This window comes from Pseudomonas sp. NPDC089406, assembly GCF_044900265.1.
GTDB classification, from domain to species: domain Bacteria; phylum Pseudomonadota; class Gammaproteobacteria; order Pseudomonadales; family Pseudomonadaceae; genus Aquipseudomonas; species Aquipseudomonas fakonensis.
Genome location: NZ_JBJDNC010000025.1, coordinates 40,167 through 95,713, shown reverse-complemented (window position 1 = coordinate 95,713; position 55,547 = coordinate 40,167). Strand labels below are relative to the sequence as shown.

Sequence of the window (55,547 nt, the reverse complement as noted above, 5' to 3'; positions counted from 1 at the left end):
TCGGCTGGCCACCTGAAAGTGCAGGTGGTCGAAGGGCGCCTGGAAAAACTCCAGCCCGAAGACGGCAGCGGGCTGTCGCCACGTGAGTTGCACATGGCCTTCCCGGGGCGCGAAGGCGAGCTGTTGAACCTGCGCGAGGTCGAACAACTGCTCGAGCAGCTCAACCGCCTGCCGTCCAACCAGGCGCAGATGGAGCTGGTGCCGGGCCAGGCGGTCGGTGGCAGTGACGTACGGGTGAAGAACACCCCCCAGGCCCCCTGGCGCGCCTCCCTGGCCCGGCATAACGACGGCCAGCGCAGCACCGGCGAGCAGCAGTGGGGCCTGGCCCTGGCCTGGGACAACCCGCTGGGGCTGGCCGACCAGCTCAGCCTGCGCGGCGGGCGTGACGCCGTCAGCGACCACCAGCGCAGCTACCAAAGCCGCATGCTCGACTACAGCCTGCCCTGGGGGTGGTGGACCTTTGGCTACACCTACAGCGCCAGCGAGTACCGTACCCGCGGCCAGGGCCTGGGTTTCGACTTCAAGTACACCGGCGAAAGCCAGGCCCACCAGTTGCGTGCCGAGCGCGTGCTGCACCGCGATGCCCGCAGCAAGACGGCCTTGAGCACCGGCCTGAGCCACCTGCGCACAGCCAGCTTCATCGAGGACAGCAAGCTGGGCAATGCCAGCCAGCGCATCACCGAGGCGCAGTTCGGCCTCAGCCATGGCCGGGTGGTCGGCAGCGCCTTCGCCAACCTCGAACTGGGCATGCAGCAAGGCATTGGCGCGTTGGATGCCATGGGTGACGGCCACCCGCGGGGCAACCAACCGACCGCGCGCTACCGCAAGTACAGCGCCACCGCCAGCTACCTGCTGCCGTTCCAGCTATGGGGCGAGCGCTTGACCTTCAGCAGCCTGGCCACCGGGCAGCGCAGCGAAGACGTGCTGTACAACAGCCAGCGCATCAGTGTCAGCGGTCAGGCGGCGGTGCGCGGCTACAAGGAGCAGTTTCTCTCCGGTGACAGCGGCGGCTACTGGCGCAACGAGTTGCGCTGGGCCCGCCCGGTGACCTGGGGTTGGCTGGCGCCTGTGCTGCAGCAGTACGGCGTCGGCATCGCCTATGACCAAGGTGTGATCCGCCACGACGCCTACAGCGACGGCCAGAACGGGCGGGTTTCGAGCAGCGCCGCCGAGCTGTTCGTGGCCGGCAAACATGCCAGCGCCAGCGTGACCTTCGCCCATTCCCTGGAGCGCCCGCGCGCCCTCGAAGCGCGCGAAGCCCCGATCTACTTCCGACTTGAACTGCTGCTGTGACAGCGCACCGAGGACCTTGCGATATGGACATCAAGCAGACGGCCCTTTTGGCACGTCATTCTGCCCGCCTGGCCGCGCGTGAGCGTTTCTGCGGGCTGCCCAAGCGCGGCATCGCCTGGCTGCTGGCCAACGCGCTGTTCTGGCAGCCGGTGTGGGCGTTGGCCGACGGCATCGTGGTCAGTGGCACCAGTACCACCTTGGGCACCGCCGGTAACGGCGTGCAGGTGATCAACATCGCCAGGCCGAACGGCAGCGGCCTGTCGCACAACACCTTCGAGCAGTACAACGTCGGCAGCCAGGGGGTGATCCTCAACAACGCCACAAGCCAGACCCAGCACACCCAACTGGGCGGCATCATCATCGGCAATGCCAACCTGCAAGGGCAGGCAGCAACCACCATCCTCAACGAGGTCACCGGCAACAACCGCACCCAGCTCAAGGGCTACACCGAGGTGGCCGGGCAATCGGCGCGGGTGATCGTCGCCAACCCCTACGGCATCACCTGCAATGGCTGCGGCTTCATCAACACCCCGCAGGCCACCTTGACCACCGGCAAGCCAGTGGTCAATAACGGGCGCCTGGAACAGTTCAGGGTCGAAGGCGGCGATATCAGCCTGGAAGGCGCCGGGCTCAACGCCAGCAACATTGAGCAGTTCGACCTGATCACCCGTTCGGCCAGCCTCAACGCCAAGCTGTACGCCAAAAAGCTCAACGTGGTGACCGGGCGCAACCAGGTCGATGCCAACAGCCTGCAGGCCACCGCGTTGGCCGCAGACGGCTCGCCAGCACCGGCGCTGGCCATCGACAGCAGTGCGCTGGGCGGCATGTACGCCGGCGCCATCCGCTTGGTGGGCACCGAGCAGGGGGTGGGCGTGCGCCTTGACGGCGAAATGGCCGCCAGCGCCGGGGACATCAACATCGATGCCAACGGCAAGCTGACCTTGGCGACCACCGCCGCCAGCGGCTCGGTACAGGCCAAGGCCGCCGGCGTCGAGGTACGCGAGGCACTGTACGCCGGCCAGGATGTGAGCATCCAGGCCGGCGACGAGCTGTTCAACCACAAGAGCATTGCCGCTGGCGGCACGGTCATGCTCGCCAGCAACGGCAGCCTGAACAACCTGGGGCTGGTCGAGGCGGGGGTGAATGCCGACAACAGCCGTAACCTAGAAGGCGACATACAGCTGCAGGCCAAGGACTTGCGCAACAGTGGGCAGGTGGTCGCCACCCGCACGCTCAGCGCCAGCGCCGGGCAACAACTGGACAACCGCGACGGCAAGTTGGTCGGCAAGCAGGTCAGCGTCACTGCCAGACAGGTCGATAACCGCCGCGGCCTGATCGCCGCCAGCGAAGGCAGCACGGCCGTCACCGGGCACCAGCGCCTGGACAACGAAGGCGGTACTGTCCAGGCCGGTACGCAGTTGACCGTGGCCGGGGGCGAGCTGTCCAACCGTGGCGGCACCCTGCTGGGCAAGGCGGTCACGGTCAGTGGCGCCAGCCTGGACAACAGCGGGCAAGGCAAGGTGGTGGCCGACAGCGGTGCCTTGCAGGTGAGCGTCGCCGATGCCTTGAACAACCAGCAAGGCCGCCTGCAGGCCGGCATTGGCCAACTGACCGTCAAGGCCGGCGCAGTGGACAACCGCCAAGGCGTGGTAGTGGGCGAGCAGGTGCAGGTCAGCGCCACCCAGGGCACGCTGGACAACCGCGGTGGGCAGTTGCTCGGCACCCGCCTGCAGGCGCACGGCACCGAGGCCATCGACAACCGCGACGGCGGCCAGTTGCTGGCCGGTAGCGACGGCCTGAAGGTCACCACCGCGCTGTTGCACAACCAGCAAGGCATGCTGGTTGCCGGCGGCAGCCACGCCGAACTCGACCTGGGGCAGGGGCGCCTGGACAACCAGGCGGGCAGCATCTCCGCCGCCAGCGTGGCACTGACCGCCGCACAGGCCGACAACAGCAAGGGCCGCCTCACCAGCCTGGGCGGCAACCTGACGCTGACGGTCGGGCGCCTTAGCAACCACGGCGGCCTGATCGAGGCACGCCATGCCCTGCTGCTGGCCGGCCAGCAACTGGACAACAGCGCCGGCGGGCGCCTGCTGGCGCACTTGGGCGAGTTCAGCCGCATCAGCGTCACCGAGAGCCTGGTCAACAACGCCGGGCGCATCGGGGTCGGCAGCCAGGCATTCACCCTGGCCACTGGCCTGCTGCAAAACCAGGGCGGGCAGATCGAGCACGTCGCCAGCGGCCAGTTCAGCCTCACGGCCGAACGTGTCGAGGGCGCCGGTGGCCGGGTGGTCGGGCTGGGCGACGGCCAATGGACCGTCGCCCAGGTGCAGGGCAGCGGCCTCTGGCACCAGAACGGCACGCTGGCCATCAGCGGCTTGCAGAACCTGGCCCTGTACGCCGGCGACCGGGTATCCAGCGTCGGCAACCTGTCGTTGCAGGCGGTGAGCCTGGACAGTGCCGGCGAGTTGCTCAGCGACGCCAACCTCGACGTCACGGTCAGCGACAGCCTGACCAACCAGGGCCTGATCTCCACGCAAAAAGCGCTGACCCTGGCCGCCCACGACCTCACCCAGCAGGGTGGGCGCATTGCGGCCGGCGAAGCCATCAGCCTGCAGCTGAGTGGCGCGCTCGACAACCAGGGTCGTCTCACCTCCAGCGGCAACCTGGCCGTCAGTGCCGCGCGCATCGACAACCGCGGCACCCTGGGCGCGCAGCAGGCCCTGTCGCTCACCGCCAGTGGCGCTATCAACAACCAGGCTGACAGTTTGTTGTTCTCCGGGGCCGACATGGTTTTGCGGGCCGACAGCCTGTTCAACCGCTACGCCGATATCTACAGCAACGGCAACCTCAGCTTCGCCGCAGTTGATGACGGCAAGGCCAACCGGCTGAGCAACTTGTCCGGCAGCATCGAAAGCGTCGGCGACATGGCCATCAAGGTGGCCGAGCTGGAAAACGCCAAGGCCGAGTTCGAAGCCACCCAGGCGCCGGCCAGCCGCTACATCCAGATCAACTGCCTGGACTGCAGCGGCGACCACCACACCGGCTACTACATCGTCCACACCACCTATGAAGGCCAGGTACTCAAGGATTCCCCCGCAGCGCGGCTGCTGGCCAACCGTGACCTGCGCATCGACGCCGACACACTCGACAACGTGCAGAGCCTGCTGGCGGCCAACCGTGATGCCATCGTCAACGCGAAGGACTTCCACAACCGCGGCGTCACCCTCGACAACCGCCGGGAGAGCATCAGCTACTTGCTGTCGGGGGTGACTCAGGACGCCTACCGGGTCACCGAGGCGGCGACCAACAGCTGGAACAGCCGCAACCGCAACCGCCCGGTGGACGAGCAGACGGCAATCCCCACCGCCGTCACCCGTTACGGGGTAGCCCACAGCACCAGCACCTTGCTGCCTGGCAACGGCGTCACCTACACCGGCACCGTGCAGGCCGGTGGTTCGCTGCGGTTGAACGTCAGCAACGAACTGGTCAATGGCAGCCTCGACGCCCAGGGCACCGCCCAGCTTACCGGCAAGGCCCTGGACAGCAGCGCCAGTGGCGCCGGTCTGCAGCAGGTGGTGCTCAATACCCCGGTCGGTGATACCAGCACGCTCAAGGATGTGCAGCGCATCGAGACCCGGTTGCCGGATGGCAGCGTGCAGGTCAGCTTCGTGCCCGTCGATTTCAGCGGCGCGCCCTTCGTCAGCGTTGATCCCACCGCAGCATCGGGCTTTCGCCTGCCTGAAGGCGACTACGGCCTGTTCACCCGCAGCCGCAATCCGGCCGGCCAGTACCTGGTAGAGAGCAACCCGGCGCTCACCGACCTTTCGCAGTTCATGAGTTCGGACTACCTGCTGGGCCTGCTCGACTACGACCTCACCGACGCCTCCCGCCGCCTCGGCGATGGCCGTTACGAAACCCGCCTGGTGGCCGACGCAGTACGCACCCAGACCGGCCAGCGCTTTTTGGCCGAAGGCCTGGGCAACGACTACGAGCAGTTCCGCTACCTGATGGATAACGCCATCGCCAGCAAGGATGCGCTGGGCCTGAGCGTCGGCGTGGGCCTTACTTCCGAGCAGGTTGCGGCGCTGACCCACGACATCGTCTGGATGGAGGAGCGCGTCGTCGATGGGCAAAGCGTGCTCACGCCTGTGCTCTACCTGGCCAAGGTGGACTCGCGCAACCTGCGCGGCGCAAGCCTGGTACAGGGGCGCGATGTGCAGCTGTTCAGCGGGGCAGACCTGACCAACGTTGGCACGCTTCGGGCCAGCGAAAACCTTTCGGCGCTGAGCGGGGGCAACCTTTACCAGGGCGGTTTGGCCCAGGCCAACGACCAATTGAGCCTGATGGCCACCCAGAGCATACGCAACGCCCTGGCCGGGGAAATCCGTGGCGACAAGGTCGAGCTCACCAGCCTGACCGGCCAGATCCTCAATGACCGTACCGCCATCAGCGTGAGCATCGGCGGCGGCAGCCAGACCCGCGTGGATGCAGGCGCCAGCATTGTGGCGGGCTCGCAGCTGTCGCTGTCTGCAGGCACCGACCTGACCAACAAGGGCCAGATCAGCAGCGGCGGTGACGCCAGCCTGACGGCCGGTGGCGATATCCACTTGCTGGCAGTACAAGACCGTACCTTCACCCAGGAAGCTCTGCGCCGCGGCCTGCGGGTGGAAGAAAGCATCACCCAGCTGGGCTCCAGCGTAACCGCAGAAGGCTACCTGAGCCTGCAGGCCGGCAACGACATCAACCTGCTCGCCAGTACCGCCAAGGCCGGTGACAGCCTGTTCGTCGACGCCGGCCACAACGTCAACCTGCTTTCGGCGGCTGACGAACACAACCTGGACAGCACCTACAAGAAGGGCCGGAAAAAGGTCCACGAAGTGGACAACCAGAGCCGCCAGGTGGGCAGCGCACTGAGCGCCGGCGACTACCTCGGTATCGAGGCCGGCAACGACGTCACCCTGTCCGCCAGCAGCTTGAACGCAGGTGGCGATGCCTATGTGTATGCCGGCAACCAGCTGAGCTTGCTGGCAGGCCAGAACAGCGACTACTCGCTGTACGACATGACCAAAAAGGGCAGCTTCGGCAGCAAGCAGACACGGCGTGACGAAGTCACCCAGGTGACCCATGTCGGTAGCAGCGTCACCACCGGCGGTGACCTCACCCTGGAAAGCGGCGGGGACCAGCGTTACCAGGCAGCCAGGCTGGACAGCGGTAATGACCTGACGCTTGAGAGCGGTGGGGTTATCAGCTTTGAAGCGGTCAAGGACCTGAGGCAGGAAAGTCACGAGAAGAGCAAGAGCAACCTGGCCTGGCAGTCGGCCGAAGGTAAGGGCTGGACTGACGAGACGCTGCGCCAGACGCAGTTGATTGCTCAGGGGAACGTGGCGATCGACGCTGTGAAAGGGCTGAAGATCGACGTCAAGAAGCTTGACCAGAAAAGTGTTAGCCAAGCCATCGATGCCATGGTGAAGGCTGATCCGAACCTGGCATGGCTGAAGGACGCAGAGCTACGAGGTGACGTTGATTGGCGGCAGGTGCAGGAGATTCATGACAGCTGGGAGTACAGCAGCTCAGGCATGGGGCCTGCCGCGCAGCTCGCTGTCGCCATCACCGCCGCTGCTTTGGGTGGTATGGCGGCGGCCAGTGCGCTCAGTGGCCTAGGTGCCGGGACGGTGCTAACAGGCGCCGGTATCGGTATTGCCGGGAGTTGGTCCAGCACGGCCGCTGTCAGTCTGATCAACAACAAAGGCGACCTGGGTAAGGTGCTGCAAGACAGCTTTAGCAGCGACAGTTTGAAGCAGTTGGCTATTGCAGCCGTTGTGGGCGGGCTTACAGCGGGCTACTTCGACAAGTGGACAGGCACCGAAACACAGCTCCCCACCGACAAGATTCTCACGCAGTTGAACACGGTAGGCGGTGTCAGCCGATTTGCCGCCAATCAGGCACTGCAAAACATCACCAGTACAGCTTTGAACAAAGCACTGGGGCAAGGAGGAAGCTTTGGTGATGCGTTGAAAGACTCGCTTTACAACACATTGGCAGCGTTCGCCTTCAATGCCGTAGGCGACCTCAAGTTCGAAAACGGCAGCGTGACGAAAATTGCAGCTCATGCATTGGTGGGAGGGCTGGTGGCGGAGGCTACCGGCAGGGACTTCACCAGTGGCGCCGTCGCAGCCGGTGCCAACGAGGCGCTGGCTACCCAGCTACGGCAGGTTCTTACTCAACTCAGCCCAACCAACAGGGACGCCTTGCTGGTGATGTCTTCGCAGTTGGTGGGGCTGGTGGCTGTGGGCTTGGTGAGCTCGGATGCGAAGGACCTGGAAACCGGGGCATGGGTTGCCAAGAACGCTACGCAGTACAACTTCCTCAACCATGAGCAGACTGAATATTTCGTCGAGGATATTCAGGCGTGTGGCGGGAAAACCCAGTGCGAAAGCAACGTCTGGGAGGGCGCGGGGTACAACAAGGAGAGCCTGGCCAACCTCGAAGACGCGTTGAAAACCGTAGGGCCGGCGCGTGCGAAAGACCTGATGACCCAGATCGCAGGCGGGCTGGCTGCGTTGGGGCAGTTGCAATGCACGACAACCATTTGTGAGGAATACAAATTCGAGTTGATCGACAGGAGTTTCAAGGCGCTGGGAACCTTGGAGGAGGTGTATGGCATTGGCGCTGTGGTGGTTGGTGGTATTGCGGGGATGGCAGGGGGAGGGAGTCGGCCAGGTGCGTCGAAGGCATACGAGTACTGGGCTTCAGCCAGAGCAGGGCGTGGTGAGAGTGCAGGGCCGGGGAATGCAGCTGAACAAACCGCAGGCTCGATAACGAACGTTAACCCGGGATTTCCGAAAACCGGGAGAACTCACAACTGTGTTAATTGCTCTATTGCTACCGATGCAACGCTGGGAGGAAACCCTGCGTCCGCACTGCCGATTTACCATAAAAAAGGGGTGCCGTTGACGGTGTTGGAAAAGCACTTTGGCTCTAAATTTGGCCCAGTGCTTGCGCAAGACAACATCATGCGGCAAATTCAAAACTCTGGGAATGGCGCGCGGGGAATTGTGTACGGTTCCAATGGCGTGGGAACGGTAGGGCATGTTTTTAATGTGGTTAACCAGAGAGGGGTCGTTAGGTTTCTCGATGGACAGACTGGGAAGGCTGCAAAAGTTGATGATTATAAGTTTCTGCAGTTATTGAGGACTAATTGATGGTTACCTATGTTGAAGCTCTGGCGCTGGCAAGAGAGTACTTGGAAGACTCGGATATTCCATTGGAAATAGTATATGAGGGGGAGTTTTCTGAAGGTTGGTATTTCTGTTATCAGTCGAAAGAGTATTTGGATACGGGGGAAAGCTCTGCGAAACTTGCAGGGAATGCTCCGTTTATAATTGATAGGACGACTGGCGTGCTTCATGAGTTTGGTACGGCATATTCCTTGGAGAGCTATTTGGAAGAGTATGTAAGGTTGAAGCTTGAGGGGTCGTCTGAGTAGGCGAAAGGGTAGCGTGTGTGTATGGGTGTTATATTTAGCGTGCGCAGTTTTATGCTGAGGGGTGGAGTTCTCTTTGTTGGGTGTCGATGTGTTTAGGTGTGATTTGTTTGCGATGCAAAGAGCTCTATTGTAAATTTCGGTGCGTTTGTGAGAGCTACTTGGCTTGAGGGTTTGAAGGTGAGGGTTGAAAGCGATTTGAATTTTGAGGTTTTGCACTATAGCGATAGTCGCTACGAAAAGCTGACGGCTGAGGTTCAATACAAGGGGCAGCCGATTGCTCAGATAAATCAAGATCGGGGTGTGGGTAATTTGGAGTTGGAGATTTTTGCAGATGTAGAAGATGCAGTTTTGAAGGTTCCTCTCTCTGGTTTTTTGCAAGCAATTATTTTGGCGAAGGAATTTATAGCGGAGTAAGGTTTTTGTAGCGCTGTTTGCCCTGCCCCTTGGACAGATCCGAGCAGGCAAGAGTGCAGGTGTGTCAGGGCGTGCCTTGCGGGGCATAAGCCTTGGTCTTGAGCCGATTGACGACCGAAAATTGGTGTGGAGGCATCAAGGCGTGGTTCATGTTCGGAGTTGCCCAAGAAAGCTCTGCATGCAGTCGGAGAAATATTGGTTTTGCTCAGGACCTACTAAAGGATATTAAAAATGCTATCGGCAGATGAGTTTTTTCTGAGCTTTCTTGCCTGGTTCAAGGACTTTTCAGGTGTTTCTACACAAGGGCTTGAGGCGTCGCTAGATGAATTCGGTGGAGTGGCTGGCGTTATTGAGGATTCGCTTTATATCTCGGCTTGTGAGGCGTTGGCCGCGACCTTGGTAAGGGAGAGCGAATTTTATGAGGTTATGCGTTTGCTTAATGAACCTGCGCTGAAGGAAAACGGAGAGTATCTTTATTATTTTGTAGAATCGTTAATAGATCATTCTGTTGCTCGTGGCGATGATGTCAAGAGGCTGGTGCTCATGGCTCCTGAAAATTACAGGGTGTTTTTATGTAGGCGCTTCAGCGTTTGATGAGGTTTTGGTTTTGGCTTGTTGTGGCCTTGGAGCAGGGGGCGTCGAAGCCGCGACGCGGAGTAACTCGAGAGGATAAAGGGATGCCTGAGATCAAAACAATAAAACCGTTCAATGGCTTGAGAAAATACACGCAGTGGGCTTCGCTTTGGGCGGACCCAAGTACAGTTGATATTCTAGGCTACGTGAGTGAGGTTTGCCACCCTGAGGACTGTCTGGTGTTCTGTCGGTTGCTGCTTCCCGATTTTACTGTTGCCAAAGGCGGGGTATTTCTAAGCGATAAATATAGCGAAGAGGGTGTTGAAGCGTGGATAAGGCACCTGGATGGCGACATGCGTGCAGTTGAACGTGTTGTGAATCATACGCATATGTATGATGTGTTTGCGTGCTGCAAGGATGATGTTGAAGATATTATTTATTTGCAGTTGGCTGAGATTATTGCAGTGTCTTGGCGTTTGGTGTTGAAGCAAAAAATTCCAGACCGCGATTTCATCGTAAACGTTTCGAATACAGATCAAGACTATGGCCCTACAATTGAGCTTTTTCAGGTGGGGTGAAGCGCCCGAATACCGTTTGATGCTGCTTTCCCATGTGTGGGATGTTGGACCTCTAACTGAGTCTCTGGTTTTTCAAAGCAGTAGGACTCAATGTGTTTGGCTTGAGTATGTGGGCTGAGTTATGAGGGAGTTCCTGCGATAGCTAGTAGGCTTGTTGCCGGCGGAAGTCGATGATGTAGATTCGGAGAAATAGAAATGGAGTTTGAAGTGATGGGGCAGCCGAGTCTGGAAGACTGGAATTTTCAAGTGCTTATGCTTGTGCAGGCACTGACGGGGGCGGTTTCTGCCAATTTCAGAATGGTACTGCTTTTGTGGGATGGAAGGCAGTGGGTACTGCGGTTTTATATTGAGGAAGATATTGAAGAAGATATTGATGAGATTGAAGATGTGGTGTGTCAATATACGGCGTATCAGGACTGCCATCTGGAGTGTTGCTCAGAGATTATAGTGGGTAATGGGAGTCTTTCGGGGTTGGCGGGTGGCGGTAGAGTTGTTTATCGACGCCGAGAAAGTTCTGTGTATTAGTTTGTTGGTTGCGTCGTGGTGTTAGATTTTGAAAAGGTGAGCTGTATTTGAAATGAGTTTGAGTGAGGGTTGAATGAGTTGAGGTCGCTGTCTATCGGTGTGTTGCATATTGAAAGCGTTGTGTCGGGCGCTGGGTGCGAGTGGTTGGGGATAACCAAGATGTTTCTGGTGTATTGGGTGGGAAAATTATCTCCTACAGTAGTGCGTAGGGCTGGGTTTGCATTTGTAAGTGTGCGCTGTCTTTGCAGGAGCTGGCTTGCCAGCGACAGGGCCAGTAGCCTTGGTGCAAATCCGGGTCTGCAGGCCCGGCCCCAGCCGGTGGGCCGCGCGGGTACCTGCAAACTTGCCCGGCCCCATCAGGCAGCGCCTGAAGGGGCCAGCCACCCTCAGAAATCCGCCCGCAGGGTCACCGTGTAGTTGCGCGGGTCGCCGTAGTAGTTGGCGGCATGCAACCAGCCGATGCTGGAGTAGTACTTCTTGTCGAACAGGTTGTTGCCGTTCAACGCCACGCTGAAGTTCTCGTTGATCTGGTACGCCAACCGCGCGTTCCAGATGGCGTAGCCGGCCTGCTCGATCTTGCCCACGCCGTCGGTGCCGCCGAAGTTGTTGTGGTAGTTGCGGCTCTGCACGTTGGCGCCACCTCCCACGGTCCATTGCTGGTAGTCGCCGGGCAGGTTGTAGTCGGCCCACACGCGCAGCAGGTGGCGCGGGGTGAAGGTGTTGAACGCGGCGCCGCCGGCAGACTCTCCATCGCCCGGGTCATTCAGGTACTCGGTGTGGGTGTAGGTGTAGCCGGCAAACAGCTGCAGCCCGGCCAGCACCTCGCCGCTGACCTCGGCGTCGAAGCCGCGGGTGCGCACCTTGCCGCCGTCCACGTAGCAGTTGGTGTCGCAGGCGCTGTTGCCGTTGTACTGCGCGCGGTTTTGCTGGTCGACCTGGAACAGCGCCAACGTGGTGTTGACCCGGCCGTCCAGCAGCTCGCCCTTCAAGCCCATCTCGTAGTTGGCGCCCTCGATGGGCTTGAGGGTGCTGTTCTCTTCGGTCAGCTCGGTCTGCGGCTTGAAGATGTCTGCGTAGCTGGCATAGGCCGACCACTGCTCGTTCAGCGCGTAGATCAACCCGCCGTAGGGGGTGAACTCGCCGCTGCTGCGCGCATGCGCCGGGGTGGGGGAGTCGGCGTTGAAGCGCTGCAGTGCATAGTCGTACTTGTAGTTGCTGGTGCGCCCGCCCAGCACCAGGGTCAGCGGGTCGGTGAGCTTGTAGCGCACCACGCCGTACACGCCGTCCTGGCGGATCTTGCCGTGGGAGGTGCCGGCGTAGCTGGTGCCCAGCAGTTGGTCCATGGTCGGGCGCTGGGGCGAGACCGGGTCGTAGATGTTCATCGGGCCGAGGTTGAGCAGGCCGCCCTGCAGGTCGTCGGTCTTCAGGTCGCTGGCGTTGGCGCCCACCACCACCTCGTGCTCGCGGCCGAAGGCGCGCCACTTGCCGGTGAGGTTGACGTCGGCAGCTTTGGTGATGTTTTCGAAGTCGTACAGGTAGGCGCGCGAGCGCATGCCGTCGCCGGTGGCCGGGTCCACGGCGCCGCGGCCGAAGCTGTAGAGGATGTAGTTGGTTTCGCGCAGGTAGGTGCCGGAGGCCTTCAGGCGCCAGTCGGCGTTGAAATCGTGGGTGATGTCGGCGAAGTAGCTGGTCTGCTTGTTGTCCCACTTGTTCCAGTCGGCGCCGGTGTAGGTGGAGCGGCCCACGTTCAGCGAGCTGCCATCCTTGTTGCGCGGCAGGCCGCTGAAAAACGGCGTGGAGTGCAGGTCTTCGACGCTGGCGCCGGCGGCCACGGTGGTGGCGTCGTTGATTTCGTATTCGAGCATGCCGTACAGCACGTTCTTGCGGCTGTCGGCGGTGTCGTAGAAGTAGTCCTGGCTTTCGTGGGCGGCCACCATGCGCCCGCGCAGGGCGCCGTCGGCGCTCAGCGGGGCGCTGACGTCGAGGGTCTGGCGGTAGCTGTCCCAGGAGCCGGCGCTGGCGGTCACCGACAACGCGGCCTCGGCCTTGGGCCGCTTGCGCACCAGGTTCACTGCGGCGCCCGGGTTGCCGCTGCCTTGCAGCAGGCCGTTGGCGCCGCGCAGCACCTCGACGCGGTCGTACAGCAGGGTGTCGGCGGTGAAGCTGCTGCCGATGGCGTAGTAGCGCCGGTCCATCGGCACGCCGTCGTACTGGATGGTCTCCACCTCGAAGCCGCGCGAGTAGATGTACTTGCCGCCGGACGGGCTCTGCAGGGTGGTGATGCCGGTGGTTTTCTCCAGCACTTTGTCGAGGGTGTCCAGGCGCTGGTCGTCCATGGCCTTGCGGGTGACCACGCTGACCGACTGCGGGATATCTTTCAGGCGGTGGGTGGACTTGCCGATGGTCACGGCGTTGGCGGTGTAGCTGCCGGAACCTTCGGTTGTGGCCTGGTCTTGCCGGCCGGTGATGTTCAGCGGCTCCAGGTTCAGTGCCGCGCCGCCGTCGGCAGCGTTCAGCGGCAGCGGCTCCAGGCCGTACACCTTGCCCCCGCGCGGTACGGCGCGCAGGCCGCTGCCGGCCAGCAGCAGGGCAAAGCCTTCGTCGATGCCGTACTGCCCGTGCAGGCCTGGGCTGGCAAGGCCGCGGGTGAGCTCTGAGGTGTACTGCAGGGTGACGCCGCCTTCACTGGCAAAGCGCGCCAGCACCTGGGCCAGGTTGCCGGCGGCGATGCTGTAGGCCTGCGGGGCCTGCACGGGGGCGGCGCTAGTGCTGGCGGCAAAGCCTTGCAGGGCGATGGCCAGGGCGCTCAGGGCGAGCAGTTGACGGGGTTTGCCCATGGCGCGAACGCTGCGGCGGGCCGGTGAAGAGGCGCAGATCATTGAACGGTTGTCCCTATGTTTGTGGCAGTTCCACAGCTAAGGACTGACGAGGCGAAAAAACGGGCCAATTGATTTTCAACGGGCGCTCACGGTGACCCAGTAGCGGGTGCGGTAGTCCACCTGCACCGGCAAGGTGGCGGGCAGGGCGGCCAGGATTGCGTCGGTGTCGTGCAGCTGGAAGGCGCCGCTGATCAGCAGCCGTTGCACATCGCCCTGGGCGCGCAGCCAGCCCGGCCGGTAGCGGCCAAGTTCGGCGAGGAATTCGCCCAGGGGCATCTCGTCGACCACCAGCTGGCCCTGGGTCCATTGCAGGTCCTGTTCGCGGGCAGCGCTCAGCGGGCCTTGGCCGTGGGCGTCGAAACTCAGCTGCTGGCCGGCCTCGAGGGTGTGTTCGGGGCCCTGCAACGGCGTTACCCGCACGGCCCCTTCGTACACGGCCAGTTGCGTGCGGGCGTCGCGCTGGCGCACCACGAAGCGGGTGCCTAGCGCTTGCAGCGTGCCTTGCGCGCTGGCCACCCGCAGCGGGCGGTGCCAGGGGTGGCCGGCGTCGGCGCCGCTGTCGATGAGCACTTCGCCGTGGCGCAGGGTAATCAGGCGTTGCTGCTGGTCGAAGTCCACCGTCACGGCGGTGTCGGTGTTCAGCTCCAGCACCGTGCCATCGGCCAGGGTCAGGCGCTGGTGCTGGCCGACGGCGGTGTCGAAGGCCTGCTGCGGCGCCAGCTGGCGGTAGCCGGCATAGCCCAGCGGGGCGAGGATGGCCAGGGCAAGCAGTTGCTTGAGCGCCTGGCGCCGCTCGCGGTGCAGGGTGCCCATGGCCAGGCGCGGCGGCAGCAGGCCCAGTTGCTCCTGCACCCGCCGGGCCTTCTGCCAGGCCCGCTCGTGCTCGGGTGCGGCGGCGCGCCAGCGGCTGCAGGCGGCCTGCTGCGCAGGGCTGACGCCGTCATCGAGCATGAGCATGTGCCAGTGTGCAGCCTGGCGCGCCACCTCGGCGCTGATGCGCGGTTGCTCGCCGGCCATCAGCAGTCGTCGTCGAACAGGATGCAGGCTTGCAGCGCACTGGCCATGTGGCGCTTGACCGTGCGTTCGCCGATGCCCAGCCGGGCGGCCACCTGCACGTAGGTCAGGCCCTCCAGCTGCACCAGCAGAAACACCGAACGTACCACCGGCTTGAAGGTGTCGAGCAGGGCGTCCAGTTGCTGCAGGGTTTCACGCATGGCCCACAGTTCTTCGGCCGACAGCGCGAACAGCTCGGGCAACTGGGCCAGCAGCTCCAGGTAGGCGCGCTCCAGCGACTGACGGCGAAAGTGGTCGTACACCAGGCGCCGGCCAACCGTGGCCAGGTACGCCCGCGGCTGCTGCAGGGCAAGGCCCAGGCCGGTTTTGCGCTGGGCCTGGAGAATGCGCACGAAGGTGTCCTGGGCCAGGTCCGCGGCCTGCGCCGAGCAGCCCAGCCGACGGTACAGCCACTGCTTCAGCCAGCTGTTGTGTTCGGCGTAGACCTGGCTCAGCTCATCAACCATCACGGCTATCCCTCCGGTGCGAGGAGCGCACCTTAAGTGATAACGATTATCAAATCAATCGGGCCGGGGCTACCCGCACCAGAGCTCGGTGATCAGTTGCTGCCAGTCGACGGCCAGCGTCAGGCGCTGGCTGACCATGCCCAGGTCGCGTGGGCCGTTCATCTTCACCACCCGCACGCTGGTGGCACCGGAGCGGGCCAGGGCCAGGGCCTTGGTGTCGGCGCTGAGTTTTTCGCCGATCAGGTTGTGCGCGGCGGCGGCAGAGCAATTGCGCGAGTACGTGCCGCCTTTGGGCCTGGCCTCGTCTTTGGCCTGGGCGAAGGTTGTGGTGGCGGGCAGCAGGGCGAGGGCGAGCAGCAGGAGGCAGCGGCGGCAGTCCATGGCGTTGGGTGTCCTGAAAATGGATGAGACAGGGTTAGCGGCAAGACGTTTCAGGACGATGGATTTTCAGTATTTGACCCTGCAGCCGCGCCCCCTCTGCAGGAGCCGGCTTGCCGGCGATAGGGCCGGGCCTGCAAGCCAGGATGTGTGCCGAGGCTACCGGCCTCATCGCTGGCAAGCCAGCTCCCACAGGCGACCGGGCCAGGCCTGATAGCAAGGACAAGCGCCAGTGCTAGCCGGCCAGGTACGCCTGCAACGCGTCCCCCAAGCCTTCGAAGGCCCGGGCAATTCGCCGGGTGCGGCGCAGGTCGCTGTGCATCGCCAGCCACACATCCACCTCAAAACCGAACTGCTCACCCAGCACTTCGACCAGCCCGTGCTCCCGGGCGATCTGCACCGGGCACAGGCCGAACCCGAGCCCGGCCTTGAGCGCGGCCAACTGCGCCAGGTGGTTGTCCGAGGCGATGGCGAACGGCTGGTCTACCTCGCACAGCCCGGCCTCCACCAACCGGCGCAGGTCGGCCGCACGGCGGTCCGGGCCGATCAGCGGGCCAGCGCGCAGCGCGTCAAGGCTGCCAGGGGCGCCGTAGCGCTCAAGGCCGGCGGCGCTGGCGTGCAGCCGCACCCGCAGGCTGCCGACCCGGCGCACGGTGATGTCAGCCTCCACTGGCCGCACCAGGCGCACGGCAATGTCCGACTGCAGCCTGGCGATGTCCTCCAGTGCATCGCCCACGCTCAGCTCCAGCCGCAGCCCGGGGTGCTGGTAATGCAGTTCGCGCAGCAACCCCGGCAGTACCTCCACCCCCAGCAGGTCGGCACAGGTGATGCGCACCGTGCCCTGATCCATGGCGGTTTGTTCGCTGGCCATGCGGCTGAAGGCGCGGGCGGCGATGTCCATGGCTTCGGCGTGCTGGGTCAGCCCGCGTGCTGCCTCGGTGGGCGTTAGCCCGGCCGGGGTGCGGGTGAACAGGCTCAGGCCCAGCGCCTGCTCCAACTGGTCCAGGCGCCGCCGCGCGGTGGCCTGGGCGATGCCCAGCAACCTGGCCGCGCCGCTCAGGCTGCCGGCGCGCAACACGGCGAGGAAAACCCGCTGGCGCTCCCACTCGAGCGGGCTCATACATTCTTGACCAATGGCTGCTCCATCTTGGCTCTTCTACCGGGGCCGGCGAGGGTGGATGATGCGCCCCGACTTCAACTGGACGCCATTGTAAGGATTGAGCCCATGGGATTCACCGGTCATTGCCGCTGCGGGCGCATCACGCTCGCGATCGACGCCCCGGCGCTGCCGCCGCTGTACGCCTGCCATTGCCTCGACTGCCAGCGCTGGAGCGGCAGCGCCTTCGGCCTGCACCTGCTGTGCCTGGGCGCGAGCGTGCGGGTAGATGGCGAGCCTGTCACTTTCGTGCATGAAGGCGCCGGGCATACCAGCACCCAGTACGCGTGTGGCGCTTGCCATACCCGGCTGTTCAACGAGACCACCGCGGCACCGGGCATGCGCGTGGTGCGCGCCGGGGTGCTGGAGGGCGCCGAACGGTTCGAGCCGGTGGCGCATATCTGGACCCGGCGCAAGCAGCCCTGGGTGGTGCTGCCCCAAGGGGTGGCGCAATGGGCGCAAACCCCGACGGCCGAAGAGTTCGGGCAGGTGTTGATGGGCTGAGTGTTTGGCCACGCTGCCATTCAGCCGCCGTGTGATCATTCGGAATGCGCCTACAGGCGACCGCGTCCCTCTGTAGGAGCCGGCTTGTCGGCGATAGGGCCGGGCCTGCCAGCAAAGCTTTGTGCTGGTGCTGCCAGCCTCATCGCTGGCAAGCCAGCTCCTACAGTGGCCTGCGCAAACCTGTAGGGGCCGTCTACGGGAGGATCAGGCAACTATCACGGCGGATTGCGCAACCTTCGGCAGGGCACCCCGCGGAAAATACCCATTCCCAGCAAGAGGTGCCGCAACATGCCCAAACGCGTACTCGAAACCGCCCTGTGCGTGGCCGCGCTACAGGCCACCCTCGCCGAAGGCGCCCAGCAAATAACCGCAGCCGGCGCGCAGCATTCCATACCCGGCCCCGAAGCCTTCTTCACCGGCCGCGCCCGCATCGACCCGTTGTGGCCTGCCAGTGAAACCCTCAACGCCTCCGGCGCCCTGGTCACCTTCGAGCCCGGCGCCCGTTCTGCCTGGCACACTCACCCGGCCGGGCAGCGCCTGGTGGTGCACAGCGGCGTGGGCCTGACCCAGGAGTGGGGCCAGCCGGTGCAGGTGATCCGCCCCGGTGATGTGGTGTGGTGCCCGCCAGGCGTCAAGCATTGGCACGGCGCCGCGCCCGGCACCGCCATGACCCACCTGGCTGTCACCGGCACGCTGGATGGCAAGAACGTCGACTGGATGGAGAAGGTCAGTGATGAACAGTACAGCGCCACGCCGGTGGAGTGACCTGCGCCCGGCACTCGGTGCCCTGATGCTGGTTGCTACCCTGTCCAATGCCTTCGCACAGGAGCCTCATTCCGTGAACACCCCGATCACCGCAAGCGTTTCGCTCGATACCCGTCAGCAGGCGATTCTGCCCATTGCCGCCTTCGCGGCGGTCGGCGACCTCGGCAAGTTGAACCCGGCGCTGAACCAGGGCCTGGATGCCGGGCTGAGCATCAGCGAGGTGCGTGAGGTGCTGGTGCAGTTGTACGCCTATGCAGGCTTTCCACGCAGCCTGAACGCCTTGGGCGAGCTGCTGAAGGTGGTGCAGGCGCGCAAGCAGGCCGGCATCGTCGACGACCCCGGCCGCGAGCCCAGCCGGGTTGCCCCGCAGGGTGACGCGCTATTGGCGGCCGGTACCGCCAACCAGACGAAGCTGGCCGGCGCCCCGGTGCAGGGCCCGCTGTTCGACTTTGCCCCGGTGGCCAACGAGTACCTGCGCACGCACCTGTTCGGTGACATCTTCGAGCGCGACAACCTTGACTGGCAGCACCGCGAACTGGCTACAGTGGCGATGCTTGCGGCCATGGGCGGGGTGGAGCCGCAGTTGCTGGCACATATGCGCATCAGCCTGAACACCGGGCTGACGGCGGGGCAGTTGGGCGAGGTGAGCCAGGTGCTGGCGGCGCGGGTGATCCCCGAAGCCGGGCGGCGCGCGGCCGAGGCGCTGGCGCGGCAGGTGGGGCAGTAGCATTTGGGGGCTCCTGCGCTGAAAGCGAAGATGTGTATCTGGTCCGCCGGCCCTATCGCTGGCAAGCCAGCTCCTACAGGCGAGCGCATACCCTTGTAGGAGCCGGCTTGCCGGCGATAGGGCCGGGCCTGAAAACCCGGATGCAAACCAGAACCTGCCGGCCCTTCAGGCCTTGGCGCTTTTATGCATGCCCATATGCGCATCATCCATCAGCGCCTTGGCCATTTCGCTCAGGTAGTGCGAGGCCCAGACCAGCACCGGTTCGTTGTCCATCACGCCGATGTAAGAGGCGCGGCGGGCGCTGGCGAGCAGGATGGAGGCTTGCTCCATGGCATGGTCGGCGCAGTTGCCGGGGATGACCTGGAACAGCCGCTGGCCTTCGACGGCGCCGTCCATGCAGGTGGCGCTGCCGACGGTCCAGCCGAGTTTGCCGAGCAGGGTGGGGGAGGTGGTGTCCATGGGAAGTCCTTTTGGTTTGTATGCCGTGTTGGGGTTGCCCAGGTGGCAGGGGCGGTGTAGGAGCGGGCTTGCCCGCGATCACCGGCGGTGCCGGTGCCATGCAGCCGCGTTTGCAGGCCAGGCCCTATCGCGGGCAAGCCCGCTCCTACAGGTTCAGCGCCTAATGCAGCGTGTATGCCTGCCGGCGCTGACCAAGCTGCACCTGCGCCAGGGCACACTCCACCAGTTGGCGCGTGGCCTCCAGCTCATGCATCACCGCCAGCAGCATGATCGAAGCCGGGGACTTGGGCAGGAAGGTGATGGACTGTTGACCGACGGCCAGGCCGCACATGGCGTATTCGAGGGCTTCGACCAAGGTGTCTTCGAGGTATTGAGGGGGATTGGAAGTGTGGGGTGGATCGGGGACTATTTTCAGCATGGTTTCATCTCGATGTTCGTGATCGATCAACCACACACCCAACACCTGCAGAGCGAAGAGGTGGCGGCTACGTACAGGTCTGCAAGTCCGGAGAACATCGAGCTAAACCCGGCTGGCCATAAGGCCACCCATACGTAGCCACCATTGAACGAGGGTACTGGCAGTGGCCAGCGACTCGAAGGTGAGCACATCTCGATGTTCGGTCGGGCTTGCAGGCCCGGCCGCTGAATTTGCAGCGGCCCGGCGAGACTAGACCTCAGATCGATGGCGCAACAGGGGGCGAAGCATGCTTGGGAAACGCCCTACATGGAATAGGGAAAGTCGGATGGTTTTTTTGTAGGACTGGGCGGGTGGTTGTGGTCTTTTTCTTATATTTTCCAGGTTTTCATATCGCGATGCCTGACAGTTTTCCAGCCACCGCTTTCAAGTAATTCGCGTCAGGGCTTACAGGTGTTCGCCACAACCCTTGCAGCGCCTATGAGATCGAGCGCCGCCCGCGCGGCGCATCGCGACACAAGGCCGCTCCTACATTTGTTTCGGGCCAGTCTCTTCTGTGCCATCACCTGGTCCGCCTTGTTGGTACTACGCGGTTTCGGCGTGGTCGCTAACGCAGCTCCTCATGGCTCAAGGCATGCGCCAAGGCGGACAGCGGTACTTTCACAGGACTCATTGGCCCGAAACAGATGTAGGAGCGGCCTTGTGTCGCGAAGCGCCGCGCGGGCGGCGCTCGATCTCATAGGCGCTGCAAGGGTTGTGGCAAGCACCTGGCAGCCCTGACGCAACTACCTTGAAAGGAATAGGCCCCTGGGCGGGCCGGGCTGAGCCATCACTCAATGCATCACTGACACAGGCAGGGTGTTACATGGGCAATAGACTTTCTTGCAAAACCGCCGTCATCACCGGCGCAGCCCAAGGCATTGGCGCCGCGATTGCACAACGCTTCGTAGGCGAAGGCTGCTACGTCTACCTCACCGATATCAACGACGAACTCGGGGCCACGTTCGCCGCCTCCCTGGGGGAGCAGGCCTGCTACCTGCACCTGGACGTACGCTGCGAAGCCGATTGGCAGCGCGTGACCGCCCATGTGCTGAATGAACGCGGCAGCTTGGACGTGCTGGTGAACAACGCAGGCATCACTGGTTTTGAGCAGGGCATGCTCCAGCATGACCCCGAACACGCCCGGCTGGAGGACTGGCGCGCGGTGCACCAGACCAACCTCGATGGCGTGTTCCTGGGCTGCAAGTACGCCATTGGCGCCATGCGCCCTGCGGGGGCCGGGGCCATCATCAACCTGTCTTCCCGCTCTGGCCTGGTGGGCATCCCCGGCGCTGCCGCTTATGCGTCGTCCAAGGCTGCTGTGCGCAACCACACCAAGACCGTGGCGCTTTACTGCGCCGAGCAAGGGTTGAACATCCGTTGCAACTCCATTCACCCGGCGGCCATCCTGACCCCCATGTGGGAGCCCATGCTGGGTACCGGGCCAGAGCGTCAAGCGCGCATGGCTGCGCTGGTTCGCGATACGCCTTTGCGGCGTTTCGGCATGCCGGACGAAGTGGCTGCCCTGGCGGTGTTGCTGGCTTCGGATGAGGCCGCGTACATGACCGGGAGTGAGTTCAATATTGACGGTGGGTTGTTGGCCGGGTCGGCTGCGACGCCGGTTGTAGAAGGCGACGGTGCAAGCTAGCGCGGCGTATTGAATACAGTAATCTGATAGGGCCGGCGGCGCTGTAGCGCAGTTGCAGGATGAAGAATTGGAGGCGTTTTCGCATTGAGACATCTTCTGAGTGAACCGAAGCTGACGGCCGTCAGAGCGGCACTTTCGGAACCCTTCAACGATTTTCCGACTGATTACGACTACCTGGCGTCTGAACTCGAAGGTGTCGATCCAGAGGTGTTGTATGAAATATTTTTCTCCGAAGTTGCCCCGGTGTGTTTTACCAATATTGCAGCAGTCGTGCCCACAGTCTGGACGGGCTTTGATCCTGACTCACTCAGGGCGGCCATCGAGACAAGGTTGAAGGCACGAGAGAGCAGTTGGTTGCGCAGGCAGTTCGATAGGCTATTGATTATTTGGTTGAGGTATCACTATGGCTACCTGTGGAGGGAGATAGTTAGCAGGCTGTGAGTTTGACTGCCAGCTGTTTCGGTTCAAACAATGAGTGCATGTAGTTTGCCTGGTGCAAATGAGCTCAGTGTCGACAGTGAGCTGTAGTTGACGGTGAAACCGACTAAAAATCCACCTTCCCCCGCCCCGCCTTGACCGTGCTGCGCCTGGCTTTGCCTTCAAGGCGCCGGGTCTTCGAGCCAAGGGTCGGCTTGGTCGGTCGGCGCTTCTTCTCGGTCTTGCCGGCACTGAGGATCAACTCGGCAAGCCGCGCCAGTGCATCAGCGCGGTTCTGCTCCTGGGTGCGGTACTGCTGGGCCTTGATGATCAACACGCCGTCGCCGGTGATGCGGCTGTCCCGCAGCGCCAGCAGCCGCTCCTTGTAGAATTCCGGCAGCGACGAGGCGCGGATGTCGAAGCGCAGGTGCACGGCGCTGGACACCTTGTTGACGTTCTGCCCACCGGCGCCTTGCGCGCGGATGTAGGTCAGTTCGATGTCGGCATCCGGCAGATGCACGTTGTTGGAAATGGTCAGCATGGTGAGGCCCTTGAGATTGCCCTGGCATTATCACAGCCTTTGCCGCTGGCCCACAGAACAAAAAACAATCGGCCCCCTACAGCGCCCGCAGCATCGCCCAGAAAGACGCCCCCACCCCCATGATGCTCTCACCGGCAATCAACCCCGCCGCCGCCGTAATCGCAAAGCGCTCGGCCAGCCCCGGCCACCGGCAACTGGCCAGCCAGGTGACCAGCGCGCCCAGCCCCATCATGGTGCTGATCGACGCCGGCAAGATGAACGCCAGCCCCAACGCCGCAGTACTTGGCAGCCAGCGCGCCGCCCGTTGTGGCAGCAGGCTGTCCAGCGCGCCCAGCAGCACGCCGGCAGCGCTGCCGGCGGCAATCGCCCAGCGCAGCTCCGGCGCCAGTGCCCCCAGCCCCTGGGTCAGGGTTTGCGCCACGGCCTTCCAGGTGGCCACGGCCGGTGCCGGCCACTGCTGGGTAAGCAGCAAGCCTTTCGGGTCGGGAATCAGCATGAGGTACACCAGCACACCGACCACACTGCCGATCAGGATGCCGATGCATTGCGCAGCCAACTGCTTGTGCGGTGTGGCGCCGATCGCCAGGCCAACCTTGAAGTCGTTCATCAGGTCGGTGGACTGCCCGGCCGCGCCACCTGCGGTGTTGGCGCTCATCAGGTTGATGGCCACCTGGCCTGGGGCGATCAAGCCAAAGCTCAGTTGTGACAACTTGCCGATGGCGCCAATCGGTGCAATGCCGGTGGCGCCGACCACGCGCGCGGCGACCACCGCCAGGCACACCGCCAGCGGGATGCTCAACAGCGCCATCCACCCGTCGATACCGAACAGCAGCACCTGCAGGGTGACGACCAGCGCAATGGCCAACAGCAGCCCCGCTGCAGGCCACGGGGTAAGGCGCAGCCTGGCGCGGGCTGCCTGCCTGGCCGGTCGCCTGGGCACCTGCCACAGGCGTACCAGCAGCGAGGTGAGGGTAGCGCAGACCATCAGGCTGACCCCGGGCCACAACAGCCACTCCACCAGGGCTGCGAACTGCGGCCCGTTGGCGTTCGGCGCGAGCACCACCCAGCCATGCCCGATCAGCCAGGGCGCCAGCCCGCCCCATGCCAGCGCGGCGCCGAACAGCAGGGTCAGGCCCACGCGAATGCCGATGATGCCGCCGAAGCCGATCAGCATCAGCGACGGGTCGAGGGTGAAGGTCAGGCGCTCCAGCGCAGGCGTGGGCGCCCAGCGCGGTATTGCCCAGGCGAACACATCGACCCATTTCACCAGTGCCGACAGCAGCGCGGCGCTGCACAGCACCTTGATCCGCGCCACGGCTTCGCGGCCTTGGTTGTAGATTTGCTGCAGGGTTTCCAGGGTGGCCATGCCTTCGGGGAATTTCAGGCCATGGTCGTTGAGCAGGGCCGGGCGCAGGTACCAGGCAATCCAGATGCCCAAAAAGCTCACCGAGAACACCCAGGCCATCATCGGCAGCGGGTCCAGCTGGTGGCCGGTGAGCAGGGTGTAGGCGGGGATGGGCGCCACCAGCCCGCCGGACACGATGGAGGCCGCGGCCGAAGCCACGGTCTGGTTGATGTTGCTTTCGTGCAGTGTCCATTCAGGCCGGGTGCTGGTGCGCCGCGCCAGCCCCTGCCACAGGGCGAAGCCGACCAGCAGGGCGATGATCGACATGTTGAACGACCAGCCGATCTTCAGCCCCGCGTAAACATTGGAGGGCGTCAGCAGGATGCCGAGCACAGCGCCAGTCAGCACCGCCCGCGGGCTCAGTTCACGTTCTACGCGAACCCCGGGCAGGGCGGTGGAGGGAGCGTGGGCCATGGCAATCCTTGGTCGGTTGTGCACGCGCAGTCTGAACAACTGAGCCTTGAGCACCGCGAAGGTTCATTGCCTGCTTATGCTCCAGGTGCGCTGACCTGAATCACCAGCTTGCCGAAGTGGCTGGCACTGCGCAGCTGTTCAAAGGCTTCTTCGGCCTTTTTGAAGGGGTAGACCGCATCGATCACCGGCTTTAGCGAGACCTGTGTAAGGGCCTGTAGGGTAGAAACCGGGCCGACATAAATGCTCTGGGCCGATCCTGCATCACGATGCGGGATTGGGGGGCCAGTTTCAAAAGGCTGCGGCGCCATCCTCGGCGGATGGCTGATCGTCCATGATCCGTTCTTGCGCACGCCGTGGGGGCAACCGGCGTGTGTTGCTTATCCGGGCCCCATCGCCGGCAAGCCGGCTCTCATAGAACAAAACACAACTCATTGATTTAGCAGGGTCCTGTGGGAGCGGGTTTACCCGCGAACACCGGCGAAGCCGGTGCCAGACTCCGCGTCGCTTGCTTCGCGGGTAAACCCGCTCCCACAGGGTATGTGGCGCGCTTACGAATTCTGTTCTCTGCGCGACAGCGCAGCCCGAAAGGGCTGGGTGATCTCCTACAAAGGGCACTGGCCGTCGTCGATACTGATTCATGGCCCCCCCGGCCTGCGAAGAACCAGCCACAGCCCTCAGCGCACAGTGCGGCGAGCCTTACTTGCCTCAGTAACATCCAGTCCTTTTCGGTCGTTGCTCGAATGTTCATGTTCTTCCTTGATATCGACTGTTGCGATGTTGGCTGAATCTGGCTGTTTCCAACGTTCCAGCCCAGCCACCAGCATCGTTCATGAATGATCAGTAAGGGCCGGCAGCTGTTCCAACTCAAGCTGCCCACGAATCCAACCCAGAAACGCCTGCAGATGCGGCCGCTCCAGGTTCTCCTTGCGCGCCACCAGGTAGTAGGCGAAGCGCGACGGCCAGGGCCGCTGTACCGCAACCACCAGCCTGCCACTGGCCAGGTCTTCCTCGGCGTGCTGCGCCTGTACCAGGGCGATCCCCTGGCCACTGGCGGCCGCCCGCAACAGCAGCAGGTCCTCATCGAAACTCGGGCCCCGGCGGCTACGGCTGTCGGGCTCGACGCCATGGGCCTGCAACCACAGGCTCCAGTCGGCCCGGTCGGCATCCTGCAGCAGCGGGTAGTGCAGGCAATCCTGCGGTTCATCAAGCAGAGGCCCGCCGGCCAGCAGGTCGGGGCTGGCGACCGGTAACAGCACCGGCGCCAGCAGCGGGATCGACTCCACCCCGGGGTAGTCGCCCAGGCCATGGCGCAGCGCGATGTCGACGGGCTCGCGCAGCAGGTCCACAAGCTCGGCGGTGGACTGCACGCGTACGTCGATTTGCGGGTACTGCGCGTTGAAATCGGGCAGCCGGGGTACCAGCCAACTGGAGGCAAACGAGGGCTGGGTGCTGATGGTCAGGGTATTGCTGCGGGTGAGGGCCTGAAGGTCGAGCAGTGCGCTCTCGATCTGGCCGAACCCGCGCGACAGCCCCGGGTAAAGGCTTGCCCCGGCCTCGGTAAGTTGCACGCCATACCGGCTGCGGGTCAGCAGGGTGACCCCCAGGCGATCTTCCAGCAGGCGGATCTGCTGGCTGATGGCGCCGGGGGTAACGCCCATGCGCTCGGCGGCCGCCTTCAGGCTGCCCAGGCGTGTGGTTTCGCTGAAGGCACGCAACGCAAGCAATGGCAGGACTGCACCCATGTGAACCAACCTTAGAAAAACTCAATCAAGCGAGAGGAATGATCGTTAGAAGGCCCGAGGCCTTGGCCCTAGCATAGCGTGGAGCCAAACAAACCCGGATCAGTATTTTTAAGGTGAACAGCATGCAGGATGCAGCACTTGTGCTTTATACCGACAGCTCCCCCAACGGCTTCAAAGCCACCATTGCCCTTGAAGAAACGGGGCTGCCGTATCGGCTGGTGCACGTGGACATCGACCGGGGCGAGCATCGCCAGGCTGAGTTTCTGGCGCTCAACCCGGCAGGCCGCATTCCGGTATTGGTCGACCGCAAGGCCAATATCGTGCTGTTCGAGTCGGCCGCAATCCTGCTGTACCTGGCGCAAGCCAGTGGCCAGTTGCTCGAACAGGCAGCACAGCCACGCTGGGCGGCGATCACCTGGTTGATGTACCACAGCGCCAGCGTGGGCCCGTTGCTGGGGCAGCGCGTGCACTTCGAGTGCTTCGAGGCTGTGCCCAACCCGGCGGCGCAGAAGCGCTACCGCGCCCTCACCGAGGAGGCCTTCGCGGTGCTCGACCAGCGCTTGGCCAGCCATTCGTGGTTGGCCGGCGAGTCCTATTCGATCGCAGACATCGCCAGCTTTGCCTGGCTGCACATTGCTGCGCTGGTGGGCTTTGACTTCAGCCACTACCTGCACCTGAAGCGCTGGTACCGCCAGGTGGAACAGCGCCCGGCCGTGCAGCGCGGTATCCGTCTGCCTGCGCCTGCCACTGGCCCCTGAAACCGAGCAAGGAATGCCCATGAACTTCATTCACAGCAAAGGGGCCAGCGCCGATGCGTTCGCCCAACACCCCGGTTATCGCCGTATGTTCGCCGAGGGCCACTTGACCTTGGGCATCTTCCTGCCGCTGCGTTTCTATCGCGGCGACATGGCGGTACTGCGCGGGCAGGCCCAGCTGGTCAGCGACATCGACCGCCTGGATTTTGCGGCCGTGTGGGCCCGTGATGTGCCTTTGTATGACCCAAGCTTCGGTGATGCCGGCCAGGTATTCGACCCGTTCACCTACCTGGCCTACCTGGCCGCCCATAGCCGCAAAGTCGCTTTGGCGACCGGCAGCGCGATCTTCACCCTGCGCCATCCCATCGACCTGGCCAAGGCTGCGGCCAGCGTCGACTGCCTGTCGGGTGGGCGCCTGGTGCTGGGTATCGCCTCGGGCGACCGCCCCGTGGAGTTTCCGGCCTATGGCCTGGACCATGAGCATCGCGGGGAGCGCTTCGTGCAAAGCGTGGATTATTTCAGGCAGTTGCTGGGCAGCCAGCAGGCGCCTATCCATTCGCCGTTGGGCCAGCTCGATGGCGCGCGGCTGCTACCCAGCCCCGTCATGGGGAGCATTCCATTGCTGGTAACCGGCTCGTCACGCCAGCCCTTGCAGTGGCTTGGCGAACAGGCCGATGGCTGGATTACCTACCCCGAAGCCACCCACGACAGCCTGGGGCCCAGGCGCCTGGGCGAGAAGATCCGGGCCTGGCGGGCGCTCATTCCCGGGGCAGGCTTCCGCCCGCATGTGACCAATGAGTGGATCGACCTGGACGAGAACCCGAACTTCCCGAGAACGCCGCTACAGGGTGGCTACGTGCTGCGCACCGGCCGCAACGGGTTGATCGAGCTGCTGCAGCAGTGGCGCGAGGCGGGGGTCAACCATGCCGCGTTGGGCATGCAGATGGCCCGGCGCCCGGCGCAGCAGATCATCCAGGAACTGGCAGAAGAAGTGCTGCCGCTGTTTCCATCACTGAATGGGCCGGAGCCTTGTGCGCAAGACTGGTAGCTGTCAGGGCAGCAGCAGGCGTTCGGTTTTCTACAGCCAACGCCTTACCTGGCTGCAGTATTGCGTGAACTCCCCACCGAAAAGGCCGGCAAGGGCGCGCTCTTCCGGCCCGATCTGGAAGCGGTTCATATAGGCCACGAAACCCAGCACGCCCAGCAGCGCCGGCGGCCAGGCCAGAAAGATCGACCAGGCTGTCAGGGCCATGGCAAAGCCCAGGTACATGGGGTTGCGGGTGTACCTGTACACGCCCGAGCGGACCAGCGCCGTAGCCGCTTGCGGCTTCAGCGGGTTGACCGTGGTCCGTGCATGGCGAAAGGAAAGCACGCCACCCAAAGAAACAGCAGCACCTGCCAGCAACACAACCAGTGCCAGCCCCACACGCCACTCGAGCGTCAGTTCAAGGGCGCCCGGCAAGTGCCCGGCAGCAAGCCAGGCCAACAAGCCGAACAGGGTGGCCACCAGTGGCGGAGGGATACGGTGGTTCATGGTCAATTCCTGTGAGAGATGAACGTCTCGCCAGGGTGAGAGCTATAGCTACTTCAGGGTCAAGCAGCATGAGTGCGATGGGCACTGCGCCGGTTACACCTGAGTGATTTACCGCATTGCATTCTTCAACCGTTATCCCAATAATTCGGCATTCATGATAATGATTATCTTTTGATAGATCTTCTCAGGCGCTGTGTTTCACCATGTCGACCAAGCCACTCGCACCCCTCGATCATCTCTATCAGGAGCATCATCCCTGGTTGCGCCAGTGGCTGGGCAGGCGCCTGGGCTGCCATGCCGATGCCGCCGATCTTGCCCACGATGCCTTCCTGCGGCTGCTGCTCAAACCGGTGCAGCCCGTGTTCGACAATGCCCTTGCCGCGCGCGGCTACCTGCGCAAGATCGCCGATGGCCTGTGTATCAACCTCTGGCAGCGCCGTGAAATCGAACAGGCCTGGCTCGATGCACTGGCCGCCCAGCCGGAGCGCTTTGCCGGCTCTGCCGAGCACTGTGCGGCGGTGTTGCAGGCCTTGCAGGAAGTCGGGCAGATGCTGATCGGCCTGCCTGGCAAGGCAGCCCAGGCCTTCGTGCTGGCGGTGGTGTGCCAGATGACCGACAAGGAGGTGGCGTTGGAGCTGGGTGTGTCCGACCGCATGGTGCGCAAGTACGTGGCCAAGGCCATGCTGGCCTGCCTGCAGTTGCAGGCGGCGCAAGACATGGCGCTGTTGTGCAATGAGCACGATGCCTGACATGCACGGCCAGCCATCCTTCCAGGTACTGGAGCAAGCCGCCGAGTGGTATGCCGAACTGCGTTGCGGCGGCGCTGATGCGGCCCGCCAGCAGGCCTGGCAACGCTGGCTTGCCGCTGACCCCATGCACCGGGTCGCCTGGCAGGCCGTACAAGGCATCAGCCAGCGTTTCGAACCGCTGGAGCACCTGGCCGATCGTCGCCACACCGCCGAGCACCTGCTCGGCGCCCACCAGCGGGTACGCCGGCGTGCGCTGCTGCGGGGGTTCATTGCCCTGGCTGGCGCAGGGGTGTTGTGGTCCGGCTGGCGCTCTGGCGCAGTGCCTGCCTGGTGTGCCGAGCTGGCTGCGGACTACCGCACCGGCACGGGCGAACTGAAGCCGGTGCGCCTGGCCGATGGCACCCAGGTGTGGCTCAACACCCGCACGGCCTTCGATGTCGATTTCTCCAGTGCCACTCGCCAGCTGCACCTGCTGGCCGGTGAGGTTCTGGTCGACACCGCACACGAGGCCCGCCGCCCCTTCATCGTCACTACCGCCCAAGGCCGCATGCGGGCGCTGGGCACCCGTTTCAGTGTGTGCGCGAGCAATACACACACGCAGCTCTCGGTGTTCGCCGGGGCGGTCGAGGTGACCTTGCCCGGCACCGGCGCCCGCCGCGTGATCGAGGCGGGCCAGCAGCAGGCCTTCGATAGCCAGCAGTTGGCCACGCCAGGCAACGCGGAACTGGCCCGCGAAGCCTGGGTCGAGGGCAAGCTGGTCGCAGCAGACGTGCCGCTGGGCGAGGTCCTGGAGGAGCTGTCGCGCTACCACCACGGGTATGTCTCGGTCAGCCCGCAGGTCGCCGGGCTGCGGGTGTTCGGCAGCCTGCCGCTGCTCGACTTCGACGCCGCCCTGGCGCTGCTCGGTGACTCACTGCCGATCCGCATCCAGCGGCGCCTGCCGTGGTGGACCACGGTGGATGCCAGTGGCAGCTGAAAAAAACTTTCGCGTTGTGGTTCCGCTTTTCATCGCCTCGCCGGGTTAAGGGATGACAGCCCATCCATTTCACCCATCGGGGACAAGGACCACATGATGTATCGTCCAGAGCGCGCGCCGTTCACCGCACACCTGAGCTTTTCCTTCTGCCTGGCCAGCCTGGCGGCGACTGCCTGGCTGGCTGCTGTGCCAATGGTCGCGCAGGCCGCCAGCCGCCAATACGCGATCCCTGCCGGGCCGTTGAGCCAGGTGTTGTCGCGCTTCGCCGCCGAGTCCGGGGTGTATCTGGTGGGGTTGAGCGAAATGGCCGCTGGCCGCAACAGCCAGGGTTTGCAAGGCAGCTTTGACACCGACGCAGGCTTTGCCATGCTGCTGTCCGGCACCGGCCTGGCAGCCGAGATGACCGGCCCTGGGCAATACCGGTTACACGCCCTGGACAGCGCCGCCCTCGAGCTTGGCGCCACCAATGTCAACGCCGCGTTGGCGGCAACGGTCGAACCGACCACCTCGTACACCACACGCGCCATCACCATCGGCAAGGGCGAGCACAGCATCAAGGAAACCCCGCAATCGGTCACGGTAATGACCCGCAAGCGCATGGATGACCAGAACCTCAACACCATCGAGCAGGTAATGGAGCAGACCCCTGGCGTCACTGTCTCCGGCTCACCCATGGGCGGCAAGTACTTCTACTCGCGCGGCTTCAAGATGGATGCGCCGTTCCAGTACGACGGCGTGCCGCTGGATGTCGGTGGCAGCTATGTGCAGGCGAACAGCTTCAGCAGTGACATGGCCTTCTACGAGCAAGTCGAACTGCTGCGCGGCGCCGCCGGCATGATGCAAGGTGCCGGCACCCCGGCCGGTGCGGTCAACTTCGTGCGCAAGCGCGGCCAGGCCACGCCCACGGCCACTGTGACGCTGTCCGGCGGCACCTGGGACAACTACCGCAGCCAGGTGGATGTCGGCGGCCCGCTCAATGCCGAGGGCACGCTGCGCGGCCGCGCCGTGGTTGCCGAACAGACGCGCCGCTATTTCTATGACTACGGCAAGCGCGAAGACCAGCTGACCTACGGGGCACTGGACTACGACTTCTCCGACGCGACCACTGCCGGCTTTGCCGTGGCCTACGAGAAGCTGCACGCCACACCCTGCTTCGGTGGCCTGCCGAGCTACAGCGACGGTTCGGACATCAAGCTCAAGCGTTCGACCTGCCTTGGCGCCAGCTGGAACCACTGGGACAGCGAGCGCACCTCGGTGTTCGCCGACCTCAAGCACCGCCTGAACGATGACTGGACCACGCGCCTGGCCGGCGCCTACAGCCATAACCAGCAAGACATGAAATATGCCCAAGGGGTAGGGGTTGGTTACGTAACCCCCGGTGCCACATCATCGTCTATCCAGTCGATTGCCGGCCTGTTCGACTACGACTCGGTGGACTACGGGTTCGATGGCTACCTGGACGGCAAATTCCGCGCCTTTGGCCTGGAGCACCAGCTGACCGTCGGCGCCAACACCAGCTACTCGCACAGCCATGATGTATGGGCGCTGGCCTTCCTGCAGCAGCGTTCCGATGTGTTCAACCCGACGCACTTCGTTGAGCCGAGCGACGCTTACATCATCGATAACAGCTACCGCGGTGGCTGGCCCTATCCATCGCGGACCACCGTCAAGCAGCAGGGCGCTTACGGTAACTTGCGCCTGAAACTGGCTGAGCCCTTGACGGTGGTACTGGGTGCAAGGGTAAGCGACTGGCACTACACCAACGACAGCCATGCCTACGGTGTCGCGCCGATCGATGAACGCCGTGAAACCGGCCAGGTCACGCCCTTTGCCGCGGTGCTGTACGACCTGACGCCCAACCTGACCGTATACGCAAGCTACGCCGATATCTTCCAGCCGCAATCCTACAAGGATGCCGAGGGCAAGGTGCTCGAGCCCAAGACCGGCACCAACTATGAACTGGGTATCAAGGGCGAGTGGTTCGATGGTGCGCTCAATGGCTCGCTGAACCTGTTCCGTGCTTATCAGGAGCATGCCGCCGTGGCGGTCACCGACAGGAGCATCTGCGCCTCCTGTTCGGTAGATGCGGGCAAGATTCGCGCCCAGGGTGTGGAAATGGAACTGACCGGCGCCCCCGTCGAGCGGCTGCAACTGACAGCAGGTTATACCTATACCGCGACCGAAACCTTGGGCAGCACTGTGCGCAACAACAACGTGGCTGCGGTGGATGGCGATACTTACAACACGCTCGTGCCGCGGCACTCGTTGCGCGCGTGGGGGGATTATGCGCTGGCCGGTGATCTGAGCCGCTGGAGCATCGGCGGCGGGGTGAATGCACAGAGCGATATTTCCAGGTTGTCCGGCACGGCCAAGACCGAACAACCGGGGTATGCCATCTGGAACGCACGGGTGCAGTACCAGATCGACTCGCACTGGGCCGTGGCGCTCAACGGCAATAATCTGTTCGACAAGGTTTACTACGCCACCGTCGGAGACCGCAGTGGCGGCAACTACTATGGCGAGCCGCGCAACTACATGGTGACGTTGAAGGGGAGTTTCTGAGCGCATCAGCGCGGCAGGCATCATTGCCGGCGGTTGCTTGCAAGTGCTCGGGCATTTGCAGGGTATTTTCTTGTGAGCAACTGTCTTGTGTTGCCTTTGCCGGCCTCATCGCCGGCAAGCCGGCTCCTACAGGTTCAGCATGGGCCTGAGTATCATGTGGTTCCTGTGGGAAATTACCCAGCCCTCGGGCTGCACTGTCGCGCAGAGAACACGAGTGTCGGCTTTCGACCCATTGCGGCCATTGAACAGGGCGCAGCCGCCCAAGCGAGTACTATCTGTGGGGCGGGTTGCCCCGCAAACACGGGCATAGACCGTGCCAGGCAGATCCGTTTCCAGGGCCGACGTCTTCGCAGGGCAAGTCGGATCTTACGTTGCCTGGTACTCGGCGATCAGCTTGTCGAGGAAAGTAAACAGTTTTTGGTTCATCTCTTCCCAGTCATTGGCACGCAGCGCGGCTGGCTGCTGTACGAAGCGACGGTCGGTCAGAGTGAGCAGATCAGCTTCCGAAGCGGCGATCAGAAGCTCGACAACCTGGCTGGTGAATTCCATGTGGCATTGGAAGCCGTACACCAGCTTGCTGTACTCGACGATTTGCCGAGGGCAGCCTTCGCTCTGCGCGAGGATTTTTGCGTCAGCGGTGAGGCCTGGCATGTCGTTGTGCCAATGGCCGACTTCGAGGACATCGCCAAAGTGAGCGACCTTGCTGTTGGCTTTGCCTTCTGCCGTAAGGTTGATCGGGTACTTTCCGATTTCCTTTTCCGGGCTATGACCAAACTTCGCCCCCAGCGCTTCACCGATGAGCTGCGAACCCAGGCAAATACCGACTACCGCTTTCTTTGCAGCGATGGCTTGGCCAATCAGGCGGCACTCAGCGACGGCATCGAAGTGCGGGCACTGTTCAACGGTGGTGGCGGGGTCTTGTGGCCCACCCAGCACGACCAGCAGATCAATGTCGTCCGCACTCTCTGGCAACGTCTCATTGACGTAGACGCGTGAATAGCTGGCATCGTAGCCGCGCGCTTGCACCCAGGTTTCATACGCTCCAGGGGCTTCAAACGATTCGTGAACGATGAAATGAACTTTCATGGGAGGGCTCTCGACAAGGGTTGCAGGGTGGAAGAAGTGTTTGCGTCCGCCGCAAGGACACAAAGTAATCATAATGACACTATGTGTCATTATCAAGCTTCGTGCTTACCACCGGCTGCTCTGGGTCGAAAGCCGGCAGTCGCGAGTGACCGCAATCGACCCAAAGCCGACGTTGCGTCTTGCAGCGGACTTTGTGGGAGCGGGTTCACCCGCGAACACCGGCAAAGCCGGTGCCATCCACCGCAGCGCCCGCTTCGCGGCGGTTCGACGCCTCGATGAAACCGCTCCCACAGAGTACGCGTCGCGCTGTAGTTCAGCGTCTGCAATGGGTCGAAAGCGGCCATCTCTGATCGACCCATTTCGGTCCAACTTGAGTGTCACTCTGCCAGGTCATCTCCCAGAGCATCTCAACCACCACCAAACACAGAGCATGGGACAAAATCGTTTCGCGCTTGGGTGATGGCGTAAAAGCGCTCAACCTCGTTGTGCTGATACCCGGAAAACCGGGCGCTTTCCAAGTAGCGAACACGAGTCAGTGGTTCCAGGCTGCGATCTGCGGGGACAATGCTTAACAGTTCAATATGCTTGAGCGCAGGTAGCTCGGCTAACGGTTCGAGAGCGTCGATCACGGTACGTTTGCGTGACGCATCCCAGCTTGGCGCCGTCGCCAGTGACAAGCACCTCAACTCCTCAAGCCCGGCCAACGCCGAAAGGCTTCGCAGCTTTGGCATATGCAATATCCTCAAATACTCCAGCCGCGCCAAGCCTCCTAGAAATTCGATGGAATCATCTGGAAGCGTGGCGATTACCAAGGTTCGCAAGTTTTCGCATGCTTCAATTGCTTTCAAACTTTTGTACTTGCAATGCCACACCCGTAAAGCCGTTACCTGATCAGGGGGCACCGAAATCTCAAACTGCCTAGCCTGATCTCTCATGAAATCTATTCGCATGAATTCCCTGTCGTAGTCTTGCGGATTGAAAAAGCGTCTGCCTTCTCCAACCAGTCATTTCAATCACCGTCATCGCCGGCGCAGTGCCATGTGCTTGATAGCAGGCATTACAGCAGGCCAAGCATTAAGATTTATTAACTTTAAGGGCCGCACCATCCGCGGCCCATGCAGCCTCATCCTCGAGCAACGCCCAAAGTCGAGCAGATTCAGCGAACTCAAGTATGTCGGAAGCTGATCATCATCGATCACCTTGCGGCGATGCGCGGCAATGGCGAGCTCTGCTAGCACGGCTGCTCGCCCGTCCGGGCCCCCCGACCAGCGCCGACTGGTCGTTGAGTTAGGCGACCCAGCCCCAGGTAGGCTCAACATTTGACTGTCCACAGCTGATTGATCCTCGTCGTGTACGACTCAATCATCATCTCCCGCCTCATGCCCCTGTCCGGCGTCGCCGGCACTCTGGCACTGCGTATCGTCCCCCTCATGCAGACTCGGCATGAGGGGCTATCTTCCGTTGCCAGGCAGGCTTCTGTTGCTTGTAAGTTCAGTTGGACACGCTCTTGCCAACGAAATGAATCAAGAACACTCATCCACCACAGGCAGCTATCGACCCATAGCGGACGCTCATTCCCCCTCGCTAGCTGGCGGCGCGCGCCTTCATCAATCGCGCCGGTTATTCGGCTAGCCGCTCGACAATCCAGTCCACGAATACACGGACACGTGCATTCAACTGCTTGTTTGATGGGTAAATCACTGAAATGGGTATCGTTGCGCAGGTGTGTTTTTCAAGGATGGGTACGAGTACACCGGACTCAAACAGCCGGGCTGCCACAGATGCGAACGTCTGTCCTATTCCCGTTCCACTCATGATCATATTGATATGGCTGGCACTGTCATTCGTGGCAACGTCGAATCGGGATATGAGGTGCTCTCCACCTCGCTTGCGAAATCGCAACGGCCAGACCTCACCGTTCGATGCGCTGAAATAGCCCACGATCTGGTGACGCTCCAGATCAGCCGGGGTTAACGGCGTACCGTGGTGCATCAAGTAGTCGGGGCTTGCACAGGTGACCAGCCTGTCGGTGAAAAGCCTCTTCGCAACCAACGAAGAATCCGCTAACTGCCCAGCCCGTATTACGCAGTCAACGCCTTCCTCAATCAGATTGACAGGACGGTCACTGACTCCCAGAGCTACCTGGATGTGGGGATGCCGCGCTCTGAACTCCTTGAGCACCGGTATCAAAAGCAACTGTGCCAGTGAAGAGTGGAGGTCAATGCGTAGTCTGCCACGTGAGGCGGCGCCCATGTCTCTTAGCTCAGCCTCGGCCTCGTCCAGCCGCGCAACCAGCTGCGTGACCTTGCGGTAATACTCACTGCCCTCAGTGGTGAGCGCAATCGTCCGAGTCGTTCTCTGAAGAAGCTTGGTACCTAGGTGCTCTTCGAGTTCCTGTAATGCCTTGCTGACAGATGAGCGAGGCATGCCCAGGTGAGCAGCCGCTCTGGTAAACGACCGGGTCTCAACTATCCGTTGAAAGGTGCGAATTGCTGTCAAATGATCCATCCAGCGATTTTAGCCAGACGTCATCCATTGTCCACGGCTGTGGATTGTGTAGTCGATTTTTGATGGCTTATTTTTGTCCCTGGCAACGTTAGTCTTTGGTCAACTTTTCCAGGAGACCTCAGATGACTGACCTTACGAGTGCGCACGCCCACCTCCTTCAACAGCGATATGGCAGCCAGGTAAAGCCTGAGAAAGTCATCATGACGCCAGTGGTCGAAGCGATGCTTCGCCACAAGTCTGTCCGGACATTCCTGGCGGATGCGCTTCCTGAAGGGGCTATTGAGACGATGGTCGCTGCTGCACAATCGGCTTCCACTTCTTCGGCTCTAAATCAATGGAGCCTGGTCGCTGTCACGGATGTGGCCTTGAAGAAAGAGATTCACGACACCGTCGCACGTGAAGTAAAAGTTGATCGTCTTCCATGGATTCTGGAAGCTCCCGCACTCCTGCTCTGGGTAGCAGATACGTCTCGTTCGGTAGCGATTACCCGCGACCAAGGTGGCGATCCATTCGTCCTGGATTACCTGGACTCGTTTCTGATGGCATCTGTGGACGCGACTTTGGCAGCTCAAAATGCTTCTCTTGCCGCTGAGTCGATAGGCTTGGGAATCGTATATTTGGGCGTGATGCGAAATATTGCCAAGGAACTGGCCAACATCATCAACCTCCCCGAGCATGCTTTCGTCACCTTCGGTATGGCTCTGGGACATCCAGACCCAAGCCGCACGAGTGCCATTCGCCCTCGGCCAGCTCAGCCGGTGGTGCTGCACTACAACCGCTACAACCAGGAAGGCTACCGAGACTATGTTCAAGGCTATGAACAAGCCTGCCAGGAGTTCCGCAGCCAACAAAAAATGTCACCCAAAACCTGGAGAGCTGCCCTGCACAATTCCATGACAAGCATGGAGTACATGGGCGGGCGTAAAGATTTGCGTGAGATGGTAACGGAGAAGGGGTTCAAGCTGCTTTAGGAATGCGCACGCGACCACTACTGGCCGATTACGGCCCTTCGTCAGGGGCTGCTACGGGTCGATAGTAGCCCTTTAAAGTCGGCACCTTCCGACCCAAAGCTGTCTTTGTGGGAGCGGGTTCACCCGCGAACACGGGCAAAGCCCGTGCCATCCTCCGCGTTGCCTGCTTCGAGGTGGTCCGGCACTCCGGTAAACCCGCTCCCACAGGGATCGCGCCGGCTAAAAATGAGCCAGAGCAGTATCCTCACAATGGCCGCTAAGGGGCGATTGCTGCCACTCAGTGGAGGTGGAAAAGCCTTGAAATCAAGCCTGAAGCTCTCTCACCGTCGGCCTCGTATAGACCGTGCAATCGGGCCTGATCGGCGAGCTTGTGGAGGTTGAAGTGGTTGTAGAACGCTTGGCCCAGTCGCTGACGTGCGAAACTTCCTTGGCGCCATAGCCGGAAGAAGTCCTCGTAAGCGGCGCGTTCGATCTGCAACAAGCAAGAAGTTTCCATCTAAGATTCCCGTACTACAGAGGTCCAAACGTCAGTCATGTCCCTGAGCCAACATCAGTCCGCTATGGGTCGAAAACAGACGTTCACGACAGGCCGCTCAGGCGCGCCCTTGGCGGCCCCAACGCAAACACCTTCAAAGAGATGTGCCCTAAGGCGAAGAAATCGGCTCAAACCCCGAATCTTTCAATGCCTGCGCCGTCTGCAGGCTTCGCAGGTAGCTGATCAAAGCCTGTGCACCTTGAGCCTGCTGCGCATTACTGGTGACGGCTGCGGCAATCACGTTCACCCGCTGGACGGCATCAGGTAACGGGCCAACCACCTGTATACCTGGCACTGCAAGCAGTTCGCTCATCTGTTGCAGCGCCACATCTGCCTGTGCGCTCAACAACGCCTGGCCTGCCAGGCCCGGTGCATCGATGACCCGGCTTTTGGGCTTTACCTGTTCGGCGATACCCAGCCGCGGTAACAGCGCCGAGGCGACATATTGCCCGCTTACGCCGCTGGAGAATGCGATGGCCCTGGCGCCCAGCAAGGTGCGCCGCAGCCCCGCCACGTCGCTGATATCGGGCCGGGGCACGCCGCGTTGTACGGCAAGGCCGATACGTGAAGTGGCAATGTCCCTGACCGTGTCCGCCCGCAGATAACCGCCCGCAAGCTGCTCATCGAGGGCCTCGCGAAGCATGAGCACGACATCTGCCTTTTCTCCCCGCGACAGCCGCATGGGCAACGCATCTGGCGCGCTTGCATAGGAGGCGCCCCAGCTGAGCACAAGCCGGTCACCGCTCGCCGACTCGAACGCGGGGCGCACGTTTTCGAGCAGGGGCTTGAGCGCCGTCGAGGCCAGGACATGCAGGTCGGCCGCACTGGCGGTGGGTAGCATGCCCGGCATAGCGCAGGTGCATAACATGGCCATCTGGCCGAAAAAATGCCGGGTGCTTTGCTTCATGTGCGCTCACCCGGCCTTGTTTTGCAGGGCATTGACCAGGGCCCGGCCAAGCGCGGTCGCAGAGGCAGGGTTCTGGCCTGTGATCAGACGCCCATCCACCACCACTCGGCTTTCGAAGATCGGCGCTTCTTCGAACGTGGCGCCGGCCTTTTTCAGCGCGCCTTCCAGCTCGAACGGAACGATGCTGTCGTAGTGCCGGGCGATCTCTTCCTCGGCGGTAAAACCCGTCAGCCGGCGCCCAGCAACAAGAGGGCGCCCATTGCTGAGCTTCACATCCAGAAGCCCTGCCGGGCCGTGGCAGACCGCACTGACAATGCCTGCCTGCTCGTAGATTCGGCGCACGATATTGCTGAGCTCAGGGTTATTGACGAAGTCCCACATGGGGCCATGGCCACCCACCAGCAACACTGCGCCGTACAGGGACGGGTCGACGTTGGAGAGTTTGATGGTGTTGCCAAGCTTGTTGCGGTGCTGCGGGTTGGTCCAGAAGTTCAGGCTGGCTTGATCCTTCAGGTCGAAACCGTCGAACGGCGCCAAACCGCCCTGCGGGCTGGCAAGGTCGAAATCGATACCGCTTTGATCGAAAACTTCCACCGGGTGGGTGAGCTCCGGAAACCAGAACCCACCCACCTGATTTTCGGTTTTCTTGTCCAGGCTCGACACCACGATCAGCACTTTTTCGCGTTTGGCGTTCTGTTCGGCGAGCGCTGCAGGCGCGCCTGCCACGAGGGCGAAAACGGCAACGGCGAGCCCGATGATTTGCTTGGCAGCAGACATGTCACTTCCTTGGGTTGATAAAGACGGGGCCAACTCTAGGCGCCCGGCCCAGCAGGAGTAACTGGCCGCAAGCGAATGCACTATTTGGAAAAACAGCTTAATCGGGCAGGATTGGCTTGAAATAAATGGCGATAATCTGTCGCTCCAACCCTTCAAGAAGCCGCCCATGAGCATGAACCACGCCCAAAGCTTTGATGGCCTGCCCGAGTTCCTGGCCGTGGCCAGGCGCTTGAGCGTAACCAAAGCTGCGCTCGACCTCGATCGTTCGGCAGGCTCGGTGAGCCAGGCCTTGCAACGGCTGGAGCTGCGCCTGGGCACACCGTTGTTTCACCGCACGACGCGCAAGGTGTCGTTGACCGAGGCAGGGCAGGCGCTGCTGGAGAAGGTCGGCCCGGCGGCCCTGGCCATCGCCGCCGGCCTTGAAGATGCAGCGCAATCGGCGCAGGCGCCATCCGGTACGCTGCGCTTGATCGTCGAGCGCCTGGCACTACCGCATGTCATCGAGCCTGTGTTGCCGACGTTTCGCCTGGCCTGGCCGAACATCAACGTGGAGATTACCGTCAGCAACCGTCACGAGAATTTCGTTTCTGAAGGGTATGACGCCGGCATTTCGATTGGCTCATACATCGCCCAGGACATGATTGCCGTGCGGCTTTGCAAGCCTTACCAGTGGGCGGTGTTTGGCTCGCCGGCTTACTTCAAGGCGCATGGCAGGCCCCAGGTGACCGGCGACCTGACACGGCATGAGTGCATCCGTTTTCGCAGGCCCGAGAAGGGTGATGTCTACCGTTGGGAATTCATGGAGAACGGCTCGACGGTGCGCATCGACCCGCTGGGGGCCGTTACGGTCAACGACGGCGAGCTGATGCGCAGCCTGGCGGTAAAAGGGGTAGGGCTGATCTACTCATCCACCTTCCATACCTCGCGCGAACTGGCGGCCGGAACACTTGAGCCGGTGTTGCTCGATTGTTCGCCAGGCAGTGACGGGTTGTTCTTGTACTTCTCGAAAGCGGCCAGGAACCAACCGAAGCTCAGGGCGTTCATCGATCTATGCCATCGGCTGCTGGCGCCGTGACGCGGTTGGCGCAAGCACAGCTGCCTGCTGCTCAATGCCCTGTCGACACCGGCGCATGCTCGGCCATCAATTCGATGATCCAGTCGATAAACACCCGCACCTTGGCGCTGACATGGCGGTTGGGCGGGAATGCCAGGTACATCGGCATCGGCGGCATGTGCCAGCCTTCGAACTGCGCCACCAGCTCGCCGCTGTCCAGGTGGGGTTTGGCCATGTACTGCGGCAGCCACAGCAGGCCAAGGCCGGCCAGGCCGGCGGCAAGGTAGGCGTTGCCGTCGTCGACAGTCAGTTGCGGGTGGCCTTGGGCCTCTACGCGCTCCTGGCCCCGCTGCATCGTGTAAGGCAGGGTTTTGCCAGTACGAAACCACAGAAACCCCACGGTCTTGTGCCGCCCTTCTTCCAGTTCGCGAGGATGCTCCGGTGTACCGAAGTGCTGCAGATAGCCGGGCGCGGCATACATGCCGAGTTGCAGGTCGCCCACATGCCTGGCCACCAGGGATTGGTCGCTGATCTCGCCGCCACGCACCACGCAGTCGACGTTTTCGCCAACGATGTCGACGATGCGATCGCTCACCCCCAGGGTCAGCTGGATTTCCGGATAGCGCGCAAAAAAACCCGGCAAGGCGGGTATCAGCAGCATGCGCGCCAGGGGGCTGGGCACATCCACCCGCAGCCGCCCGCGCGGCGCCAGCGAGGCGCTGGATACGCTGGTCTCGGCATCGTCCATGTCGGCCAGCAGGCGGACCACGCGTTCGTAGTAGGCCGCGCCGTCGGCAGTCACGTTGACCTTGCGCGTGGTGCGGTTGAGCAGGCGCACCCGCAGCCGCGCTTCCAGTTGCTGGACCAGCTGGGTCACGGTGGTCTTGCTCATGTGCAAGGTGGCTGCCGCCTTGGTGAAGCTGCCGGTTTCCACCACCCGGGCAAACGCCTGCATTGCATCGAAACGGTCCATTGCACGCCTCATTCGCGTCGGGATTGTTTGGATTATACAAACAGTCATGGCCAGGGCTGCCGGTTTATCCGGGGCGCTAGCCTTTTTAAAGTGGCCTTACCCAAGACACCGGGCCGTGATGGCCCAGCACGAGGTAAGCCATGCCCAGCAAACGTGATGTTGTTTTCCCGCCTGACCGCCATGCGTTGTACGAGCTGCACCGCTACTCGCCGGCGATTCGCTCCAACGGCTTTTTGTTCGTTTCCGGCCAGGTCGGCAGCCGCAAGGATGGCTCGGCCGAACCGGACCTGGCGGCGCAGGTACGCAAGGCCTTCGCCAACCTCAACGCGATCCTGGCCGCGGCCGGCAGCAGTTTCGAGGATGTGGTGGATACCACCATCTTCATGGTCGACCCCGACGCCAAGTTCGAGACCATCTGGGAGGTGGCGGCCGAGTATTGGGGCGAGGCGCCTTACCCGACGGTGACGGCCATTGGTGTGACCTGGTTGTCGGGCTTCGATTTCGAGATCAAGGTGATTGCGAAATTGCCGTGACAGGGCCCTGCTGATTCTGCCTGGTGGCTGCCGATCACCAGCCGGGATTTCCGGGGGCATGTCGAATTTGCACTGCCTGGCCCGGCCTCATCGCCGGCAAGCCGGCTCCTACAGGGTTGCGCGGTCCCCTGTAGGAGCCGGCTTGCCGGCGATGAGGCCAGTGCAGGCAGTACAAGACAGTTGTTACCAGAGAAAGGGTGACTGCCATTGCAAACCGGTCAAGGTCATTGCTTGCGCCAGAGCCCCCACGAAATCCCCAGCGCACAGCACGCAAAGCCTGCGAGCAGCCACAGGTTGGCGGCCAGCCCGCTGCCATCCAGCGCCAGCCCACCAACCCAGGCGCCCAGGGCAATGGCGATGTTGAACGCCCCCACATACCACGCCGCGGCAACCTCGACGGCCTCGGGGGCGGCTTTCATCATCAGGGTCATCAGGGCAACCGATACACCGCCGTAGGCCAGCCCCCACAGCAGCAGGCTGGCAGCGCCGCCCGGCGCCCAGTTGCCGAGGCTCAGGTACAGCACGGCGGTCAGCAGCAGCCCTGCGGCAATCGCCATCAAGGTTGCTGTCGGGTTGTTGGCGGCGCGGGGGCCGGCCAGAAAATTACCGGCAATGCCGGCCGCGCCGTAGGCAAACAGCGCGGCGCCAATCCACTGCGCATCCAGGCCGGCGACGCTCTGCAGCAGTGGCCGGGCAAAGGTGAAGGCGGCGAAGTGCCCGGTGACCAGCAGCAGCGTCAACAACAGCCCGGCCTGAAGCGTTCGGTTGCCCAGCATTTCGACGAACTGGCGCGCCGTCACCGAGGTGCTGGCCGGTAACGCCGGTATAACAGCCAGGTGCAGCAGCAGCACCCCACCACTGAGCAGGGCCATGAGGGCGAATGCCCAACGCCAGCCGAACAGGTCACCGACCAGCGCACCGAGCGGCACGCCCAGCACCGAGGCCGCCGCCACGCCGCCAAAGATCACGGCGGTGGCCAGGCCCACGGCATGGCCCGGCACCAGGCGGGCTGCCAGGCCCCCGGCTATCGCCCAGATACCGCCCATGCACAGGCCGACCAGGGTGCGCGCTGCGAGCATCCAACCCAGGGTCGGTGCCAGGGCCGAGGCGGTGTTGGCGAGCAACAGCAACGCCAGCAAGCCACAGAGGATCTTGCGCCTGTCCACCCTGCCCGAGGCGATCACCACCAGGGTGGCGAACACGGCGGCCAGCAGCGCCGGCAGTGAAATCATCAGGCCGGCGCTTGCGGCCGATACCTGCAAGGCCGTGGCAATCGGGGTCAGCAGGCCGACCGGCAGCATCTCGGTGGTCACCACGGCAAAGGTCGCAAGGCCAACGGCGATGACCGCAAGCCAAGGGTTGGGTGCAGCTGTTGCGGTATCAGCGTTTGAATAGCAGGTCATGATTCAGCTCCTTGCAAGGGTGAAGTGAGGCCGTGGCTGTGCAGGCTTCTGCTGGCGGTCAACCCCACCAGCAGCACGACCATCCCGGCCGCGAGTGCCAGGGCAAACCCGCCCCGGGGCCCGGCATGGTCGACCAGTTGCCCGGCCAGTGCTGCACCCAGTGCCACGCCGATGTTCAGCCCGGCGAGCAGCCAGGTCATGCCCTCGGTCAGTTGTTGTTCCGGGACCAGGCGCTCGACCAGGGTCATGGCGATGATCAGGGTGGGGGCGAAGCACAGCCCCGCAACCAGCACGGCCGCTGTCAGGCCGGGGATGCTGGCCACCGCCATCAGCGGCAGTGTGCTTGCCGCAGTCGCCAGGCTGGCCACCCACAGTTGGCGGGGCTGGGCAGCGCCTGGCTGCAGTACGCCGAACAGCAGCCCGGCTACGCAGGAGCCCAGGGCATAGGCCGACAGCACCGCGCTGGCTGCGGCCGGGCGATCGAGCTGTTCGGCGAAGGCCACGCTGACCATGTCCAATGTGCCGACGATCACCCCCATGCTCATGGTCAGCAACGTCAGCCGCCGCACACCCGGCAAGCGGATCACCGAGCCGGGGTTGGCGGCGCTGCCTTGCCGGGCGAGCACGGCCGGTTCGGTGCTGCGCTGGGTGAGCAGTGCAAGCACACCCAGCGCCAGCAGCAGTGCTGCTGCCAACAGCGCCGCCTGGGGCAACACCCCGACCGACAGCCCGACCGCCAGCGGCGGCCCGAGGATGAACGTCACCTCGTCGAAGACCGTCTCCAGCGAATGCGCCGTTTGCAGCAGTGGCTGGCCACGGTACAGCGCCGTCCAGCGCGCCCGAACCATGGCCGACAGGCTGGGCATGCAGCCGGCGAGCAGGGCGCCGATGAACAGGCAGCCAAGCGGTGCGCCCCAGTACGTGCTGGCCGCCAGTATCAGCAAGCCGCTGGCGCTGATGACCGTTGCCAAAGGCAGCACACGGCGTTGCCCCTTCAGGTCGACCAGCCGCGACAACTGTGGCGAGAGCAGCGCGTAGGTCAGTACGAAAGTCGCGGCGACCATGCCGGCCAGGGCATAGCTGCCATACGCCTGCGACAGCAGGGTGATGATGCCGATGCCGGTCATCGGCAGGGGCAGCCGGGCCAGCAGGCCCGCAAGGGTGAAGGCTTTGCTGCCAGGTGCCTGGAACAGCGTTCGGTAAGCAGTGGCCATCTCGATCTCCTGAAAACGCGCTTGCAGCCGCATGGCGCTGAGAGGGAAAATACATACGTCGCGTATGAATAAAGCGTATATACATACGCGGCGTATGTAAATCATCATTCAGGTTGTCTGTAAGGAGAGGGCAAATGGCTCGCCGCACCCGTGCCGAGATGGAAGAAACCCGCGCCGCGCTGCTGGCCACTGCGCGCAAGGTATTCAGCGAAAGCGGCTATGCAGAGGCGTCGATGGATGACCTGACGGCCCAGGCAGGCCTGACCCGAGGCGCGCTGTATCATCACTTCGGTGACAAGAAGGGCTTGCTGGCAGCGGTGGTCGAACAGATCGACGCAGAGATGGACGCGCGCCTGCAGGCCATCTCCGATACCGCCGAAAATGCCTGGGAAGGCTTCTGCAACCGCTGCCAGGCCTACCTGCAAATGGCCCTCGAACCCGAGATCCAGCGCCTGGTGCTGCGCGATGCCAGGGCCGTGCTCGGCGGCGCTTCGCCAGAGGCGCAGCGCCATTGCGTGGCGTCGATGCAGCGCCTGATCGACCAGCTTATCGCCCAGGGAGTAGTGGCGCCGGCCGACTCCGAGGCCTTGGCATCGCTGATCTACGGCAGTTTGTCTGAAGCGGCGTTCTGGATCGCCGAGGGTGAAGAAGGGGCGGCCCGGTTGCAGCGCGGGATGGATGCGTTGCAGTTGCTCTTGCGTGGGTTGCTGGTCTGATAAGCCCAAGCGTTGCCGTGGTGGCTCGACACCCGCCCGTCAATCGCAGACTATCGCAACGCAAGGATGCTCAGGAGCGACGCCATGGATTGCCTGCCCACACTGTTCACCGACCGCCTCATGCTGACCCCGCTGCAACTGGACGATGCACCGGCCATCCAGGCCCTGTTCCCGCAATGGGACGTGGTGCGCTACCTCGACCGCCGCGTGCCCTGGCCGTACCCGGACGACGGCGCGTTGGTCTATGTGCGCGATATGGCCTTGCCGGCGATGGCAGCGGGCCGTGAATGGCACTGGATGATCCGCCTGCGCGATGAGGGCGAACGCATCATCGGCAGCATCAGTTTGTATGACCAACCCGGTAACAACCGGGGCTTCTGGCTGGCACCGCAGTGGTGGGGCAGGGGGTACATGCGCGAGGCCTGTAGGGTGATCAACGGGTATTGGTTCGAGACCTTGGCGCGGCCTGTCATGGCAGTGCCCAAGGCCGTTGCCAACCACGCTTCGCGCAAGGTGTCCGAGTATGAGGGCATGCGCAGGGTGGGGGGGCGGGACGGGCAGTTTGTCTCGGGGGCGATGCAGGTCGAAACCTGGGAAATGACCCGCAGTGAGTGGCTCGGCAGGCCCGGCCTTCCCAAGGACGCCGCTGCAGGTTGGCGTCCTTAGGCTTTGTACGAAAAGTGCCTGCGCGACGATCATGCTGCGTTGAAAACAGGCTGGTGCGCCAGCCCGGTCGGAATGCTCATTTGCAACCAGCAAAGTCGAGCGCGACTCCGACCGTTCCTCGCCTGTTTTCGCCTTGCCTGATCGCCGCTCGGCGACTTTTCGTACAAACCCTAGCGCCTGTCCTCTGCCCCCTTACCGCCGCCACACTGTCAGGCAACCTGCTGCTGCCACCGCTGCGGTGCGACCCCTTCGGCCCTGCGAAATGTCCGGCAAAAATGCGCCTGGTCACTGAAGCCGCATTCGAAGGCGATGTCCACCAGCAACATCCGCGACGCTTTCAACAACGCCTTGCTTTTCAGCAGGCGCTGCTCGCGCAGCCACTGTTGAGGCGCCATGCTGGTGCTTTGCTTGAACATCCGCGAAAAGTGGCTGCGCGACAAGGCACAGGCCTGGGCAAGCTCGGTGACCGAAATACCGGTGTCGAGCCGCGCCAGCATGAGTTTCTTGGCTGTCCTGACCTGCCAGGGCTTGAGCTGCCCTGGTGCCGCCATGGACAGGGGCGCCGGCATGCTGAAATCGTCCATCTCTTCATCCTTCCCGGGGCGGGTTATTAAGAGCCTCGGTCTTGGGGGTGCGCATGGTCGTTTCCTTTCCGCTGGATGATGGTCGCCCCGGTGTGCCCCGGGTGCATGCCTCAGCGCTCTCGCCGCTTGAGGTGGGGCACAAGATAGCCAAATGCCGCCTGCCTTGGTGGCGCACTTTTGCGTCTATGGTGGCCTGTTTTTGCGCCAGCTGTTCGGCCGTCAGGTTGCTAGCATCTGCCCACGCATCCGGGTCATCCCGACCCGTTCACAGGCAGGAGAACGCCCATGGCAGCTTCACAACCGATCAACCAACAAACCGCTTACTGGGGTGTCGCCTGGGAAGAGGCGTATGGCTACCCGCAGGCACGGCGGGTCGGCAACGAAATCCATGTGTCCGGCCAGTTCAACCATGATGAGCAAGGCAACCTGATCGCGCCGGCGCCGCTGGGCGCGGATGGCAAGCCCAGTGATTTTTCGATGATCGGCGAGCAGATGCGGGCCGCTTACGCCAACATTGCCAAGCTGCTCGCCCTGTATGGCGCGACGCTGCAGGATGTGGTCGAAGAAACCCTGTATGTGCTGGACATGGATGCGGCGTTCGCGGTGGTGGGCGATGTGCGCAAGGCGGCCTACGGCACCCCGCGGCCGCAGTGTGCGAGCAACATCATTGGCGTGTCCCGGCTGGCTCAGCGCCCGCAGCTGGTCGAGATCGCGTGCAAGGCGGTGATCGGCGCCCGGCACCTCTGAGCGCTTGCCTGCCCGGGCAGGCGCTTTTTGTATGAAGCCTACGCAACCGGGGGTGGCATTTGCCCTTCGACCAGGGGCTTCCTGCTGGCCACCGCTGCGGCGCAAAAGGTCATGAACGCCTTGACCCGCCAGGACCTGCGGATGTCCTGGTGGGTCAGCAACCACAACTCATCCTGCAGCTCCGGCACCACAGGCCCCGCTCTGACCAGCCCCGGGGTGATGTCGCCGAGCATGCACGGCAGAAAGCCGAACCCTAGCCCCGCGGCGATGGCAACGCTGGCGGCGGCCACCGAATCGGTGCGGTAGGCGATGCGCTCAGGCGCCACCCGGCATTCGACATAGCTGTTGGCGCGCAAACCGCACAGCGCGGCGGAGTACGACACCCAGGCCTGGTCCTGTTCGAAAAGCGCCGCAGCGCCGAGCTGCCCGCTGCGGCAGTAGGGCGCCCAGGCGATGTTGGCCAGTTTGCGTCCGACCAGGCTTTCGGCCGGTTTGCGCGTGGCACGAATGGCGATATCCGACTCGTCGCGGGCCAGGCTCAGGGTTTGGTTGCCGACCAGCACCTCGATGTTGATGCCGGGGTTCAGCGCCTTGAACTCGGCAATGATGGGGGTGAGGAAGTACAGCAGCAGCGAGTCGCTGGTGGTAATGCGAAGTTTGCCGAGCGCGCCTTGGCCTGCGCGCGAAACGCGCCGGGTAACGCTGACGATATCCAGTTCCACCCGCTCGGCCAGGGCACGCAGTTCGGCGCCCTCGGCGGTGAGCAGGTAACCCGATTTGCGGTGATCGAACAGCGCGACGCCGAGGGTTTTTTCGAGCTGGGTGACCCGGCGCGAAACCGTCGAGACATTGATGCCGAGCTTCTTGGCTGCTGCGGCGCGGTTAGCGCAGTCACTCAGTGCCTTGATGATGCGCAGGTCGTCCCACGACAGCTGGCTGACGGCTTCGCCCGCGTCCCATTTCGTGGCAGCCGGGGCCGGACCAGGCTGTGTGTTTCCAGGTAAAGGTTGCAAAAAAATGGGTCCATGTGCGGATGGAGGATATGAAAAACGATGGGTGGGCCAAGGAGGTGTCAGGGCAAGGCTCAGCCGCACGGGGAACATGCCCGCTTCGACGGTTTCGTGCAAGCAGGGTGACTGGCGGCAATCGGCCCAAAGCGGCCAGTAAGTACTGTGCCCTCCTTGTAGGAGCGGGCTTGTCCCGCGAACACGGGCGTAGCCCGTGCCAGACGACGCCTTTTCATGGGCTGGCCAATTCGCGGGCAAGCCCGCTCCCACAGGGATTGGATGAGCTTCAGGTCAGTGCCGTACCTGTAGGAGCCGGCTTGCCGGCGATGAGGCCGGAACAGGCAGCACAAGACAGTTGCTGCCACAGAGACCGTGACGCATCTGCGAAAGCAGTTCTCTACGTGACAGCGCATCGATAAAGATTTTCTTTGTCTGGTAGACACTTAATCTCATTTGTTGACGGATCTGCAAGCGAGGAAGATTCGCTCCAAGGCCAAGACCTCCAGAGATAAACCACCTGGAGCCAGCGGGTGTTTTGGGGCTCAAAAGAGTTGGAAAGTTTTTCTTCCTTACCTAAGCCTCCATTCACCTGACGTTGAACTGGCCCAATGGCGGTGCGAATAGCCGGACGCAATCTCCGGCAACTCACCGACCTGATTTCCGTTATGCAGATACCTGCCATGGGCAGGTGCAAAGAGATCTTCCAATGAGCAACCAATTCAAGGGTAAAAAGCTGCTGGTAGTCGGTGGCACTAGTGGTATGGGGCTTGAAACTGCACGCCTGTTTCTCTACGAAGGCGGCAGCGCAGTAGTCGTTGGTAGCCGCCCGGAGAAAACCGAAGAGGCGCTCGAAGCACTCTCGGCCCTGGGTCGCGTAAGTGCCATTACTGCCGACCTGGCCAGTGACGAAGGCCTGGCCAAACTGATCAAGACGATCAGCGAGCAGCATGCGGATGTCGACATGCTGGTGAACGCTGCGGGTGTGTTCTTCCCCAAGCCCTTTCTGGAGCACCAGGATGCTGACTATGACCAGTACATGAAGCTGAACAAGGCGACCTTCTTCATCACCCAAAAGGTCGCTGCCAACCTGGTAGAGCAGAACCGTCCAGGCGCCATCGTGAACATCGGTTCGATGTGGGCCAGGCAAGCGATCGCGGCTACTCCGTCCTCTGCCTATTCCATGGCCAAAGCCGGCCTGCACTCGCTGACCCAGCACCTGGCGATGGAGCTTGCTTCGAAGAACATTCGCGTGAATGCCGTGTCTCCGGCAGTGGTGCAAACCCCGATCTACGAAGGCTTCATCCCCAAGGCAGAAGTACACAGCGCACTGCTGGGCTTCAACAGCTTCCACCCGATTGGCCGCGTTGGTACGCCGCAGGATGTTGCCGGTGTCGTCGCCTTTCTTCTCTCTGAACAAGCCAGCTGGGTTACCGGCGCCGTTTGGGATGTGGACGGCGGTGTCATGGCAGGGCGCAACTGAAACCGGGGCTACGGCCAAAGCAACTCCCACCCCATCACGCCTTACCTCAACCATGTCCTGGAGAAAAACCATGATGCAAGACTGGAATGCCTATCGCGACTCCCTGCTGGAGCGCGTGGGCGACTATGCCAAGCAGAGCCCTGACGTCATGCGTGGCCTAATGACCATCGACAATGCCGCCGTCAAAACTGGCCATCTCGACCCGAAGATTCATGAGTTGATCGCGTTGGCAGTAGCTGTCACCACCCGCTGCGATGGCTGCATATCCGTCCACACAAAAAAGGCTGTTGAGCACGGTGCTTCCCTTGAGGAAATTACCGAAGCACTGGGTGTGGCCATTGCGCTCAATGCCGGTGCCGCTCTGACATACTCGGCTCGGGTCGTCGAGGCCTACCAGCAACTGCCCGCCAGGTAATAATGCGTATCGAGGTTCGGTCGCCTTTTTCAGAGGTGGCCGACGTTCTCGTACCCCTGTTTGGATATTCCCTATGTTGATCAACGCCGACTTCAGCCGCACAGCCATCGTGGCGCCTCACGAGTACGAGTGGGTGTCTTCGCTCCAGGCAGGTGTCGAGCGCGTGATGCTGGACCGTATCGGCGCAGAAAAAGCGCGTGCCACCAGCATCGTCCGCTATGCGCCGAACTCCAGTTTCCCTGGCCACCTGCACCCTGGTGGGGAGGAGATCCTTGTGTTGGCGGGCACTTTCTCTGACGAGGGCGCGGACTACCCCGCAGGCTGGTACTTGCGCAACCCCCCAGGCTCCAGCCACCGGCCATCCAGCGACGAGGGCTGCACGATCTTCGTGAAGTTGCAGCAGATGGCGGACACCGAACAACACACTGTGCGTGTCGATACCCGAGACCCGTCCAATTGGCATCGGCAGGGTTCGCGTGAGGTTTGCCCATTGTTCGCTGACGATTCGGAGCAGGTCAGCCTCTATCGTCTCGAAGCGAATGAGCTGCTGTTCGGGCAGTTGCTGCAGGGTTTCGAGCTACTGGTACTGGAGGGCAGCGTAACGGCGGGCGGGCAGTCCTATGAGCCAGGTACCTGGATGCGACTGCCAACCGGGCAGCATCTGGATGTCATTGCCGGACAACAGGGCACCACCGTTTACCTTAAAACCGGCCACCTGGTTCAGCAGAAGGCAGAGGTGTGATGATGCAAACCACCCGCATTGTGATTGTCGGCGCGGGGTTGAGCGGGCTGTATGCGGCCTGTCTGCTGCAGCGACAGGGCATCGATGACTTCGTTGTACTGGAAGCTCGGGGTGACCTGGGTGGACGCATTGCCTCCATCAGCGGCATGGGCAAGACCCTCTCCCACACCTCGATGGACAGTTCCATCGATCACTTTGACCTCGGGCCTACCTGGTTCTGGCCTGGCTACCAGCAAGAGCTTGATCAGCTTGTCGACGCCTTGGGGCTTGAGCGTTTCGAGCAGTTCGACGCGGGCGACATGCTTGTGGAACGATCCTGCGAAGGCCCAGTTGTGCGTATGCGCGGCTACGTCAACTCGCCGCCCTCGATGCGCCTGGTAGGTGGTATGGGGATGCTGGTCGATGCCCTGCGTCGCAAAGTGAATCCGCAGCGAATCGCTACGAACCAGGTTGTACGCAGGCTTCGTAAGCATGACACCCATGTCGAAGTTCAAAGCCATGCTGCTAACGGTGTAATGACGAGCTGGCGTGCCGAACAAGTGCTGCTGGCATTACCGCCACGCCTGCTCGAAACCACCATCGACTTTGAGCCTGCCCTGCCAGCCGAACTTGCCCGGCAGTGGAGAACGACCGCGACGTGGATGGCACCCCACGCCAAGTACATCGCGATCTATGACACGCCGTTCTGGCGCGACCAGGGGCTTTGCGGCGAGGCCCGCAGCACATGCGGGCCGCTGGCTGAAATTCATGATGCCTCGATGCCTGGCGGTAGCTCGGCACTGTTCGGTTTCATCGGTATGCCGGCGAGCATACGCAGCCAGCACCCCAGCGAGGTGCTGCAAGCGCTTTGTCGTGAACAGCTCGCCCGAATGTTCGGCCGCGAAGCTGGGTCGCCGAGGGCCGACTTCATAAAGGACTGGGCCTATGACCCTTACACCGCCACCAGTGCCGATGTGAGTGCGAATTCCCAGCACGCAGTTGCGCCCTCCGCCAGCGCCTCTTCCGGGCCCTGGCAAGGATGCCTGACGGGTATCGGCAGTGAGTGGTCGCCACAGTTTCCTGGATACCTGGCCGGCGCTGTGGAGGCGGCCCGCCTGGGCGTTCAGGCGCTGAATGCTCTGGCCACTGCAGCACACAGAGCCTAGCGGGTTGTCTTTCCCGTTTACACACAAGGAGCGATGCCCATGACCGGCACCTACCGCGCCATGCAAGTCAGCCGTCCCGGCGTTCTCGAACTGGTGGAGCGCGAATTACCTGCTCCCGGTGTTGGGCAGGTATTGATCGAGGTCGAAGCCTGCGGCATTTGTGGCGCTGATACCGGTGATATCGAAGGGGCTGACCCGACGTTGCAGCCACCACGCGTGCCCGGTCATGAGGTGGTTGGCCGAATTACCGCGCTGGGCGAGCAGGTTCCCTCGATCTGGCGAGTCGGCCAACGGGTGGGTATCGGGCGCCTGGGCGGGCACTGCAATGCGTGCGCGCAATGCCGGCAGGGGCATTTCCAGCTCTGCCAGAACCAGCCCTTCGTCGGAGCCTCCTGTGATGGCGGCTATGCCGAAATGATGATTGCCCGTGCCTCAGGGCTTGTGTCGATCCCAGATGAGTTGAACGCGGAAGAAGCCGCGCCAATTCTCTGCGCGGGTATTGCCACGTTCAACGCATTGAAAAAGTCTGGAGCACAGGCCGGCGATACCGTTGCCATTCTCGGTATCGGTGGTCTGGGTCACATGGCCCTGCAGTACGCACGTCGTATGGGCTTTCGCGTGGTTGCCGTTGGCCGGGGTAGCGATATAGCGCAGGACGCGATGGATCTCGGGGCGCATGTCTACATCGACGCCAACCAAGAGGATGTGGCCGGGACGCTGAAGAACCTGGGCGGCGCACATGCCATCGTCACCACCATCGGTGTCCCGGCAGCCGTATCTGCGCTCATGCTGGGCCTGGCACCGCAAGGCCGCCTGGTGCTGCTGGGGGCCAGCAAGGATCCGCTGCCAGTATCCACTGGCCATCTGGTCGTCGGTGAGCGCAGCGTACTGGGCTCGATCACGGGGACGCCTTACGAGAACGAGAGAACGCTGGATTTCAGTGTGCTGGCTGGCGTGCGGCCAAGAATCGAGGTGATGCCCTTCGAACAGGCCAATGACGCCTATCAGAGGATGAAGTCAGGTGACGTCAAGTTCCGCATGGTCTTGACCGTTGACCGGCAGGCCCGTGGGGTATCCACCTTGAATACTGGTGGTCTGCAAGTGAAGGACGTATAGCACTCATGAACGCCCAGGCGCTGGCAGGTGCCGGTGTGCTCTACAGTTCCATGTACACTTCGTGCCACGACATACCGCCAGGGCCGGAAGGTGAAGGCTTCACGTGGCAATAGCCAAAGTGCTTGTACCGGCCGACGTGTCGCTCTACCGTTCCCCTGTTCTGCATGATTGGTTCAAGGATTTTTCCATATGCTTCATTCCATACAAGCGTGCCGCTACCAGGCAAAATTCTCTCGAAGTGCTTGCGCCTGGCTGATGGTCGATGGCATCGGTGTGGAGCAGTGGGTCGCCCAACACCTGGATTTCGAGCAGGCAACAATGCTTGGGCTATCGCTGATCTGGCTACTCGATGAGGAGGAGCAAGCGCTGGCCAAGCGCCGGTTTGCTCCAGGTGAAGACGGCACCTCTACACTCGTACCACTGTTGGTCTGCGCGGACGACATGGACCTGGGCTGCACAGTACTCATGGTTGAACAGGTCGTTGCGCACGGCGTCGTGACTTGGGCCCGTTTTGGGCTGAGTGTTTCAGGCGGACTTGAGGTAGGAGCGCAAACGAGCTGGATGAAGGGGGGCCTGCCTGTATCGTTTGCCATCGCAGATTTTCAGCAGGCACTGCAGGACTTCGAAGCGATTCTTGTCACTGCGCCTACCTGATCAGTTTGCATGGCCCGATGCTGGCCCTGGCAATTGCCGTTCAACTCAAGATCGCCGGGGCTGCCTCGCGCCCCTTTCGCGACACGAGGGCCACGCAGGTAGTGCGCTTGATCCGGGCTTCGCGCGCCCTGTAGGAGCCGGCAAGCCGGCTCCTACAGGGCGCGCGCTAGATTCTAGAAATTGAACAAGACAGTTGCGCCGCCGTTGCACCACGCGGAACAGTCAATTGCTCCGCACACTGTCACTGCTGCGCCAGCACCTGGGTAAGGTATTCAGCCAACAGCCCCCGCCCCCCAGGAGCGCACCATGACCGATTCCACCCGGCACAACCTGCCAGCCGGCTACCTCCCGCCCAAGGTCTGGGCGCCCCAGGCCAGCCACGGCGGTACGTTCGCCAGCATCAACAGCCCGCAGTCCGGTGCGCGCTACCAGCACGCGTTGCCGGTGGGCAAGCACCCGTTGCAGCTGTACTCCCAGGGCACGCCCAACGGGCAGAAGGTGACCATCCTGCTCGAGGAGCTATTGGCGGCCGGGCACAGTGGCGCCGAGTATGACGCCTGGCTGGTGGACATCTTCAAGGGCGAGCAGTTTGCCAGCGGCTTTGTCGACATCAACCCCAATTCGAAAATCCCGGCGCTGGTGGATCACAGCACCACGCCGGCCACGCGGGTGTTCGAAAGCGGCTCGATACTGGTGTACCTGGCCGAACGCTTCGGCGCCTTCCTGCCCCAGGAGGGGCAGGCGCGGGCCGAGACCTTCAACTGGTTGATGTGGCAGATGGGCTCGGCGCCGTTCGTGGGCGGCGGCCTGGGGCATTTCTATGCCTACGCGCCGATCAAGATCCAGTACGCCATCGACCGCTATGCCATGGAGACCAAGCGCCAGTTGCACGTGCTGGACACGCACCTGGCGCGCAACGAGTACCTTGCCGGCGGCCAGTACAGCATCGCCGACATGGCCGTGTGGCCGTGGTATCCCGGCAGCCTGATGGGCGTGTACGGCGCCGACGAGTTTCTGCAGGTGGAGCAGTACAGCCACCTGCTGCGCTGGTACCACGCCATCGCTGCGCGCCCGGCGGTGGCCCGGGGCAGGGTGGTCAACCGCACTTCGGGGGCGCCGGGTGAGGGTTTGCGCGAGCGTCATGACGCGGCGGATTTCGCCTCACTGAGCTGAGCCGCGGTGCTTTTCGAAGCGTACATCCCGGTCGTCTACTGCGCCGCTCGCCAGCCAGCCGTGGCGGCGATAGAAGCCGTTGGCGCGGGTCGCCTCATCGCCGTCGGTAGTCAGGTGGATCAACGCGTGGTGCTGGAACAGTGCCTGCTCCGCCTGCTGCAGCAGCAAGCGGCCGATGCCCCGGGCTTCGAAGTTCGGGCGTATGAACAGGGCGAACAGCTCCCCTTCGTCGAGGTCCACCATGGCGAAGCCGACGGCCTGCCGGTCGGCTTCGGCGACCCAGGCACAGGGGGCGGCGTTGATGGCGTCGGCCAAGGCCAGGGCGGTAATGCCCAGCGCGTGCAGTTGCTCACGGGTGAGGTGGTTCTGCTGCACGCTGGTGCGGATGTCGAACAGCAGTTCGATGTCGTCAGTAGTGGCAGGGCGCAGGGTGATGGCCATGGGGGAGTTCCTTGTTGTTGGGTGGTGGGCCTTCCAGGCCCGCAGCAGAGCGTAGCTAAAGCTTGTTCGAGCAGGCTCCTACAGGATTGCGCCAAGCCTGAGCCCTGCGCTGCGCCTGTAGGAGCCGGCTTGCCGGCGATAGGGCAGGGCCTGCAAACCGAGGCCTTGTGTCGGGGCTATCGGCCTCATCGCCGGTAAGCTGGCTCCTACAGGATTGCGCCGAACCTGAACCCAGAGCTGTAT

Annotated in this window: 54 protein-coding genes and 1 pseudogene (1 of these 55 only partly in view); 30 read left to right on the top strand and 25 right to left on the bottom strand. The window is 62.7% G+C overall.

What is annotated here, in order from left to right; translation table 11 throughout:
* From ACI2KK_RS18330 to ACI2KK_RS18300, 7 genes are all read left to right on the top strand, one after another.
* A protein-coding gene (locus tag ACI2KK_RS18330; RefSeq protein WP_404669986.1) for a ShlB/FhaC/HecB family hemolysin secretion/activation protein crosses the window boundary here: on the top strand, positions 1-1,293 show its 3' portion. 429 nt of this gene lie to the left of the window's left edge; the window shows 1,293 of its 1,722 coding nt (coding positions 430-1,722); the start codon falls outside the window, past its left edge; its stop codon occupies positions 1,291-1,293.
* 23 nt (positions 1,294-1,316) lie between these two features.
* Complete coding sequence (locus ACI2KK_RS18325; RefSeq protein ID WP_404669985.1) at positions 1,317-8,498, top strand: DUF637 domain-containing protein; 7,182 nt, start codon at positions 1,317-1,319, stop codon at positions 8,496-8,498.
* On the top strand, positions 8,498-8,782 hold the full coding sequence (locus tag ACI2KK_RS18320) for a YrhB domain-containing protein (protein ID WP_404669984.1): 285 nt from the start codon (positions 8,498-8,500) through the stop codon (positions 8,780-8,782). Before ACI2KK_RS18325 ends, ACI2KK_RS18320 begins: the two co-directional genes overlap by 1 nt.
* A 147-nt stretch (positions 8,783-8,929) precedes the next feature.
* Positions 8,930-9,196, top strand: a complete 267-nt coding sequence (locus ACI2KK_RS18315) for a hypothetical protein (RefSeq protein ID WP_404669983.1) — start codon at positions 8,930-8,932, stop codon at positions 9,194-9,196.
* A 231-nt stretch (positions 9,197-9,427) separates the two neighbouring features.
* Positions 9,428-9,790 carry a hypothetical protein gene (locus ACI2KK_RS18310; RefSeq protein WP_404669982.1) on the top strand — a complete coding sequence of 121 codons (363 nt, stop codon included), beginning with the start codon at positions 9,428-9,430 and terminating at the stop codon, positions 9,788-9,790.
* A gap of 83 nt (positions 9,791-9,873) precedes the next feature.
* Complete coding sequence (locus tag ACI2KK_RS18305; RefSeq protein WP_404669981.1) at positions 9,874-10,347, top strand: hypothetical protein; 474 nt, start codon at positions 9,874-9,876, stop codon at positions 10,345-10,347.
* Between the two features lie 195 nt (positions 10,348-10,542).
* A complete protein-coding gene (locus tag ACI2KK_RS18300) occupies positions 10,543-10,872 on the top strand; it encodes a hypothetical protein (RefSeq protein WP_404669980.1) in 330 nt (109 codons plus the stop codon).
* A gap of 386 nt (positions 10,873-11,258) precedes the next feature.
* On the opposite strand, the gene ACI2KK_RS18295 is transcribed toward ACI2KK_RS18300, so the two are convergent.
* From ACI2KK_RS18295 to ACI2KK_RS18275, 5 genes are all read right to left on the bottom strand, one after another.
* Positions 11,259-13,709, bottom strand: a complete 2,451-nt coding sequence (locus ACI2KK_RS18295) for a TonB-dependent siderophore receptor (protein ID WP_404669979.1) — start codon at positions 13,707-13,709, stop codon at positions 11,259-11,261.
* A 117-nt stretch (positions 13,710-13,826) separates the two neighbouring features.
* Entirely contained in the window at positions 13,827-14,768 is a 942-nt protein-coding gene (locus ACI2KK_RS18290; protein ID WP_404669978.1) for a FecR domain-containing protein, read from the bottom strand.
* Positions 14,768-15,274, bottom strand: coding sequence for a sigma-70 family RNA polymerase sigma factor (locus tag ACI2KK_RS18285; protein ID WP_404669977.1), 507 nt, complete (start codon positions 15,272-15,274; stop codon positions 14,768-14,770). The genes ACI2KK_RS18290 and ACI2KK_RS18285 overlap by 1 nt, the downstream gene beginning before the upstream one ends.
* Positions 15,275-15,340: 66 nt before the next feature.
* Positions 15,341-15,652: an I78 family peptidase inhibitor gene (locus ACI2KK_RS18280; RefSeq protein WP_404669976.1), complete on the bottom strand. Its 312-nt coding sequence runs from the start codon at positions 15,650-15,652 to the stop codon at positions 15,341-15,343.
* Positions 15,653-15,884: 232 nt separating this feature from the next.
* Entirely contained in the window at positions 15,885-16,769 is an 885-nt protein-coding gene (locus ACI2KK_RS18275; RefSeq protein WP_404669975.1) for a LysR family transcriptional regulator, read from the bottom strand.
* A gap of 105 nt (positions 16,770-16,874) precedes the next feature.
* On the opposite strand from ACI2KK_RS18275, the gene ACI2KK_RS18270 reads away from it, so the two are divergent.
* The 3 genes from ACI2KK_RS18270 (at position 16,875) to ACI2KK_RS18260 (ending at position 18,801) form a co-directional block, all read left to right on the top strand.
* The gene (locus tag ACI2KK_RS18270) at positions 16,875-17,309 is read left to right on the top strand and encodes a GFA family protein (RefSeq protein ID WP_217842871.1); all 435 of its coding nucleotides are present in this window, start codon (positions 16,875-16,877) and stop codon (positions 17,307-17,309) included.
* A 288-nt stretch (positions 17,310-17,597) separates the two neighbouring features.
* A complete protein-coding gene (locus tag ACI2KK_RS18265) occupies positions 17,598-18,074 on the top strand; it encodes a cupin domain-containing protein (protein WP_404669974.1) in 477 nt (158 codons plus the stop codon).
* Positions 18,043-18,801 carry a carboxymuconolactone decarboxylase family protein gene (locus ACI2KK_RS18260; protein WP_404669973.1) on the top strand — a complete coding sequence of 253 codons (759 nt, stop codon included), beginning with the start codon at positions 18,043-18,045 and terminating at the stop codon, positions 18,799-18,801. Before ACI2KK_RS18265 ends, ACI2KK_RS18260 begins: the two co-directional genes overlap by 32 nt.
* A gap of 165 nt (positions 18,802-18,966) precedes the next feature.
* Here the strand turns inward: ACI2KK_RS18260 and ACI2KK_RS18255 are convergent, their stop codons facing one another.
* Both ACI2KK_RS18255 and ACI2KK_RS18250 read right to left on the bottom strand, forming a co-directional pair.
* Positions 18,967-19,260 carry a DUF3077 domain-containing protein gene (locus ACI2KK_RS18255; RefSeq protein WP_404669972.1) on the bottom strand — a complete coding sequence of 98 codons (294 nt, stop codon included), beginning with the start codon at positions 19,258-19,260 and terminating at the stop codon, positions 18,967-18,969.
* A 160-nt stretch (positions 19,261-19,420) separates the two neighbouring features.
* On the bottom strand, positions 19,421-19,678 hold the full coding sequence (locus tag ACI2KK_RS18250; protein ID WP_369990771.1) for a hypothetical protein: 258 nt from the start codon (positions 19,676-19,678) through the stop codon (positions 19,421-19,423).
* A gap of 862 nt (positions 19,679-20,540) precedes the next feature.
* Here ACI2KK_RS18250 and ACI2KK_RS18245 point away from each other — a divergent pair.
* Both ACI2KK_RS18245 and ACI2KK_RS18240 read left to right on the top strand, forming a co-directional pair.
* Positions 20,541-21,362, top strand: a complete 822-nt coding sequence (locus ACI2KK_RS18245) for an SDR family oxidoreductase (RefSeq protein WP_404669971.1) — start codon at positions 20,541-20,543, stop codon at positions 21,360-21,362.
* Positions 21,363-21,446: 84 nt separating this feature from the next.
* Positions 21,447-21,803: a hypothetical protein gene (locus ACI2KK_RS18240; protein WP_404669970.1), complete on the top strand. Its 357-nt coding sequence runs from the start codon at positions 21,447-21,449 to the stop codon at positions 21,801-21,803.
* Between the two features lie 103 nt (positions 21,804-21,906).
* Here ACI2KK_RS18240 and arfB read toward each other — a convergent pair whose 3' ends face one another.
* The 4 genes from arfB to ACI2KK_RS18220 all read right to left on the bottom strand — a co-directional run bounded on the left by arfB (position 21,907) and on the right by ACI2KK_RS18220 (position 25,881).
* Positions 21,907-22,320, bottom strand: a complete 414-nt coding sequence (gene arfB / locus ACI2KK_RS18235) for an alternative ribosome rescue aminoacyl-tRNA hydrolase ArfB (protein WP_404669969.1) — start codon at positions 22,318-22,320, stop codon at positions 21,907-21,909.
* A 76-nt stretch (positions 22,321-22,396) separates the two neighbouring features.
* Positions 22,397-24,139, bottom strand: coding sequence for an OPT family oligopeptide transporter (locus ACI2KK_RS18230; protein ID WP_404669968.1), 1,743 nt, complete (start codon positions 24,137-24,139; stop codon positions 22,397-22,399).
* A 74-nt stretch (positions 24,140-24,213) separates the two neighbouring features.
* Positions 24,214-24,489 (bottom strand): zinc-binding dehydrogenase, encoded by a 276-nt coding sequence (locus tag ACI2KK_RS18225; protein WP_404669967.1) that lies wholly within the window; start codon positions 24,487-24,489, stop codon positions 24,214-24,216.
* A gap of 477 nt (positions 24,490-24,966) precedes the next feature.
* Positions 24,967-25,881 (bottom strand): LysR substrate-binding domain-containing protein, encoded by a 915-nt coding sequence (locus tag ACI2KK_RS18220; RefSeq protein ID WP_404669966.1) that lies wholly within the window; start codon positions 25,879-25,881, stop codon positions 24,967-24,969.
* Positions 25,882-26,003: 122 nt separating this feature from the next.
* Between ACI2KK_RS18220 and ACI2KK_RS18215 the strand changes: the two genes are divergently transcribed.
* Both ACI2KK_RS18215 and ACI2KK_RS18210 read left to right on the top strand, forming a co-directional pair.
* Entirely contained in the window at positions 26,004-26,639 is a 636-nt protein-coding gene (locus ACI2KK_RS18215; protein WP_404669965.1) for a glutathione S-transferase family protein, read from the top strand.
* A 19-nt stretch (positions 26,640-26,658) separates the two neighbouring features.
* Positions 26,659-27,684, top strand: coding sequence for an LLM class oxidoreductase (locus tag ACI2KK_RS18210; RefSeq protein ID WP_404669964.1), 1,026 nt, complete (start codon positions 26,659-26,661; stop codon positions 27,682-27,684).
* Between the two features lie 30 nt (positions 27,685-27,714).
* On the opposite strand, the gene ACI2KK_RS18205 is transcribed toward ACI2KK_RS18210, so the two are convergent.
* Positions 27,715-28,170: a methyltransferase family protein gene (locus ACI2KK_RS18205; protein WP_404669963.1), complete on the bottom strand. Its 456-nt coding sequence runs from the start codon at positions 28,168-28,170 to the stop codon at positions 27,715-27,717.
* 203 nt (positions 28,171-28,373) lie between these two features.
* Here ACI2KK_RS18205 and ACI2KK_RS18200 point away from each other — a divergent pair, with 203 nt between their 5' ends.
* The 3 genes from ACI2KK_RS18200 (at position 28,374) to ACI2KK_RS18190 (ending at position 32,457) form a co-directional block, all read left to right on the top strand.
* A complete protein-coding gene (locus ACI2KK_RS18200) occupies positions 28,374-28,919 on the top strand; it encodes a sigma-70 family RNA polymerase sigma factor (protein ID WP_404669962.1) in 546 nt (181 codons plus the stop codon).
* A complete protein-coding gene (locus tag ACI2KK_RS18195; protein ID WP_404669961.1) occupies positions 28,903-29,895 on the top strand; it encodes a FecR domain-containing protein in 993 nt (330 codons plus the stop codon). The genes ACI2KK_RS18200 and ACI2KK_RS18195 overlap by 17 nt, the downstream gene beginning before the upstream one ends.
* Positions 29,896-29,991: 96 nt before the next feature.
* The gene (locus ACI2KK_RS18190; protein WP_404669960.1) at positions 29,992-32,457 is read left to right on the top strand and encodes a TonB-dependent siderophore receptor; all 2,466 of its coding nucleotides are present in this window, start codon (positions 29,992-29,994) and stop codon (positions 32,455-32,457) included.
* Positions 32,458-32,823: 366 nt separating this feature from the next.
* On the opposite strand, the gene ACI2KK_RS18185 is transcribed toward ACI2KK_RS18190, so the two are convergent.
* The 4 genes and pseudogenes from ACI2KK_RS18185 to ACI2KK_RS18170 all read right to left on the bottom strand — a co-directional run bounded on the left by ACI2KK_RS18185 (position 32,824) and on the right by ACI2KK_RS18170 (position 36,051).
* Entirely contained in the window at positions 32,824-33,543 is a 720-nt protein-coding gene (locus ACI2KK_RS18185; RefSeq protein WP_404669959.1) for a type 1 glutamine amidotransferase, read from the bottom strand.
* A gap of 407 nt (positions 33,544-33,950) precedes the next feature.
* Positions 33,951-34,493 (bottom strand): hypothetical protein, encoded by a 543-nt coding sequence (locus ACI2KK_RS18180; RefSeq protein ID WP_404669958.1) that lies wholly within the window; start codon positions 34,491-34,493, stop codon positions 33,951-33,953.
* Between the two features lie 362 nt (positions 34,494-34,855).
* Positions 34,856-34,972, bottom strand: a pseudogene (locus ACI2KK_RS18175) (DUF4113 domain-containing protein); the annotation flags it as partial.
* 191 nt (positions 34,973-35,163) lie between these two features.
* Positions 35,164-36,051 (bottom strand): LysR family transcriptional regulator, encoded by an 888-nt coding sequence (locus tag ACI2KK_RS18170; protein WP_404669957.1) that lies wholly within the window; start codon positions 36,049-36,051, stop codon positions 35,164-35,166.
* 122 nt (positions 36,052-36,173) lie between these two features.
* Between ACI2KK_RS18170 and ACI2KK_RS18165 the strand changes: the two genes are divergently transcribed.
* Positions 36,174-37,022, top strand: coding sequence for a nitroreductase family protein (locus ACI2KK_RS18165; protein WP_404669956.1), 849 nt, complete (start codon positions 36,174-36,176; stop codon positions 37,020-37,022).
* Positions 37,023-37,299: 277 nt separating this feature from the next.
* Here the strand turns inward: ACI2KK_RS18165 and ACI2KK_RS18160 are convergent, their stop codons facing one another.
* The 3 genes from ACI2KK_RS18160 to ACI2KK_RS18150 form a co-directional block, all read right to left on the bottom strand.
* The gene (locus tag ACI2KK_RS18160; protein WP_369990803.1) at positions 37,300-37,518 is read right to left on the bottom strand and encodes a hypothetical protein; all 219 of its coding nucleotides are present in this window, start codon (positions 37,516-37,518) and stop codon (positions 37,300-37,302) included.
* 148 nt (positions 37,519-37,666) lie between these two features.
* On the bottom strand, positions 37,667-38,464 hold the full coding sequence (locus ACI2KK_RS18155) for a substrate-binding domain-containing protein (protein ID WP_404669955.1): 798 nt from the start codon (positions 38,462-38,464) through the stop codon (positions 37,667-37,669).
* A gap of 6 nt (positions 38,465-38,470) precedes the next feature.
* Positions 38,471-39,241, bottom strand: coding sequence for a type 1 glutamine amidotransferase domain-containing protein (locus ACI2KK_RS18150; protein WP_404669954.1), 771 nt, complete (start codon positions 39,239-39,241; stop codon positions 38,471-38,473).
* A gap of 166 nt (positions 39,242-39,407) precedes the next feature.
* Here ACI2KK_RS18150 and ACI2KK_RS18145 point away from each other — a divergent pair, with 166 nt between their 5' ends.
* On the top strand, positions 39,408-40,316 hold the full coding sequence (locus ACI2KK_RS18145) for a LysR family transcriptional regulator (protein ID WP_404669953.1): 909 nt from the start codon (positions 39,408-39,410) through the stop codon (positions 40,314-40,316).
* Positions 40,317-40,347: 31 nt separating this feature from the next.
* Here the strand turns inward: ACI2KK_RS18145 and ACI2KK_RS18140 are convergent, their stop codons facing one another.
* Positions 40,348-41,268, bottom strand: coding sequence for a LysR family transcriptional regulator (locus ACI2KK_RS18140; RefSeq protein ID WP_404669952.1), 921 nt, complete (start codon positions 41,266-41,268; stop codon positions 40,348-40,350).
* Between the two features lie 140 nt (positions 41,269-41,408).
* Here ACI2KK_RS18140 and ACI2KK_RS18135 point away from each other — a divergent pair, with 140 nt between their 5' ends.
* A complete protein-coding gene (locus ACI2KK_RS18135) occupies positions 41,409-41,801 on the top strand; it encodes a Rid family hydrolase (protein ID WP_404669951.1) in 393 nt (130 codons plus the stop codon).
* A gap of 224 nt (positions 41,802-42,025) precedes the next feature.
* Here the strand turns inward: ACI2KK_RS18135 and ACI2KK_RS18130 are convergent, their stop codons facing one another.
* Both ACI2KK_RS18130 and ACI2KK_RS18125 read right to left on the bottom strand, forming a co-directional pair.
* Positions 42,026-43,204: an MFS transporter gene (locus ACI2KK_RS18130; RefSeq protein WP_404669950.1), complete on the bottom strand. Its 1,179-nt coding sequence runs from the start codon at positions 43,202-43,204 to the stop codon at positions 42,026-42,028.
* A complete protein-coding gene (locus tag ACI2KK_RS18125) occupies positions 43,201-44,418 on the bottom strand; it encodes an MFS transporter (RefSeq protein ID WP_404669949.1) in 1,218 nt (405 codons plus the stop codon). Before ACI2KK_RS18125 ends, ACI2KK_RS18130 begins: the two co-directional genes overlap by 4 nt.
* A gap of 134 nt (positions 44,419-44,552) precedes the next feature.
* On the opposite strand from ACI2KK_RS18125, the gene ACI2KK_RS18120 reads away from it, so the two are divergent.
* Together ACI2KK_RS18120 and ACI2KK_RS18115 are read left to right on the top strand one after the other, a co-directional pair.
* Positions 44,553-45,134 carry a TetR/AcrR family transcriptional regulator gene (locus ACI2KK_RS18120; RefSeq protein ID WP_404669948.1) on the top strand — a complete coding sequence of 194 codons (582 nt, stop codon included), beginning with the start codon at positions 44,553-44,555 and terminating at the stop codon, positions 45,132-45,134.
* Between the two features lie 84 nt (positions 45,135-45,218).
* Complete coding sequence (locus ACI2KK_RS18115) at positions 45,219-45,800, top strand: GNAT family N-acetyltransferase (RefSeq protein ID WP_404669947.1); 582 nt, start codon at positions 45,219-45,221, stop codon at positions 45,798-45,800.
* Between the two features lie 209 nt (positions 45,801-46,009).
* On the opposite strand, the gene ACI2KK_RS18110 is transcribed toward ACI2KK_RS18115, so the two are convergent.
* Positions 46,010-46,384, bottom strand: coding sequence for a helix-turn-helix domain-containing protein (locus ACI2KK_RS18110; RefSeq protein WP_404669946.1), 375 nt, complete (start codon positions 46,382-46,384; stop codon positions 46,010-46,012).
* Positions 46,385-46,669: 285 nt separating this feature from the next.
* Here ACI2KK_RS18110 and ACI2KK_RS18105 point away from each other — a divergent pair, with 285 nt between their 5' ends.
* Positions 46,670-47,131 carry a RidA family protein gene (locus ACI2KK_RS18105; protein ID WP_404669945.1) on the top strand — a complete coding sequence of 154 codons (462 nt, stop codon included), beginning with the start codon at positions 46,670-46,672 and terminating at the stop codon, positions 47,129-47,131.
* Positions 47,132-47,169: 38 nt separating this feature from the next.
* Here the strand turns inward: ACI2KK_RS18105 and ACI2KK_RS18100 are convergent, their stop codons facing one another.
* Entirely contained in the window at positions 47,170-48,144 is a 975-nt protein-coding gene (locus ACI2KK_RS18100; protein WP_404669944.1) for a LysR family transcriptional regulator, read from the bottom strand.
* Between the two features lie 700 nt (positions 48,145-48,844).
* Here ACI2KK_RS18100 and ACI2KK_RS18095 point away from each other — a divergent pair.
* The 7 genes from ACI2KK_RS18095 (at position 48,845) to yghU (ending at position 54,863) form a co-directional block, all read left to right on the top strand.
* Positions 48,845-49,618, top strand: coding sequence for an SDR family NAD(P)-dependent oxidoreductase (locus tag ACI2KK_RS18095; RefSeq protein ID WP_404669943.1), 774 nt, complete (start codon positions 48,845-48,847; stop codon positions 49,616-49,618).
* Between the two features lie 73 nt (positions 49,619-49,691).
* The gene (locus tag ACI2KK_RS18090; RefSeq protein ID WP_404669995.1) at positions 49,692-50,033 is read left to right on the top strand and encodes a carboxymuconolactone decarboxylase family protein; all 342 of its coding nucleotides are present in this window, start codon (positions 49,692-49,694) and stop codon (positions 50,031-50,033) included.
* 73 nt (positions 50,034-50,106) lie between these two features.
* Complete coding sequence (locus ACI2KK_RS18085; protein WP_404669942.1) at positions 50,107-50,775, top strand: cupin domain-containing protein; 669 nt, start codon at positions 50,107-50,109, stop codon at positions 50,773-50,775.
* On the top strand, positions 50,775-51,920 hold the full coding sequence (locus ACI2KK_RS18080; protein WP_404669941.1) for a flavin monoamine oxidase family protein: 1,146 nt from the start codon (positions 50,775-50,777) through the stop codon (positions 51,918-51,920). The genes ACI2KK_RS18085 and ACI2KK_RS18080 overlap by 1 nt, the downstream gene beginning before the upstream one ends.
* Positions 51,921-51,959: 39 nt before the next feature.
* Entirely contained in the window at positions 51,960-53,036 is a 1,077-nt protein-coding gene (locus tag ACI2KK_RS18075) for an alcohol dehydrogenase (protein ID WP_404669940.1), read from the top strand.
* 189 nt (positions 53,037-53,225) lie between these two features.
* Positions 53,226-53,690, top strand: coding sequence for a hypothetical protein (locus tag ACI2KK_RS18070; protein ID WP_404669939.1), 465 nt, complete (start codon positions 53,226-53,228; stop codon positions 53,688-53,690).
* A gap of 306 nt (positions 53,691-53,996) precedes the next feature.
* Positions 53,997-54,863, top strand: a complete 867-nt coding sequence (yghU, locus tag ACI2KK_RS18065) for a glutathione-dependent disulfide-bond oxidoreductase (RefSeq protein ID WP_404669938.1) — start codon at positions 53,997-53,999, stop codon at positions 54,861-54,863.
* Here the strand turns inward: yghU and ACI2KK_RS18060 are convergent.
* A complete protein-coding gene (locus tag ACI2KK_RS18060) occupies positions 54,852-55,304 on the bottom strand; it encodes a GNAT family N-acetyltransferase (protein WP_404669937.1) in 453 nt (150 codons plus the stop codon). The genes yghU and ACI2KK_RS18060 overlap by 12 nt on opposite strands.
* Positions 55,305-55,547 lie beyond the last annotated feature (243 nt).

Coding starts and splice junctions, on each gene's coding strand:
- ACI2KK_RS18085 (WP_404669942.1), top strand. CDS start 50,107: ATGTTGATCAACGCCGACTTCAGCCGCACAGCCATCGTGGCGCCTCAC.
- ACI2KK_RS18255 (WP_404669972.1), bottom strand. CDS start 19,260: ATGGACACCACCTCCCCCACCCTGCTCGGCAAACTCGGCTGGACCGTC.
- ACI2KK_RS18115 (WP_404669947.1), top strand. CDS start 45,219: ATGGATTGCCTGCCCACACTGTTCACCGACCGCCTCATGCTGACCCCG.
- ACI2KK_RS18140 (WP_404669952.1), bottom strand. CDS start 41,268: ATGGACCGTTTCGATGCAATGCAGGCGTTTGCCCGGGTGGTGGAAACC.
- ACI2KK_RS18120 (WP_404669948.1), top strand. CDS start 44,553: ATGGCTCGCCGCACCCGTGCCGAGATGGAAGAAACCCGCGCCGCGCTG.
- ACI2KK_RS18205 (WP_404669963.1), bottom strand. CDS start 28,170: ATGAACCACCGTATCCCTCCGCCACTGGTGGCCACCCTGTTCGGCTTG.
- ACI2KK_RS18145 (WP_404669953.1), top strand. CDS start 39,408: ATGAGCATGAACCACGCCCAAAGCTTTGATGGCCTGCCCGAGTTCCTG.
- ACI2KK_RS18180 (WP_404669958.1), bottom strand. CDS start 34,493: ATGCGAATAGATTTCATGAGAGATCAGGCTAGGCAGTTTGAGATTTCG.
- ACI2KK_RS18230 (WP_404669968.1), bottom strand. CDS start 24,139: ATGGCCCACGCTCCCTCCACCGCCCTGCCCGGGGTTCGCGTAGAACGT.
- ACI2KK_RS18190 (WP_404669960.1), top strand. CDS start 29,992: ATGTATCGTCCAGAGCGCGCGCCGTTCACCGCACACCTGAGCTTTTCC.
- ACI2KK_RS18265 (WP_404669974.1), top strand. CDS start 17,598: ATGCCCAAACGCGTACTCGAAACCGCCCTGTGCGTGGCCGCGCTACAG.
- ACI2KK_RS18195 (WP_404669961.1), top strand. CDS start 28,903: ATGAGCACGATGCCTGACATGCACGGCCAGCCATCCTTCCAGGTACTG.
- ACI2KK_RS18320 (WP_404669984.1), top strand. CDS start 8,498: ATGGTTACCTATGTTGAAGCTCTGGCGCTGGCAAGAGAGTACTTGGAA.
- ACI2KK_RS18305 (WP_404669981.1), top strand. CDS start 9,874: ATGCCTGAGATCAAAACAATAAAACCGTTCAATGGCTTGAGAAAATAC.
- ACI2KK_RS18310 (WP_404669982.1), top strand. CDS start 9,428: ATGCTATCGGCAGATGAGTTTTTTCTGAGCTTTCTTGCCTGGTTCAAG.
- ACI2KK_RS18260 (WP_404669973.1), top strand. CDS start 18,043: ATGAACAGTACAGCGCCACGCCGGTGGAGTGACCTGCGCCCGGCACTC.
- ACI2KK_RS18070 (WP_404669939.1), top strand. CDS start 53,226: ATGCTTCATTCCATACAAGCGTGCCGCTACCAGGCAAAATTCTCTCGA.
- ACI2KK_RS18170 (WP_404669957.1), bottom strand. CDS start 36,051: ATGGATCATTTGACAGCAATTCGCACCTTTCAACGGATAGTTGAGACC.
- ACI2KK_RS18245 (WP_404669971.1), top strand. CDS start 20,541: ATGGGCAATAGACTTTCTTGCAAAACCGCCGTCATCACCGGCGCAGCC.
- ACI2KK_RS18125 (WP_404669949.1), bottom strand. CDS start 44,418: ATGGCCACTGCTTACCGAACGCTGTTCCAGGCACCTGGCAGCAAAGCC.
- ACI2KK_RS18185 (WP_404669959.1), bottom strand. CDS start 33,543: ATGAAAGTTCATTTCATCGTTCACGAATCGTTTGAAGCCCCTGGAGCG.
- ACI2KK_RS18075 (WP_404669940.1), top strand. CDS start 51,960: ATGACCGGCACCTACCGCGCCATGCAAGTCAGCCGTCCCGGCGTTCTC.
- ACI2KK_RS18105 (WP_404669945.1), top strand. CDS start 46,670: ATGGCAGCTTCACAACCGATCAACCAACAAACCGCTTACTGGGGTGTC.
- ACI2KK_RS18165 (WP_404669956.1), top strand. CDS start 36,174: ATGACTGACCTTACGAGTGCGCACGCCCACCTCCTTCAACAGCGATAT.
- ACI2KK_RS18200 (WP_404669962.1), top strand. CDS start 28,374: ATGTCGACCAAGCCACTCGCACCCCTCGATCATCTCTATCAGGAGCAT.
- ACI2KK_RS18095 (WP_404669943.1), top strand. CDS start 48,845: ATGAGCAACCAATTCAAGGGTAAAAAGCTGCTGGTAGTCGGTGGCACT.
- ACI2KK_RS18270 (WP_217842871.1), top strand. CDS start 16,875: ATGGGATTCACCGGTCATTGCCGCTGCGGGCGCATCACGCTCGCGATC.
- ACI2KK_RS18060 (WP_404669937.1), bottom strand. CDS start 55,304: ATGGCCATCACCCTGCGCCCTGCCACTACTGACGACATCGAACTGCTG.
- yghU (WP_404669938.1), top strand. CDS start 53,997: ATGACCGATTCCACCCGGCACAACCTGCCAGCCGGCTACCTCCCGCCC.
- ACI2KK_RS18280 (WP_404669976.1), bottom strand. CDS start 15,652: ATGGACTGCCGCCGCTGCCTCCTGCTGCTCGCCCTCGCCCTGCTGCCC.
- ACI2KK_RS18275 (WP_404669975.1), bottom strand. CDS start 16,769: ATGAGCCCGCTCGAGTGGGAGCGCCAGCGGGTTTTCCTCGCCGTGTTG.
- ACI2KK_RS18135 (WP_404669951.1), top strand. CDS start 41,409: ATGCCCAGCAAACGTGATGTTGTTTTCCCGCCTGACCGCCATGCGTTG.
- ACI2KK_RS18080 (WP_404669941.1), top strand. CDS start 50,775: ATGATGCAAACCACCCGCATTGTGATTGTCGGCGCGGGGTTGAGCGGG.
- ACI2KK_RS18290 (WP_404669978.1), bottom strand. CDS start 14,768: ATGGCCGGCGAGCAACCGCGCATCAGCGCCGAGGTGGCGCGCCAGGCT.
- ACI2KK_RS18210 (WP_404669964.1), top strand. CDS start 26,659: ATGAACTTCATTCACAGCAAAGGGGCCAGCGCCGATGCGTTCGCCCAA.
- arfB (WP_404669969.1), bottom strand. CDS start 22,320: ATGCTGACCATTTCCAACAACGTGCATCTGCCGGATGCCGACATCGAA.
- ACI2KK_RS18250 (WP_369990771.1), bottom strand. CDS start 19,678: ATGCTGAAAATAGTCCCCGATCCACCCCACACTTCCAATCCCCCTCAA.
- ACI2KK_RS18110 (WP_404669946.1), bottom strand. CDS start 46,384: ATGGACGATTTCAGCATGCCGGCGCCCCTGTCCATGGCGGCACCAGGG.
- ACI2KK_RS18160 (WP_369990803.1), bottom strand. CDS start 37,518: ATGGAAACTTCTTGCTTGTTGCAGATCGAACGCGCCGCTTACGAGGAC.
- ACI2KK_RS18295 (WP_404669979.1), bottom strand. CDS start 13,709: ATGGGCAAACCCCGTCAACTGCTCGCCCTGAGCGCCCTGGCCATCGCC.
- ACI2KK_RS18325 (WP_404669985.1), top strand. CDS start 1,317: ATGGACATCAAGCAGACGGCCCTTTTGGCACGTCATTCTGCCCGCCTG.
- ACI2KK_RS18155 (WP_404669955.1), bottom strand. CDS start 38,464: ATGAAGCAAAGCACCCGGCATTTTTTCGGCCAGATGGCCATGTTATGC.
- ACI2KK_RS18215 (WP_404669965.1), top strand. CDS start 26,004: ATGCAGGATGCAGCACTTGTGCTTTATACCGACAGCTCCCCCAACGGC.
- ACI2KK_RS18300 (WP_404669980.1), top strand. CDS start 10,543: ATGGAGTTTGAAGTGATGGGGCAGCCGAGTCTGGAAGACTGGAATTTT.
- ACI2KK_RS18130 (WP_404669950.1), bottom strand. CDS start 43,204: ATGACCTGCTATTCAAACGCTGATACCGCAACAGCTGCACCCAACCCT.
- ACI2KK_RS18090 (WP_404669995.1), top strand. CDS start 49,692: ATGCAAGACTGGAATGCCTATCGCGACTCCCTGCTGGAGCGCGTGGGC.
- ACI2KK_RS18220 (WP_404669966.1), bottom strand. CDS start 25,881: ATGGGTGCAGTCCTGCCATTGCTTGCGTTGCGTGCCTTCAGCGAAACC.
- ACI2KK_RS18150 (WP_404669954.1), bottom strand. CDS start 39,241: ATGTCTGCTGCCAAGCAAATCATCGGGCTCGCCGTTGCCGTTTTCGCC.